Annotated in this window: 59 protein-coding genes, 2 CRISPR repeat arrays and 1 riboswitch (2 of these 62 cut by a window edge); of the genes, 53 read left to right on the top strand and 6 right to left on the bottom strand. The window is 38.8% G+C overall.

Going from position 1 to position 57,671, the window contains the following annotated elements; translation table 11 throughout:
- The 17 genes from cas3 to BN6559_RS07960 all read left to right on the top strand — a co-directional run.
- A protein-coding gene (gene cas3 / locus BN6559_RS08040) for a CRISPR-associated helicase Cas3' (protein WP_199883845.1) crosses the window boundary here: on the top strand, positions 1 to 1,791 show its 3' portion. It extends 468 nt beyond the left edge of the window; the window shows 1,791 of its 2,259 coding nt (coding positions 469-2,259); its start codon lies beyond the left edge, outside the window; the stop codon is at positions 1,789 to 1,791.
- Positions 1,792 to 1,800: 9 nt separating this feature from the next.
- A complete protein-coding gene (locus BN6559_RS08035; protein ID WP_110954236.1) occupies positions 1,801 to 2,289 on the top strand; it encodes a CRISPR-associated protein Cas4 in 489 nt (162 codons plus the stop codon).
- A gap of 25 nt (positions 2,290 to 2,314) precedes the next feature.
- Entirely contained in the window at positions 2,315 to 3,307 is a 993-nt protein-coding gene (gene cas1b, locus BN6559_RS08030) for a type I-B CRISPR-associated endonuclease Cas1b (protein ID WP_110954235.1), read from the top strand.
- 4 nt (positions 3,308 to 3,311) lie between these two features.
- Positions 3,312 to 3,590 (top strand): CRISPR-associated endonuclease Cas2, encoded by a 279-nt coding sequence (cas2, locus tag BN6559_RS08025; RefSeq protein WP_110954234.1) that lies wholly within the window; start codon positions 3,312 to 3,314, stop codon positions 3,588 to 3,590.
- Between the two features lie 190 nt (positions 3,591 to 3,780).
- Positions 3,781 to 5,417: a CRISPR direct-repeat array (repeat unit 31 nt; unit sequence ACTTCGAATTGACTCATAATGAAATGTAAAT).
- 899 nt (positions 5,418 to 6,316) lie between these two features.
- A CRISPR array of direct repeats spans positions 6,317 to 7,151; the repeat unit is 31 nt; unit sequence ACTTCGAATTGACTCATAATGAAATGTAAAT.
- 193 nt (positions 7,152 to 7,344) lie between these two features.
- On the top strand, positions 7,345 to 7,593 hold the full coding sequence (locus BN6559_RS08020; RefSeq protein WP_110954233.1) for a hypothetical protein: 249 nt from the start codon (positions 7,345 to 7,347) through the stop codon (positions 7,591 to 7,593).
- 227 nt (positions 7,594 to 7,820) lie between these two features.
- Positions 7,821 to 8,018, top strand: a complete 198-nt coding sequence (gene rpmE / locus BN6559_RS08015; protein WP_110954232.1) for a 50S ribosomal protein L31 — start codon at positions 7,821 to 7,823, stop codon at positions 8,016 to 8,018.
- 78 nt (positions 8,019 to 8,096) lie between these two features.
- Entirely contained in the window at positions 8,097 to 8,969 is an 873-nt protein-coding gene (locus BN6559_RS08010) for a DUF1385 domain-containing protein (RefSeq protein WP_110954231.1), read from the top strand.
- A gap of 26 nt (positions 8,970 to 8,995) precedes the next feature.
- A complete protein-coding gene (gene prfA, locus BN6559_RS08005) occupies positions 8,996 to 10,063 on the top strand; it encodes a peptide chain release factor 1 (RefSeq protein ID WP_110954230.1) in 1,068 nt (355 codons plus the stop codon).
- Between the two features lies 1 nt (position 10,064).
- Positions 10,065 to 10,931 (top strand): peptide chain release factor N(5)-glutamine methyltransferase, encoded by an 867-nt coding sequence (gene prmC / locus BN6559_RS08000; protein WP_110954229.1) that lies wholly within the window; start codon positions 10,065 to 10,067, stop codon positions 10,929 to 10,931.
- Positions 10,932 to 10,969: 38 nt separating this feature from the next.
- Entirely contained in the window at positions 10,970 to 12,013 is a 1,044-nt protein-coding gene (locus BN6559_RS07995; RefSeq protein ID WP_110954228.1) for an L-threonylcarbamoyladenylate synthase, read from the top strand.
- A gap of 53 nt (positions 12,014 to 12,066) precedes the next feature.
- Positions 12,067 to 12,666: a manganese efflux pump MntP gene (locus tag BN6559_RS07990; RefSeq protein ID WP_110954227.1), complete on the top strand. Its 600-nt coding sequence runs from the start codon at positions 12,067 to 12,069 to the stop codon at positions 12,664 to 12,666.
- A gap of 68 nt (positions 12,667 to 12,734) precedes the next feature.
- Positions 12,735 to 13,205: a low molecular weight protein arginine phosphatase gene (locus BN6559_RS07985; RefSeq protein WP_110956326.1), complete on the top strand. Its 471-nt coding sequence runs from the start codon at positions 12,735 to 12,737 to the stop codon at positions 13,203 to 13,205.
- Between the two features lie 31 nt (positions 13,206 to 13,236).
- Positions 13,237 to 13,674, top strand: a complete 438-nt coding sequence (gene rpiB / locus BN6559_RS07980; RefSeq protein ID WP_110954226.1) for a ribose 5-phosphate isomerase B — start codon at positions 13,237 to 13,239, stop codon at positions 13,672 to 13,674.
- A gap of 17 nt (positions 13,675 to 13,691) precedes the next feature.
- Positions 13,692 to 14,237 (top strand): TIGR01440 family protein, encoded by a 546-nt coding sequence (locus tag BN6559_RS07975; protein ID WP_110954225.1) that lies wholly within the window; start codon positions 13,692 to 13,694, stop codon positions 14,235 to 14,237.
- Between the two features lie 32 nt (positions 14,238 to 14,269).
- Positions 14,270 to 15,514, top strand: a complete 1,245-nt coding sequence (gene glyA / locus BN6559_RS07970) for a serine hydroxymethyltransferase (protein WP_110954224.1) — start codon at positions 14,270 to 14,272, stop codon at positions 15,512 to 15,514.
- A 15-nt stretch (positions 15,515 to 15,529) separates the two neighbouring features.
- Entirely contained in the window at positions 15,530 to 16,165 is a 636-nt protein-coding gene (upp, locus tag BN6559_RS07965; protein WP_110954223.1) for a uracil phosphoribosyltransferase, read from the top strand.
- 65 nt (positions 16,166 to 16,230) lie between these two features.
- A complete protein-coding gene (locus BN6559_RS07960) occupies positions 16,231 to 16,683 on the top strand; it encodes a deoxycytidylate deaminase (RefSeq protein WP_110954222.1) in 453 nt (150 codons plus the stop codon).
- A gap of 86 nt (positions 16,684 to 16,769) precedes the next feature.
- Here the strand turns inward: BN6559_RS07960 and BN6559_RS07955 are convergent, their stop codons facing one another.
- On the bottom strand, positions 16,770 to 17,642 hold the full coding sequence (locus BN6559_RS07955; protein WP_110954221.1) for an NAD(P)-dependent oxidoreductase: 873 nt from the start codon (positions 17,640 to 17,642) through the stop codon (positions 16,770 to 16,772).
- A 390-nt stretch (positions 17,643 to 18,032) separates the two neighbouring features.
- On the opposite strand from BN6559_RS07955, the gene BN6559_RS07950 reads away from it, so the two are divergent.
- The 17 genes from BN6559_RS07950 (at position 18,033) to licT (ending at position 32,991) form a co-directional block, all read left to right on the top strand.
- Complete coding sequence (locus BN6559_RS07950; protein ID WP_110954220.1) at positions 18,033 to 18,692, top strand: nucleoside triphosphate pyrophosphohydrolase family protein; 660 nt, start codon at positions 18,033 to 18,035, stop codon at positions 18,690 to 18,692.
- A gap of 96 nt (positions 18,693 to 18,788) precedes the next feature.
- The gene (locus BN6559_RS07945; protein WP_110954219.1) at positions 18,789 to 19,820 is read left to right on the top strand and encodes a glycosyltransferase family 4 protein; all 1,032 of its coding nucleotides are present in this window, start codon (positions 18,789 to 18,791) and stop codon (positions 19,818 to 19,820) included.
- Between the two features lie 100 nt (positions 19,821 to 19,920).
- The gene (wecB, locus tag BN6559_RS07940; protein ID WP_110954218.1) at positions 19,921 to 21,075 is read left to right on the top strand and encodes a non-hydrolyzing UDP-N-acetylglucosamine 2-epimerase; all 1,155 of its coding nucleotides are present in this window, start codon (positions 19,921 to 19,923) and stop codon (positions 21,073 to 21,075) included.
- A gap of 125 nt (positions 21,076 to 21,200) precedes the next feature.
- Complete coding sequence (locus tag BN6559_RS07935) at positions 21,201 to 21,434, top strand: AtpZ/AtpI family protein (protein ID WP_199883844.1); 234 nt, start codon at positions 21,201 to 21,203, stop codon at positions 21,432 to 21,434.
- 331 nt (positions 21,435 to 21,765) lie between these two features.
- Positions 21,766 to 22,152, top strand: coding sequence for an ATP synthase subunit I (locus BN6559_RS07930; protein WP_199883843.1), 387 nt, complete (start codon positions 21,766 to 21,768; stop codon positions 22,150 to 22,152).
- Positions 22,153 to 22,178: 26 nt separating this feature from the next.
- Complete coding sequence (gene atpB, locus BN6559_RS07925) at positions 22,179 to 22,853, top strand: F0F1 ATP synthase subunit A (RefSeq protein ID WP_110954215.1); 675 nt, start codon at positions 22,179 to 22,181, stop codon at positions 22,851 to 22,853.
- 59 nt (positions 22,854 to 22,912) lie between these two features.
- The gene (gene atpE, locus BN6559_RS07920; protein WP_110954214.1) at positions 22,913 to 23,164 is read left to right on the top strand and encodes a F0F1 ATP synthase subunit C; all 252 of its coding nucleotides are present in this window, start codon (positions 22,913 to 22,915) and stop codon (positions 23,162 to 23,164) included.
- A gap of 82 nt (positions 23,165 to 23,246) precedes the next feature.
- Positions 23,247 to 23,750: a F0F1 ATP synthase subunit B gene (gene atpF / locus BN6559_RS07915; RefSeq protein WP_110954213.1), complete on the top strand. Its 504-nt coding sequence runs from the start codon at positions 23,247 to 23,249 to the stop codon at positions 23,748 to 23,750.
- Positions 23,744 to 24,283, top strand: a complete 540-nt coding sequence (locus BN6559_RS07910; protein WP_110954212.1) for a F0F1 ATP synthase subunit delta — start codon at positions 23,744 to 23,746, stop codon at positions 24,281 to 24,283. Before atpF ends, BN6559_RS07910 begins: the two co-directional genes overlap by 7 nt.
- A 28-nt stretch (positions 24,284 to 24,311) precedes the next feature.
- Complete coding sequence (atpA, locus tag BN6559_RS07905) at positions 24,312 to 25,832, top strand: F0F1 ATP synthase subunit alpha (protein WP_110954211.1); 1,521 nt, start codon at positions 24,312 to 24,314, stop codon at positions 25,830 to 25,832.
- A gap of 23 nt (positions 25,833 to 25,855) precedes the next feature.
- On the top strand, positions 25,856 to 26,704 hold the full coding sequence (gene atpG, locus BN6559_RS07900; protein WP_110954210.1) for an ATP synthase F1 subunit gamma: 849 nt from the start codon (positions 25,856 to 25,858) through the stop codon (positions 26,702 to 26,704).
- A 15-nt stretch (positions 26,705 to 26,719) separates the two neighbouring features.
- Positions 26,720 to 28,129: a F0F1 ATP synthase subunit beta gene (gene atpD / locus BN6559_RS07895; protein WP_110954209.1), complete on the top strand. Its 1,410-nt coding sequence runs from the start codon at positions 26,720 to 26,722 to the stop codon at positions 28,127 to 28,129.
- 3 nt (positions 28,130 to 28,132) lie between these two features.
- The gene (gene atpC / locus BN6559_RS07890; protein WP_110954208.1) at positions 28,133 to 28,546 is read left to right on the top strand and encodes an ATP synthase F1 subunit epsilon; all 414 of its coding nucleotides are present in this window, start codon (positions 28,133 to 28,135) and stop codon (positions 28,544 to 28,546) included.
- Positions 28,547 to 28,686: 140 nt separating this feature from the next.
- Positions 28,687 to 29,439 carry a YwmB family TATA-box binding protein gene (locus BN6559_RS07885; protein ID WP_110954207.1) on the top strand — a complete coding sequence of 251 codons (753 nt, stop codon included), beginning with the start codon at positions 28,687 to 28,689 and terminating at the stop codon, positions 29,437 to 29,439.
- A 70-nt stretch (positions 29,440 to 29,509) separates the two neighbouring features.
- Entirely contained in the window at positions 29,510 to 30,769 is a 1,260-nt protein-coding gene (gene murA, locus BN6559_RS07880; RefSeq protein ID WP_110954206.1) for a UDP-N-acetylglucosamine 1-carboxyvinyltransferase, read from the top strand.
- A gap of 156 nt (positions 30,770 to 30,925) precedes the next feature.
- Positions 30,926 to 31,978 carry an oxidoreductase gene (locus BN6559_RS07875; protein ID WP_110954205.1) on the top strand — a complete coding sequence of 351 codons (1,053 nt, stop codon included), beginning with the start codon at positions 30,926 to 30,928 and terminating at the stop codon, positions 31,976 to 31,978.
- A gap of 182 nt (positions 31,979 to 32,160) precedes the next feature.
- Complete coding sequence (gene licT / locus BN6559_RS07870; protein ID WP_110954204.1) at positions 32,161 to 32,991, top strand: BglG family transcription antiterminator LicT; 831 nt, start codon at positions 32,161 to 32,163, stop codon at positions 32,989 to 32,991.
- A 517-nt stretch (positions 32,992 to 33,508) separates the two neighbouring features.
- Here the strand turns inward: licT and BN6559_RS07865 are convergent.
- Positions 33,509 to 35,401, bottom strand: coding sequence for a sensor domain-containing diguanylate cyclase (locus BN6559_RS07865; protein ID WP_110954203.1), 1,893 nt, complete (start codon positions 35,399 to 35,401; stop codon positions 33,509 to 33,511).
- 161 nt (positions 35,402 to 35,562) lie between these two features.
- Between BN6559_RS07865 and spoIID the strand changes: the two genes are divergently transcribed.
- Both spoIID and BN6559_RS07855 read left to right on the top strand, forming a co-directional pair.
- The gene (gene spoIID / locus BN6559_RS07860; RefSeq protein ID WP_110954202.1) at positions 35,563 to 36,555 is read left to right on the top strand and encodes a stage II sporulation protein D; all 993 of its coding nucleotides are present in this window, start codon (positions 35,563 to 35,565) and stop codon (positions 36,553 to 36,555) included.
- Positions 36,556 to 36,709: 154 nt separating this feature from the next.
- A complete protein-coding gene (locus BN6559_RS07855; RefSeq protein WP_110954201.1) occupies positions 36,710 to 37,117 on the top strand; it encodes a hypothetical protein in 408 nt (135 codons plus the stop codon).
- A 471-nt stretch (positions 37,118 to 37,588) separates the two neighbouring features.
- Here BN6559_RS07855 and BN6559_RS07850 read toward each other — a convergent pair whose 3' ends face one another.
- From BN6559_RS07850 to BN6559_RS07840, 3 genes are all read right to left on the bottom strand, one after another.
- Entirely contained in the window at positions 37,589 to 38,764 is a 1,176-nt protein-coding gene (locus BN6559_RS07850) for a MalY/PatB family protein (protein ID WP_110954200.1), read from the bottom strand.
- A 10-nt stretch (positions 38,765 to 38,774) separates the two neighbouring features.
- A complete protein-coding gene (locus tag BN6559_RS07845; protein WP_110954199.1) occupies positions 38,775 to 39,908 on the bottom strand; it encodes a trans-sulfuration enzyme family protein in 1,134 nt (377 codons plus the stop codon).
- Positions 39,909 to 39,979: 71 nt separating this feature from the next.
- Positions 39,980 to 40,426, bottom strand: coding sequence for an RrF2 family transcriptional regulator (locus BN6559_RS07840; protein WP_110954198.1), 447 nt, complete (start codon positions 40,424 to 40,426; stop codon positions 39,980 to 39,982).
- Between the two features lie 251 nt (positions 40,427 to 40,677).
- Between BN6559_RS07840 and cysK the strand changes: the two genes are divergently transcribed.
- The 9 genes from cysK (at position 40,678) to BN6559_RS07795 (ending at position 50,201) form a co-directional block, all read left to right on the top strand.
- Entirely contained in the window at positions 40,678 to 41,610 is a 933-nt protein-coding gene (gene cysK / locus BN6559_RS07835) for a cysteine synthase A (protein ID WP_110954197.1), read from the top strand.
- Between the two features lie 170 nt (positions 41,611 to 41,780).
- On the top strand, positions 41,781 to 42,653 hold the full coding sequence (locus BN6559_RS07830) for a nucleotide-binding protein (RefSeq protein ID WP_110954196.1): 873 nt from the start codon (positions 41,781 to 41,783) through the stop codon (positions 42,651 to 42,653).
- Between the two features lie 18 nt (positions 42,654 to 42,671).
- Positions 42,672 to 44,021 carry an N-acyl-D-amino-acid deacylase family protein gene (locus tag BN6559_RS07825; protein WP_110954195.1) on the top strand — a complete coding sequence of 450 codons (1,350 nt, stop codon included), beginning with the start codon at positions 42,672 to 42,674 and terminating at the stop codon, positions 44,019 to 44,021.
- 158 nt (positions 44,022 to 44,179) lie between these two features.
- On the top strand, positions 44,180 to 45,031 hold the full coding sequence (locus tag BN6559_RS07820) for a pyridoxamine kinase (RefSeq protein WP_110954194.1): 852 nt from the start codon (positions 44,180 to 44,182) through the stop codon (positions 45,029 to 45,031).
- 621 nt (positions 45,032 to 45,652) lie between these two features.
- Positions 45,653 to 46,312, top strand: a complete 660-nt coding sequence (locus BN6559_RS07815) for an amino acid ABC transporter permease (RefSeq protein ID WP_199883842.1) — start codon at positions 45,653 to 45,655, stop codon at positions 46,310 to 46,312.
- Positions 46,293 to 46,973 carry an amino acid ABC transporter permease gene (locus BN6559_RS07810; RefSeq protein ID WP_110954193.1) on the top strand — a complete coding sequence of 227 codons (681 nt, stop codon included), beginning with the start codon at positions 46,293 to 46,295 and terminating at the stop codon, positions 46,971 to 46,973. Before BN6559_RS07815 ends, BN6559_RS07810 begins: the two co-directional genes overlap by 20 nt.
- A gap of 21 nt (positions 46,974 to 46,994) precedes the next feature.
- Complete coding sequence (locus BN6559_RS07805; RefSeq protein WP_110954192.1) at positions 46,995 to 47,768, top strand: amino acid ABC transporter ATP-binding protein; 774 nt, start codon at positions 46,995 to 46,997, stop codon at positions 47,766 to 47,768.
- Positions 47,765 to 48,613 carry a cysteine ABC transporter substrate-binding protein gene (locus BN6559_RS07800; protein WP_110954191.1) on the top strand — a complete coding sequence of 283 codons (849 nt, stop codon included), beginning with the start codon at positions 47,765 to 47,767 and terminating at the stop codon, positions 48,611 to 48,613. The genes BN6559_RS07805 and BN6559_RS07800 overlap by 4 nt, the downstream gene beginning before the upstream one ends.
- Positions 48,614 to 49,346: 733 nt before the next feature.
- The gene (locus tag BN6559_RS07795) at positions 49,347 to 50,201 is read left to right on the top strand and encodes an AraC family transcriptional regulator (RefSeq protein ID WP_110954190.1); all 855 of its coding nucleotides are present in this window, start codon (positions 49,347 to 49,349) and stop codon (positions 50,199 to 50,201) included.
- 283 nt (positions 50,202 to 50,484) lie between these two features.
- Here the strand turns inward: BN6559_RS07795 and BN6559_RS07790 are convergent, their stop codons facing one another.
- A complete protein-coding gene (locus BN6559_RS07790) occupies positions 50,485 to 51,132 on the bottom strand; it encodes a prepilin peptidase (protein WP_110954189.1) in 648 nt (215 codons plus the stop codon).
- A gap of 307 nt (positions 51,133 to 51,439) precedes the next feature.
- Positions 51,440 to 51,523: riboswitch (cyclic di-GMP riboswitch) on the top strand.
- 140 nt (positions 51,524 to 51,663) lie between these two features.
- Here BN6559_RS07790 and cpaB point away from each other — a divergent pair.
- From cpaB to BN6559_RS07750, 8 genes are all read left to right on the top strand, one after another.
- Positions 51,664 to 52,611, top strand: coding sequence for a Flp pilus assembly protein CpaB (cpaB, locus tag BN6559_RS07785; RefSeq protein WP_110954188.1), 948 nt, complete (start codon positions 51,664 to 51,666; stop codon positions 52,609 to 52,611).
- Between the two features lie 12 nt (positions 52,612 to 52,623).
- Positions 52,624 to 53,910: a type II and III secretion system protein family protein gene (locus BN6559_RS07780; RefSeq protein WP_110954187.1), complete on the top strand. Its 1,287-nt coding sequence runs from the start codon at positions 52,624 to 52,626 to the stop codon at positions 53,908 to 53,910.
- A gap of 24 nt (positions 53,911 to 53,934) precedes the next feature.
- Positions 53,935 to 54,753, top strand: a complete 819-nt coding sequence (locus BN6559_RS07775) for an AAA family ATPase (RefSeq protein ID WP_110954186.1) — start codon at positions 53,935 to 53,937, stop codon at positions 54,751 to 54,753.
- A 20-nt stretch (positions 54,754 to 54,773) separates the two neighbouring features.
- The gene (locus BN6559_RS07770; RefSeq protein WP_110954185.1) at positions 54,774 to 55,895 is read left to right on the top strand and encodes an AAA family ATPase; all 1,122 of its coding nucleotides are present in this window, start codon (positions 54,774 to 54,776) and stop codon (positions 55,893 to 55,895) included.
- A gap of 2 nt (positions 55,896 to 55,897) precedes the next feature.
- Positions 55,898 to 56,860 carry a type II secretion system F family protein gene (locus tag BN6559_RS07765; protein WP_199883840.1) on the top strand — a complete coding sequence of 321 codons (963 nt, stop codon included), beginning with the start codon at positions 55,898 to 55,900 and terminating at the stop codon, positions 56,858 to 56,860.
- Positions 56,861 to 56,903: 43 nt separating this feature from the next.
- A complete protein-coding gene (locus BN6559_RS07760) occupies positions 56,904 to 57,083 on the top strand; it encodes a Flp family type IVb pilin (protein ID WP_110954184.1) in 180 nt (59 codons plus the stop codon).
- A 95-nt stretch (positions 57,084 to 57,178) separates the two neighbouring features.
- Complete coding sequence (locus BN6559_RS07755) at positions 57,179 to 57,601, top strand: TadE/TadG family type IV pilus assembly protein (protein ID WP_110954183.1); 423 nt, start codon at positions 57,179 to 57,181, stop codon at positions 57,599 to 57,601.
- 4 nt (positions 57,602 to 57,605) lie between these two features.
- On the top strand, positions 57,606 to 57,671 hold the beginning of the coding sequence (locus tag BN6559_RS07750) for a CpaF family protein (protein WP_110954182.1). It continues 1,329 nt past the right edge of the window; the window shows 66 of its 1,395 coding nt (coding positions 1-66); it begins with the start codon at positions 57,606 to 57,608; its stop codon lies beyond the right edge, outside the window.

The raw sequence follows: 57,671 nt of genomic DNA, 5'->3' as shown, positions 1-57,671 counted from the left end.
GGCTATCTGATTACCGAATTTACCAACAATGCAAGCAATCAAGGGAGTATGACCAAGGCCGAAGCACATGCGAAATGGCTGAAGTATATTGTCGTAAAAGGCATGCTCAATAAACTCGACTATGCAGCGAGTGGAAAAAATCATGCGCAGATTGAAATAGAGCCTTTGCCAAAGGGGACGTTGACCAACGTGATTCAAAACCAATGGAAGGTACTGCGTCCGGTACAAGACTATATGTTACATAGAAAGGATAAAAATTTAGTCGTACGCGCAGCTACGGGTAGCGGAAAAACAGAAGCGGCATTATTTTGGCTGGACGGTAGTAAGGCTTTTTATACTTTACCATTAAAGGTATCGATCAATGCAATTTATGAACGGATCAGTGGAAAACAAAGTCATCAATATCAGTATGATGAAGATAAGATTACTTTATTGCATTCCGATTTATTAGCTTATTATTTCTCAAAGCAGGATACAGGGCATGCTGCAATGGAAGATCCATTGGTTCGCAGGGAAAAAGCAAAATTATTAGCGTATCCGTTGACGATTTGTACAGTCGATCAGTTATTTTGGTTTGTATTTAAAGCAATGGGCAGTGAAATCGTGCCGGCTACTTTAAAGTATTCAAAAGTGATCATTGATGAAATTCAAATGTATTCGGCAGAGATTTTGGCGTATATCATCTATGGGTTGAAGATTATTCATGCACTTGGCGGAAAGTTTGCGATTATTACGGCAACGTTTCCACCGGTCTTGCAGCATTTTCTGACGCAGCAAGAAATTCCTTTTGAAATGCCTGAGACGCCATTTCAAGGCGAATATGATAAACGGCATAAAATTGCTTTTATCGAAGCGGCGGATTTTGATGATGAAAAGATTCTTGAAGATGCACAAGATAAAAAAGTATTGGTTTTATGCAATACAGTAGGAAAGGCGCAAGCTGTATATGAGCGCTTAAAAGATCGAATCGATTATGTGAAATTATTGCATAGCAGGTTTACGCGCAAAGATAGAAAACAGTTAGAAAATGAAATCATGGAGTTCTCGGATAGCGATGAAACCGGAATTTGGATTAGTACGCAGATCGTAGAAGCGAGCTTGGATATTGATTTTGATGTATTGTTTACGGAAATGTGCCCGGCCGATAGTTTGCTCCAAAGAATGGGGCGGTGCTATCGTAAACGCAATTATCGTGGACTTAGCCCCAATGTATATATTTATAATACAGGAAATGGCCTTGGGAGAGTTTATCCGTATAGGGATATCTATCAGTTTTCGGTAGATGATCTGCAAAAATATAACAATCGTTACTTTTTAGAAACAGAAAAATTTGCGTATGTCAATGCCGTATATGATATTGCCAGAGTGAAAGATACCGAGTATTATAAAAAAATTGAAGCATGTTTAAAAACATTACATGATTTATCGCCATCCACGATTGATGCTGAAACAGCACATCAACAGTTTCGCAATATTCAAAGTGTTACAGTTTTGCCGGATAAATTCTATCAAAATGACGATGTGCAAAACTATATCGAAATCATCAAAGAAAAGAAGAAATATGATATAAAAACGCGGATGAAGGCTGAAAATGATCTATTGCAGTATACCTTGTCGTTAAATGCAAATCTATTAAAAGCCCCAAAAAGCAAGGGAGCAATTGATCAATACCCAATCGAACAAATCAAATGGCTCGGCATTCATCGCTGCAGGAGACTTTATGATTTTACAGATTTATCAGGGCAAGGGCTTTGTTTAGAAAAAGAAGATAAAGCGGATCAATATTTCTGAGGTGAGAAAATGAAACAGGTCACAGGTGTCATCTATTCGTATTATTTTTTATGTAAGCGCAAGATGTGGCTTTACGCAAGAGATATTAGCCTTGAAGATGAAAGCGAGCGCGTACAGATCGGCAAAATCATCGATGAGACTTCGTATAGCCGCGAACGCAAGCATATTTTAGTGGATGATTGTATTAATATCGATTACATTCATAATGGCATTGTGTACGAGGTAAAGAAAAGCCAGAAAGAAAAACAGATGGCAATTCAGCAAATTAAATATTATCTTTATGTATTGCATAAGCATGGTTTAAAAGATGTGCAGGGTGTTTTGGCCGTGCCGAAAGAGCATCTGACGGAGGAAGTTTTTCTGACGGAAGACGATATAAAAATGGTTGCGCACAATCTGGAATTGATCAAGGAAGCGCTGCTGGCAGAAACTTTGCCGGCAACGATTGATAAACCAGCCTGTAAATCGTGTGCGTATTATGAGTTTTGCTATATTTAAATTATGTTGAAATGGGGCAGTTCAAATGAAGCAATCTTATTATGTTTTTTCAAATGGTCAAATCAAGCGTAAAGATAATTCCCTTCAACTATGTCGTGAGGATGGCATGCATAAAGATATTCCGATCGAGCGTGTAAAGGATATTTATATTTTTTCTGAAATGACGCTGAATACGAAATTGCTCGACTTTTTGGCGCAAAATGGTGTGACGGTGCATTTTTTCAATTATTATGAGTTTTATACGGGCAGTTTTTGTCCAAGAGAGAAATATGTGTCAGGTTCGCTTCTCGTTAAGCAAGTAGAGCATTACACTGATTTGGAAAAAAGAATGGAGATCGCAAGAGAATTCATTTCTGGCGCCTATGATAATATCTATAGAAATTTACGTTATTATAATGCCCGTGGCAAAGATTTGTCTTCTTATATGGAGGACATAAAAACGCTGAGTACACATATTCCGTATTGTAAGGATGTACAGGAGCTCATGGGAATTGAGGGCAATATCAGAAAAATTTATTATAGTGCCTGGGATACGATTATCGACGCGGAGATCGATTTCGAAAAACGTACGAAACGGCCGCCGGATAATATGGTGAATACGTTGATATCGTTTGTGAATTCCGTGATTTATACCAAGGTACTGAGTGAAATATATAAGACGCAGGCGAATCCGACCATCAGCTATCTGCATGAGCCATCTGTTAAGCGGTTTTCTTTGGCCTTAGATATTGCAGAAATTTTCAAACCGTTACTTGCGGATCGATTGATCTTTTCTTTGTTAAATAAGAAAATTATCGATGAATCGGATTTCGATAAAGATGTAGATTGCATTCGCATGAAAGATTCAGTTGCGAAAAAGATTATGGAGGCTCTGGATGAAAAATTAAAAACAAGTATCAAACATAGGACGCTTAATCGGGAAGTTTCCTATCAGCATCTGATCCGTTTGGAAGTCTACAAATTGATTAAGCATGTGATGGGTGCGGATACTTATAAAGCATTTAGAATCTGGTGGTGATTTTATGTATATGGTATTGGTCTATGATATAAAACTGGATAAAGAAGGCCCAAAAATTTTGCGCCGTGTTTTTAAAACCTGTAAAAAATATTTAACCCATATTCAAAATTCCGTCTTTGAAGGTGAGCTTTCAGAAAGTCAGCTGCTTTCTTTAAAAGCAGAAGTGCGGGAACAATTACGAGAAGGTATCGATTCTTGCATCATCTTTAGAGGGAGAAATAATATATGGATGAAGAAAGAGTTCGTGGTGCAGGAAGAAGATAAAACATCAAACTTCATCTGATCTGTCGACCTCCGATACTGTAAAAAAGGCGGGGGTACGACAGACATGGACAAAGCGAGAGAATCAATGGCCTGCGGACGGTTTGCCAGAAAATATTTTTGCAGATTTATGGATAAATATGATATATAATAATAGATAGACAGAAAATAATGATTTTGGTATTGATAAATAAGGCTTCGTGAGGGCAAAGACTTCGAATTGGCTCATAATGAAATGTAAATAAACGTAATCACTTTTGATGTGCTTTTTAGCCTGTCGACTTCGAATTGGCTCATAATGAAATGTAAATTTAAATTTATGCTTGCGATCTTCCGCATGACTTTAACTTCGAATTGGCTCATAATGAAATGTAAATGTGAAAGTTCTTTGCGATGAGGCTGAGAATATAGCACTTCGAATTGGCTCATAATGAAATGTAAATTCACATTACACTGATGGAAAAATAGAAGTTATAGAACTTCGAATTGGCTCATAATGAAATGTAAATTGAAATATAATCATCACTATATCTGACCAAATATCCCACTTCGAATTGGCTCATAATGAAATGTAAATGGAGATTCGAGAAAATACGTGTGAAGCGTTGTTCACGTACTTCGAATTGGCTCATAATGAAATGTAAATCGGTACTTCTGGCAGGAATGGGACACCTATCATTTACTTCGAATTGGCTCATAATGAAATGTAAATTTCATCATGAACACCTCTTATAATTTCATTGCTCTTACTTCGAATTGGCTCATAATGAAATGTAAATTTGTACCGCTAAATCTATTGTTTCATCGCTAATTTACTTCGAATTGGCTCATAATGAAATGTAAATGTGCAGTAATATGTTTTTTGCATCTTAGGTGCTCTTAACTTCGAATTGGCTCATAATGAAATGTAAATTTGCGGATGTTAAAGAAGCAGTCAAGGAGATTAGATACTTCGAATTGGCTCATAATGAAATGTAAATTTGCTAGGTATAAGTTTTAAGTTTTTAGCATCTTTTACTTCGAATTGGCTCATAATGAAATGTAAATCGGTAAAAATCAATTAATGAGGATTGAGAACTTGTTTACTTCGAATTGGCTCATAATGAAATGTAAATGGTGATAAACCTAATGACATCTATGGAGTAGTCGCTACTTCGAATTGGCTCATAATGAAATGTAAATAAGTAATTATTTGCATCGTAATCAATCATGTATTTAACTTCGAATTGGCTCATAATGAAATGTAAATTGGATTGCCATGATTGGCTTTGTAGCGAAATCATTGAACTTCGAATTGGCTCATAATGAAATGTAAATGGTCTTTACAGCAGTTCTACGGCAACAGCGGTTAGACTTCGAATTGGCTCATAATGAAATGTAAATGAATACAGGTTAGTTTTACGCGCAAAGATTGTTAAACTTCGAATTGGCTCATAATGAAATGTAAATTTCACCATGCAATATTTACGCAATTCACTAGATAAACTTCGAATTGGCTCATAATGAAATGTAAATTTTTATACAATCGAGGTATCAAGCAAAAATCAGGTCAACTTCGAATTGGCTCATAATGAAATGTAAATTCCTGTAATGCGCCTGCTTGTCCGCCCTCAATAACACTTCGAATTGGCTCATAATGAAATGTAAATGCGGTAACGAGATTAGGAGATCACACGACAGGGACAACTTCGAATTGGCTCATAATGAAATGTAAATGTTGGCATTGATACGGCAAATTACGCCTCGTATCTTACTTCGAATTGGCTCATAATGAAATGTAAATAATAATGCACAACAGACTATAAACTTTTTAAAGATACTTCGAATTGACTCATAATGAAATGTAAATGAGACAAAAGAAAAAGTAATTTGTACTTAACACAAATATAAAACAATTAAAGAAAGAATTAATGAACTAAAAGACTTATTTTACGTATATGTTATGGCAGTTTACAATACGTATGAAATCGCATATAATGAACATATACTATATAAACCAAAAACGCCCTGCGGAGAACAGGACGTTTCGGTTGAATGCATTAGGTGAACATCACTTTAAGGATAAAAGTCAAAAGCGCCATTACCTTAATAAGTACCGTTCCTTCTATTTCGAGCGAGAAACGAAACTTCAAGGTATCACCTCCTGTATTCAGTTAATCGGACTAGTTCGTGCTAGTCCGGTCTTTATTTTAACATAATATTACCAGTCGAGACAGCTCAAATTTTAGGCTGTCTTTTCTTATGTTAAAAAATGAAAGGGTTTGTTAATTTGGACGCAGTTGCGCAAGTTTTGGTATAAGAACAACGATTTATGATCTGTATAATCCATGTTTTCTGACTATAAACAATACATCATTTGCGTGTTGGGTAATTGCTACGAAAAAAAAGTTTATCGTTGTAGTTAGAGTAGTAACGCAGTATATGGCAGGCTATTTTGATTTTTTAGATCGGTATCGGTAGAAAAACGATACCAAGAAAAATAATCATGGACATCCAAAGAGAATATTGAAGAAATATTCAGAAGGTCTGATTAGAATAATAAAACATAAAATTTTTCGATCTGTCGACCTGTAAAAATGCAATTTTATATGGGGTACGACAGATATGCACAAATGCAGATGTTTATTGGGATAATGAGTGATTGAAATAAAATTATTTTGCAGATTTCTATGTAAATATGATATATAATAGTAGATAGACAGAAAATGATGAAATTAATATTGAAAAATAAGGCTTTGTTTAGGTACGTACTTCGAATTGACTCATAATGAAATGTAAATTAAATCGTACTTTACGATTATTTACCTTCTGTTGCCGACTTCGAATTGACTCATAATGAAATGTAAATTTTAGCAATTGCTTGTTGGCTTAGTCCTAATATATCACTTCGAATTGACTCATAATGAAATGTAAATTGCATCGTCAGTCGTATACGCATATAAGCTATTTGGACTTCGAATTGACTCATAATGAAATGTAAATATATTTTTTAACAGTTGCACGAAGTGAATGCCGATAACTTCGAATTGACTCATAATGAAATGTAAATAAAAGAAGTGGGAGGGGCGGGAAATGGATCAATTAATACTTCGAATTGACTCATAATGAAATGTAAATGTAATTTCAGATGATGCATTTGTTTTAAATGATCAAACTTCGAATTGACTCATAATGAAATGTAAATGAAGTAGATGCTTATGATGAGGAATTAAAGAGGCAAACTTCGAATTGACTCATAATGAAATGTAAATGATTTTGCTCCAAGCATTGGAGTGTGTTGGAGCTGCACTTCGAATTGACTCATAATGAAATGTAAATGACGGCGAACGTACAACAGAAATTGTAAAAGTCTACACTTCGAATTGACTCATAATGAAATGTAAATTTGGGCTAATAGCAAACTATCTGATTTATTGCGAAAACTTCGAATTGACTCATAATGAAATGTAAATTAATAAAACACTTGTTCTGTGTGAATGCTAATGCACTTCGAATTGACTCATAATGAAATGTAAATTTTTGATCATATCAGTCATGTTTTTTACACCTCTCACTTCGAATTGACTCATAATGAAATGTAAATTGCTAATTTATCAATTACAGATAATGCTTCATTTGACTTCAAATTGACCCATCCTGAAAATCTACAAAGAACATAACCCATCTGCTCGGAATACTATATACTACGATTTGTTTTATGTAAAATAGCAAATCGTAGATTTGATAATATGGTGATTTTACAGCTTTTGAAGGCTGTTAGAGTGGGGGTTTTTCTGGTGAATTATACTGAGGAACAATTAGAGCTTATGACGAAAGAGCAGATGAAGGCGATTATTCTTGAATGTCAGGAGACGGATATTTGTAAACCGGATTGTGAGAGTGGGATAAAAGGGAAGTTAATTGAATTTAATAAAGAATTGTTGATTCATCATGGTGTATCGGCACCGGTAGCGGCGTTTATTGCGACTGCGACGGTGTGTGGTTTATTTAATTTATTTTATTTAATACCGCTTCTTTACCGGTAAGATCAGGCTGGAGCATTATTTTTATTAATTTGCATATGTATATTGCACTACGTATTGCGTTATGCTATAATTGTCTGGTAGTAAACAGAGGTGTGTTTATTACATTATTTCCTTTCAAGAGCGACTTGCTTTACCTCAAGAGAAATGGGAAGCTAAGTCTTATCTAAATGCTGCGGCATTTAAAATATTATAGCCCTGTTTTGGGGAAAGAGTGAGGTGCACAAGATATGCAACAAGGAATTCATCCAGAATTCAAAGAAGCAAAAGTAGTTTGCGGTTGTGGCAATACATTTACAACTGGTTCCGTAAAAGCAGAACTTCATGTAGACGTATGTTCCAAATGCCATCCGTTCTTTACTGGTCGTCAACGTGATATTACAGCTGGCGGTAGAATTGAAAAATTCAACAAACGTTATGGTAAATAATATGAATGACTGGCAGAGCAGAGATGCTCTGCTTCATTTGTAATTAGGGGAAGGTTTCATAGACAGGGGGAACGAACCATGGAGGTAAAGCCAACAATTGGCGGACAGGCGGTTATCGAGGGTGTAATGATGCGTGGGCCTGAATATGTGTCTACAGCGGTACGCGAACCGTCTGGTGAAATTAGTGTAAAAACAGAAAAAGTTTCGTCTATAACTGAGCGGTATCCTATTTTAAAAAAACCGATGCTGCGTGGTGTTATAGCTTTAGGAGAATCGCTTATTCTAGGCTTAAAATCGTTATCTTATTCGGCGCAGCGTGCCGGAGAAGAAGGCGAAGAACTATCGAATCGTGAAATTGTGATGACGATGATGTTCTCACTAGGGTTGGCGATCGTTTTATTTATTATCATTCCGACAGCAGCGGCAAAATATTTTCATGGTATGATCAGCGATCCGATTTGGCTGAATTTAGCTGAAGGCGGGCTTAGGATGTTGATTTTTTTAGTTTATATTTACGGAATTTCTCGAATGAAAGATATTCAAAGAGTGTTTCAATATCATGGAGCGGAACATAAAACCATCCATGCTTATGAAGCAGGGGTAGAACTCACGGTGGAAAATGTCCAAAAATATAGTACGTTGCATCCGCGCTGTGGGACAGCTTTTTTACTCATTGTTATGGTTGTAAGTATCATTATGTTTGCTTTTTTAGGCTGGCCGGATTTGTGGCTTAGAATTACGTCTAGAATTGTGCTATTGCCAGTTGTTGCTGGTATTTCGTATGAAATCATTCGCTTTGCCGGGCGCAGTGAGAATGCTTTCGTTAAAGTTGCAATTTTACCGGGACTTTGGTTGCAAAAAATTACGACCAATCAACCGGATGATGACCAAGTGGAAGTGGCTATACAAGCGTTGGAAGCAGTAAAGCCAACACCAGTAGAGAATGTATAATACTGATGTTTTAGAGGTGAAGAATAGTGCTTGATAAATTACAGGCAGTTGAAGATAAATATATGCAGTTAGAATCGATGATTAGTGATCCGGATATTATTGCAGATATGGCAAAATGGCAGAAATACAGTCGTGAGCATGCAAATCTGGGTGTAATCGTTGAGAAATTCCGTGAATATAAGGAAGTTCGCAAGGGGATTGAAGATGCGAGGGAAATGTTCGAGGAACAGCTCGATGATGAGTTTAGAAAAATGGTGGAAGGCGAGCTTACAGATCTAAAAGCTAGACAAGAAGTTTTGGAAGCGGAACTGCCGATTATGTTATTGCCGAAAGATCCAAATGATGATAAGAGTGTTATTGTAGAGATTCGTGGCGGTGCCGGCGGTGATGAAGCGGCGTTGTTTGCAGGCAATTTATTTAGAATGTATACCCGCTATGCGGAAATGCAAGGTTGGCGGGCAGAAGTTTTGGATGCCAATGAAACCGAATTGGGCGGTTTTAAAGAAGTTTCGTTTGCAATTGACGGATATGGTGCATATAGTAAGCTGAAATATGAAAGCGGTGTGCATCGTGTACAGCGTGTACCAACCACGGAATCCAGCGGACGGATTCATACTTCTACAGTTACGGTAGCAGTTCTGCCGGAAGCGGAAGAAGTCGATGTGGAAATCAAACAAAATGAACTTCGTATTGATACGTATTGTGCGAGTGGTGCTGGCGGTCAGCATGTTAATAGAACAGAATCGGCAGTTCGTATTACGCATTTGCCGACGGGAATCGTAGTACAATGTCAAGATGAAAAATCACAATTGAAGAATAAAGATAAAGCGATGCGTGTACTTCGTGCAAAGGTGCTGGAACTTGCACAGGAAGAACAACGCAGTGAGTTGGCTGCAGATCGCAAGAGTCAGGTCGGTACAGGGGATCGCAGTGAACGGATTCGTACTTATAATTTTCCGCAAGGCAGGGTAACGGATCATCGTATCGGTCTTACACTTCATAAATTGGATTTTGTATTAAATGGTGAACTTGACGAATTAATCAATGCTTTGGTTACCGCAGATCAAAGTGAAAAATTGCAGCAGGTTAATTAAGATGGAAAAGCCAAATGAAGTATGGACGATTGGCAGCATTTTAAAATGGACAGGGCAGTACTTTGCAGATAAAGGCGTGGAATCTCCACGCCTTGATGCGGAAGTACTGCTTTCCCATGTGCTGGGAAAAGAGCGTATTTATCTGTATGTCCATTTTGATGAACCACTGCAAGCGGAAGAGTTGTCCAGATATAAAGCGATGATAAAAAAACGCGTGGCTCGGATGCCGGTTGCGTATATTATTGGTTACAAAGAATTTATGGGGCTTTCATTTGAGGTGTCTCCCGCGGTATTAATTCCTCGCCCGGATACGGAAATCTTAGTAGAAGCTGTAATTGAGCGTTTGAAGGACAGAGGCAAAGTAGATTTTGTGGATATCGGGACTGGAAGCGGTGCGATTGTCTTGTCGCTTTTAGCGAATTTACCACAAGCCGTGGGTAGTACAGTAGATATTTCCGAAGAAGCAATACAGATTGCAAAGCGTAACGCTGAAAAAATAGGTGTACAGGATCGTGTGACTTTTTTTCACGGCGATGTTTATAGTCCAATTCGAGGGCAGGTATTCGATGTGATTGTTTCAAATCCGCCTTATATTCCAGATGGGGATATTCAAGGTTTGACTGCCGAAGTGAAATGTGAACCGCATCATGCGTTAGCCGGTGGGATAGATGGTTTGGATTTTTATCGCAGGTTGATTGGTGGAGGTTTGGATTTACTCAAACCGGGCGGCTTTATGGCTTTTGAAGTAGGCATTCATCAAGCTGCGGCAGTCGCTGAACTGGCGAAGAACTTCTCGGCGTTTGGTGAAGCAATCATTTTAAAGGATTATGGCGGCATTGAGCGGGTTGTGATTTTAGATAAGGTTTGATCAGTAATTTCGTATCATTTAAAATAGGAGTCTTTTGTATGGAAACAAAGGTAATTAAAATCAAGGAAAAGTCAGATCCGTTGGCATTGCTGCCGGCGGCAAAAATTTTGCAGCAGGGAGGTTTGGTTGCCTTCCCGACCGAGACTGTGTATGGCCTAGGGGCAAATGGTTTGGACGGTGATGCAGTTCGATCAATTTATGCAGCGAAGGGAAGACCTTCGGATAATCCATTGATTTTGCATGTGGCTGATTTTTCCGAATTTGATAAATTAGCAATTGATATCAGTGATACAGCACGTAAGATGATCGAGGCTTTTTGTCCGGGCCCAATCACGTTGATTTTAAAGCGGCAGAGATTTGTACCGGATGCAGTTACGGGAGGCTTGGATACGGTGGGAATCAGAATGCCGAATCACGAAGTTGCAAGGGCGTTGATTCGTTTAGCAGGTGTTCCGCTGGCGGCGCCGAGTGCGAATACTTCTGGCAGGCCAAGCCCGACCAATGCAGAGGCAGTTTTGGCAGATTTGGAAGGTAAAATTGGTGCGGTTATAGATGGCGGCAATTGTGTATTTGGACTTGAGTCTACGATTGTGGATTGTACTGGTGAGGTGCCTACCGTGCTTCGTCCTGGCGCAGTTACGATGGAAATGTTATCTGCAGTTGTCGGGGAGGTAAAGCTTGACCCTGGGTTAAGCGGTGAGAACAGCGTTCCGAAAGCACCGGGGATGAAATATACACATTATGCACCGAAAGCACCTATGGTCATGCTTGAGGGAGCGAAAGACAAGATTGCTGAAGGATTGTTTGAAGAGATTGCAAAAGCAAGGGCAAAAGGGAAAAAAATTGGTGTGATTGTAAGTAAAGAAGTTGCAGACATGATGCCGAAGGACATAGTCACTGTTGTGTATGGCAGCAGAGAGAATGTTGCAGAAATTGCAACGAATCTGTATCGGGCATTACGTAGTTTTGATCAAATGCAGGTGGATATTATTTTTGCTGAAGGGACGGAACATACTGGACTTGGATTAGCCGTGATGAATCGTATGCATAAGGCAAGTGGCTATCGAATAATAAATTTATAAAGTGTATAAGTTATGTGTGTAACTCATACAAATGAATTAATGGGGTGAAGCGATTGGGAACCTTAGAAATTTTCGTTTTGAGTACCGCATTAGGCATGGATTTATTTTCGGTAGCAATTGTAATTGGCATGAATCGAATTCGTCGTAAAGTAATTTTAACCTCCAGTATTGTTTTTGCTATATTTCATATTGTGATGTTATTAGCAGGATATCATCTGGGACATTTCTTGGGTGCCTTTGTTGATAAGTTGAGTATCGATAGTGGTTCTTCCACTTTGATGATAGAGAACTGTGCAAACATAATTGGCGCGGGCGTGTTTGTGGGGCTAGGTTTTCTGATGCTCAAAGAGAGTTTTAGCAATGAAGATAAACTCGGCAATAAAAGAAAAAATCCTTTATGTGGCTGGACTTTGATGGTAGTGGCTTTCAGCGTGAGTATCGATGCGCTGGCGGCAGGATTTAGTTTTGGTATTATGGATGTGAATTTGATAAAGTTGAATATGATTCTGGGCAGTGTGATTTTTTTTATTTCTGCGTTTGGCTTGAGTATCGGCAGGCAGGCAAACAAGTTATTAGGAAAGCGCTCGGAACAACTTGGCGGAATTGTTTTGATTTTGTTGGGTGGAAATATTTTATGGCATTTAATTGTTTAGATACTTTTAGTTCAAGTAAAAGTTGTGTTAAAATAGAAGTAGATTTTGTTGCTAGAGGGTGAAGTTTGGTGTTTAAGGTTTTGTTCGTTTGTACAGGAAATACTTGCCGCAGTCCAATGGCGGAGGCTTTATTTCGCAAGAAAATTACAGAGCATAATCTAGATGGCTCCATCATGGTAGGATCCGTAGGGTTGGCAGCGATTAACGGGGATCGTGCATCGAAACATGCATGCTTGGCGATGCAGGCGTACGGCTTGCATTTGGAATCGCATGCTTCGCGGCAGATTACAAGTGAAGCTATATTATCGACAGATTTGATTTTAACGATGACCAATGGGCATAAGCATGCTATTTTGGGAGCGATGCCTGCGTTAAAAGGGCGTGTATTTACGTTGTCTGAATATGCCGATGAAGCGTTGGATGTTATGGATCCTTTTGGTGGAAATGAAGCCATTTATCAAGCATGCGCACAAAGCATACAAAGGTATATAGAAAAAGTTTGGCCTAAAGTTATAGCTTGCATGAACAAAAAATCTTGAAAATAAGTGAAATAAAAATGGAGGAAGAAAGATGAAAATAACAATTGGCAGTGATCATGGCGCAGTAAATTTAAAAGAAGAAATAAAAAAAGTATTAGCGGAACTGAAAGTAGAAGTCAATGATGTTGGGACATTTGGCACTGAAGCAGTAGATTATCCGGATATTGCAGAAAAAGTTGCACATAGTGTAATAAGCGGTGAAGCTGATCGGGGCATCGTTCTTTGCGGAACTGGAATTGGTATTTCTATTGCGGCGAATAAAATTAAAGGTATACGTGCAGCACTTTGTCATGATATTTTCTCCGCGAAAATGTCGCGTGAACATAATAATGCGAACATTTTAGCAATGGGCGAAAGAGTGATTGGCTTTGGTCCGGCTTGTGAAATTGTGAAGGCATGGGTAACAACAGAATTTTCCGGCGATCGTCATGCGCGTCGCGTAAATAAAATCATGGCACTAGAAAAATAAAACTAGGAGTCTTGTGAATGGATATAGAGACAGTCAAAGCGGAATCCCGGGCAGCACTTTTGGAACTGATTGAAGTTTCCGGCGTTAAGCCAGGGCAGATTGTTGTGATTGGTTGTTCGACGAGTGAAATCATTGGCTCGAAAATTGGTACGGCAGGGTCTGAAGAAGTAGCAACTGCTTTATTGGAGGCAGTGCAAGGAATTGCAAATAGTACAGGTATCTTTTTCGCAATTCAATGTTGTGAACATTTGAATCGTGCTTTGGTTGTAGAGCGTAAAGTGATGGAAGCATATCGGTTGGAACAGGTTGCGGTTTTTCCTGCACCTCATGCCGGTGGATCGCTTGCTGCGCAGGCGATGAAAAGTTACCAGGAGCCTGTCGTGGTAGAAACGATTTGTGCGCACGCCGGTCTTGATATCGGAGCAACGTTAATTGGAATGCATCTAAAGCATGTCGCTGTGCCGGTTCGTTTGCAAACAAAAAAGATTGGACAGGCGGTCATCATTGCAGCGAGAACCCGGCCTAAATTTATTGGGGGAAGTCGAGCTATATATCAGGCTTGATGATATTATAAAAAGTGAGGGGAATTGAAAACATGAGTTTACTAGACGATTTGGCTACGGTAGATCCGGAAATTAAGCAGGCAATTGATGCCGAATTAAGCCGTCAACGCAATAAGTTAGAACTAATTGCTTCAGAAAATATTGTGAGTAAAGCTGTCATGGAAGCGCAAGGATCTGTGTTGACAAATAAATACGCAGAAGGCTATCCTGGCAAACGTTACTATGGTGGCTGTGAATGTGTTGATGTAGTAGAACAGTTGGCAATTGATCGCGCAAAAGAACTTTTTGGTGCTGCGTATGTCAATGTACAGCCTCATTCCGGTGCACAGGCAAATATGGCAGTATTTTTTGCGTTATTGACACCTGGCGATACTGTTATGGGAATGAATTTAACCGATGGCGGACATTTAACGCATGGAAGTCCTGTCAATATGTCTGGTAAATATTTTCATATTGTTCCTTATGGCGTTACAGAGGATACAAATCGAATTGACTATGATGAAGTTGAAAAAACAGCTGAGGATTGCAAGCCTAAAATGATCGTTGTTGGTGCAAGTGCCTATGCAAGAACGATTGATTTTGAAAGAATGAGCCAAATTGCAAAAAAAGTGGGCGCATATTTGATGGTTGATATGGCGCATATTGCAGGATTAGTAGCTGCTGGTCTTCATCCAAATCCAGTTCCTTTTGCTGATGTTGTTACGACGACTACACATAAAACTTTGCGTGGGCCTCGCGGCGGATTGATTATGACAAAGGACGAGGAATTTGGCAAACAATTCAATAAAGCTGTTTTTCCGGGAATTCAAGGTGGACCGCTGATGCATGTAATTGCAGCGAAAGCCGTTGCATTAAAAGAAGCCTTATCTGAAGAATTCAAAGAATATCAGAAACAGATTATTAAAAATGCCAATGCATTAGCCAATGCTTTGATTGAACAGGGCTTTACGATTGTATCCGGCGGAACGGATAATCATTTAATGCTGGTGGATCTTCGTTCGAAGAATTTAACCGGAAAAGTAGCAGAGAAATTATTAGATGATGTTGGAATCACTGCAAACAAAAATACGATTCCATTTGAACCATTGAGTCCATTTGTAACAAGTGGTCTTCGTCTTGGTTCACCGGCGCTGACTGCGCGCGGGTTTAAAGAAAAGGATATGGAGAAAGTAGCTGAAATCATAGCACTGGTATTGAATGATCCAGAAAGCGATGCGAAAAAATTGCAGGCGGAAAAAATGGTTGCACAGCTTTGCGCGAAATATCCATTATACTAGGGGGAAATAGAATACATGACAGGTTTAAAGATCAATGTTATCGATCATCCATTAATTCAGCATAAGTTGACAATTATGCGCAGAGAAAGTACAGGTACGAAAGATTTTCGCCAATTGCTAGAAGAAATTTCTATGCTTATGGCGTATGAAATAACGAGAAATATGCCACTCAGAGAAGTTGAAATTAAAACACCGGTAACGACTTGTAAAAGTAAAGTATTAACGGGTAAAAAGATTGCGGTTATACCAATTTTGCGTGCTGGTTTAGGAATGCTTAACGGCATTGTAAATCTAATTCCGACAGCAAAAGTTGGGCATGTTGGGCTGTATCGTGATCCAGAAACATTAAAACCGGTAGAATATTATTGCAAATTGCCGAGTGATGTTGGAGAACGTACACTGGTTGTTGTGGATCCAATGCTTGCAACTGGCGGTTCTTCTGCGGCAGCAATTCAGATGTTAAAAGACAAAGGGGCAAAATCTATTATTTTAATGTGCCTAGTTGTTGCACCGGAAGGTGTTAAAGTTGTCAACGAGGAACATCCTGACGTTGAGATTTACACAGCAGGTTTAGATGAATGCTTAAACGATCATGGGTATATTGTTCCAGGCCTTGGTGATGCTGGGGATAGAATTTTTGGAACGAAATAAGCATGCGGTCTACATAAAATAGAGATGCCGATTGGTGTCTCTATTTTTAATCAAGAGGTGAGAATATGGGGCATGTACGTCCAGATTGGAACGAATATTTTTTAGAAATAGCAAAAGCAGTTGGCAAACGAGCAACCTGTTTACGGCGTATTTATGGAGCACTGATTGTGAAAGATCATATTATTATCAGTACAGGATATAATGGAGCGCCGCGCGGTGCAATAAGTTGCTTGGAGCTGAATTATTGTAAAAGGGAAGCCTGCAATGTTCCTAAAGGTGAACGTTACGAGCTTTGTGAAGCGGTGCATGCTGAGCAAAATGCGATTATAAATGGCGATCCGGAAAAAATGAAGAATGCGACAATTTACATTGTCGGATTTAACGCCGATGGAACATTAGCTTCGGGAAAACCTTGTCTGCTCTGCAGGCGTATGATTCGAAATGCAATGATTGCGAAAGTCGTTTACCTAGAAACAGATGGATCAATTGTAGAGTGTGATCCCAAGGAGATTACATAATGTTTTGAGCTATCTGGGAAAATAAAAAGACTCGGTAGATCTATTCTGTAAACAAATAGATCTACCGAGTCTTTTATTTTTTTATGTTACTTTTCTAATATTTTAATCAAAGCTTGTGTTCCGTAAAGATCTCCGCCTTCGGCAGATAGTTGATCATAAAGTTTTTTTGCTAGATTTAAACCAGGCAGCTCTAAATCGACTTCTTTTGCGGATTCAATCGCAATTCCCATATCTTTGATAAAATGTTTTACATAAAATCCTGGTGCATAATCCCCTTGAATCATGCGCGGTGCAAGGTTAGATAAAGACCAAGAGCCGGCAGCACCTGTAGAAATGCTGGTTAAAACAGCATTTGGATCAAGTCCGACTTTTTTGGCATAAATGATTGCTTCACATACGCCCATCATATTTGAGGCGATGGCAATTTGGTTACACATTTTTGTATATTGACCGGCACCGGCTAAGCCGAGATATTGAATATTTTTTCCTAGCACTTCAAAAATTGGTTTCATGGCTGTATAGGCTCTCTCGTCTCCGCCGACCATAATTGATAATTTTGCTTCTCTTGCTCCGATGTCACCGCCGGATACGGGCGCATCCAAGGCAAAAATTCCTTTGCTTTGCGCAACTTGAGAGATTTGTTTTGAGAGTCTTGGACTTGAAGTTGTCATGTCAATGAGATAGGTGCCAAGTTTCGCATGATCGATGAGTCCTTGGTCGCCAAAATAGATATCTTCAACATCTTTTGGATATCCAACCATGGTGATGATTACATTACAAGTCTGCGCCAATTCTTTTGGCGTATCTTTCCAAGCAGCACCTTGTGCAATCAATGCAGAAGCTTTTTCTTTTGTACGGTTGTACACGCTGACCTTGTAGCCTGCTTTGAGCAGATTTTCTGCCATGCTTTTACCCATTACGCCAAGTCCGATAAAGCCGATATCATATGTATTTTTCATGAGAAAATATCCTCCTGAGATTTTTTTTTTAGGTATAACATAACAATAATATGTATATAAAAAAATAGCAAGCAAATATCTGTAATATTGGTAGAATTTCTATTCGGATGTTATACGAAAAACACCTTTTATCGTTATCTTTTATTCGCAGGTATGCTATAATAGAAAAATGTTTTAAGCTAACATGGAAAAAGCAGAAAGCGCGGCTTTTTCCAGAGGCGCATGTATCCGGTTGTAAGCCGAATTGAGATTCGTAGTAGGTGGTTAACCAGCTGGTGCGCTAGTTTGTAAAATTAAAGAATTAAAATTTGTGTAAAAAGCTAGTGAAAAATATAAGGAATTTTGTATAATAAAGGTGTATAATGAAGTTCTAATAGGTGGAGAGATAAAATGTTTGAAGTTATTGTTTTACCAAAATTAAATCAATTGTCACCAACTTTAAATTCAACCTTGTTAAAAATTATTGAGGAGGCGGGAGAACTTGCCAGAGCAACGTTGGCATTTTTGCCTTATCAGCGTTTAAAAGGGATTGAAATCTCTGAGCTTTCTGCTGCTAAAAGTGTGCTGGCAGAAGTAAATGCAGAGTTGTTGGATGTGGCACAAACTTGTGTTACGATGATTTTTGTTATGGAAGAAAGTTATAATATTGAGATCGCTAAATTAATTGAACGTCACTTGTCCAAACTTGAAAGCAAAGGATATTCATTTGATAAAAGTCATCAATATTGCCTTCATACAGAGGGGAATTATAAATATCTTGCCTTGCCAAAGCTGGATTTGCCGGAAGTGACATTGCTCACTACAGTATGTAAAATTCAAGAAGAACTTGGTGAACTGACACAATATTTGGGCAAAAATATGGGGGCGTCCGGTGAATATTCAGCTTTAACAGATCGGGAAGTGATGATTGGCAGTGCCGAAGAGCTTCTTGATGTAGCGCAGTGCTGTTTTACGATGATGTATTTACTTGCGCAGCGATATGATGTCGATGTGGATGAGTTGGTGAAACTTCACGTTGCTAAATTAAAACGTAAAGGGTACTGTATCTAAGGCGTGAAGGGCGTGCGAGGATATGTTTATTTGATTGACAGTCTAGTTTTGGTGATGTACAATTGGTGTGTTGCATAGAAAGAGGTGTTTGAGTTTATGCCGGATTATATTTTGTCGTTTTTCATTGCGCTTGTCATAGCGTATGTATTAACGCCGCAAATTATTTCCTTAGCTAAAAAAGCTGGAGCTATGGATGCTCCTGATGAACGCAAAGTGCATACTGCTCCTATCCCTAGAATGGGTGGTCTTGCTATATATGTTGCCTTTATGGTAGCAGTTTTTTTTACGGTTGATTTAACGACGGAGATTATAGGACTATTGCTCGGCGGCACGGTAATTTTGGCTGTCGGTGTAATTGATGATTTAAAAAATTTACCGGCTAAAGTAAAGCTGGCTGGTCAAATCATTGCGGCTTTAGTATTGGTTTTGTTTGATATTCGTATCGATTGGATTAGTGATCCTTTTGGTGATATGATTTATCTGGAATATTTAGCAGTGCCGGTGACGATATTTTGGATTGTAGGCCTTACAAATACGGTTAACTTAATTGATGGTCTTGATGGTCTTGCTGCTGGTGTTTCTACGATTGCTTCGATTACAATCTTGTTGGTTGCATTGCAGCAGAATTATATACTTATTGCAGTGTTGACAGCGGCGATCGCTGGCGGAGCGCTGGGGTTTTTACAGTATAATTTCAATCCGGCGAAGATTTTTATGGGGGATACTGGCAGTATGTTTTTAGGGTATATGCTGGCGGGTATCTCTGTGATTGGTGCAGTAAAGTCGGCTGCGACTATTGCGTTGATTGTGCCTATTTTTGCACTAGGTCTGCCAATCTTGGATACTGCATTTGCGATTGTTAGACGTTACATGAGCGGGAAACCGATTTTTAAACCTGATAGAGGACATTTGCATCATCGTTTGCTTGATTTGGGGTTCACGCAAAGACAGGCAGTACTTTTAATGTATGTCATCAGCGGGGTTTTAGGTTTGAGTGCGATTGCGCTGACCGAGGTCAGCAGTGGGTTCGCGATTGCAATTATCATTGCTGTGATGTTAGTTGTATTTATTGGGGCGAAGAAACTTGGTATTTTGAAAACAAAAAAGTCAGTTAGAACGAATTCTTGATAGAAGTAAACCATTGCAGGCAGGCATATAGCCTGCCTATTTTACAATGGAAAATCAGATGATTCGCGTCCCAAAGTGTAGGAAAGGGGTAGAGAATTTTATGAAACGTATTAAAGTAATGACTGTATTTGGCACTCGCCCGGAAGCGATTAAAATGGCACCGGTTGTTTTGGAACTGGCAAAATATCCGGATAAAATTACACCTGTTGTTGCTGTAACAGCGCAACATCGTGATATGCTCGATCAAGTACTGAATTTATTTGAAATAAAACCGGATCATGATCTTGATATCATGGCGCAGGGGCAGACTTTGTTTGATATAACCTGCAAAGCCATGCAAGGCTTGAATCAAGTTCTAGCAGAAGAAAAGCCGGATATTGTGTTGGTACATGGAGATACGACAACGACTTTTGCCGGCGCATTGGCTGCTTTTTATCATCAAACTGCAGTTGGACATGTAGAGGCTGGACTTAGAACGCAGAACAAATATTCACCGTTTCCGGAAGAGATGAATCGTAAGTTGACAGGTTCTTTAGCGGATCTGCACTTTGCACCGACCGATACGGCATGCCAGAATCTCGCACAAGAAAACATCCAAGGCGAGCAAGTATTTGTCACAGGGAATACAGTGATTGATGCGCTTTTGAAAACAGTAGATGAAAATTTTGTTTTTGAAAATGAACTTTTGAAAAGTATTGATTATAAGAATAAGAAAGTTGTGCTGGTAACAACACATCGCAGAGAAAATCTTGGGGAACCAATGCGTCATGTTTATCAAGCATTGCGTGCACTTGTAAACGAATTTTCTGATATCGAAATTGTTTTTCCAGTGCACAAGAACCCTAAAGTCCGTGAAGTTGTAGAGAGTGAATTAGGGAAAATGGAGCGCGTGCATTTAATTGACCCGCTCGATTATGAACCATTTGCAAATTTACTCGCACGTTCATATTTGGTCTTAACTGACTCGGGTGGTATTCAAGAAGAGGCACCTGCATTAGGAAAACCTGTGCTTGTTCTTCGTGATACAACTGAACGTCCGGAGGCAATTGGTGCCGGCACAGTAAAATTGATCGGTACGGATAAACAGCGTGTATATGATGAAGCAAAGTTGTTAATAACTGACGAAAAGGAATATCATAAGATGTCAAATGCTTGTAACCCTTATGGCGATGGACAAGCATCAAGACGTATTGTGGAAGCGATTCTTTGGAAATATGGTTGGACGGATCATAAACCTGATTCGTTTGAAGTATAATATAGTACATAAAAGCTGCTGGCAAAATCAAATTTGCGGCAGCTTTTTTTATGAAATAGATAGGCCAGATACAATATGGTTTATATGCAATATTTATGCAATATTTTTTTGAAAGGATGAATAATGTGGATAAAAAAGGAAATAATAAGAAGGATACGCAGTCTACTTTGCAGGCATTGGGATTTGCTACAGGGTTGGGAATAAATTTTGTTATTACAATTGGCGTGTGTCTCTATGGCGGAATTTATATTGATGAAAAACTCGTTTCAAGCCCGATTGCGACAATTAGCGGCATTTTTTTAGGTTTTATCGCAGCGATTTGGTCGACTTATAAAAAACTACTTGGCAAAAATAAATAATATGGTATAATTATAGAGTCATTATGATAAATGAGTTTTATATTTTACAAATACTGCATAAACATAAGTAATACTTATCATATAATAAATGATTTGTTGGGTTTATGCAAAAAAGTATAAAATTCATAATCAAGTCCTGATTTTAATGTTTTTACTAAAAAACAGCGAATATTTTAGCAGGATAAACTTGGCCTTTTGTCGAAGGAAAAATAAAGGCCTGAATGAAGTTCTGTTCAGAATTTTCTAAATTTTTAGGGCAATAGGTATTATTTATTTTAAAAGGCAGGATATTCTTTACTATATGGTTTGGAAAAACTGTTTGTGGGGGAATATGAAAAATTTATTAACATGCATAAAGTCTATATTAACGCAAACTGCAATTGGCTTACTTTTATGTAGCGTTGGTGCTTATATATTAGGAAAGGCGTATTTTGTTATGCCTATAATTGCCGGTTGTATCGTTGGTGGTGCTTGTTGGTTTATCGTTGTTTACAGAATGACAAGAAGTACAGAGTTAACCGTGACAGAGGCAAAGAAGAATATGCAGATTGGTCTGCTTGTTCGCTGGATGCTTATGATTGCGGCATTTATTGCGGCAATTCGAATATCTGAAGAAATGTTTTGGGCGGTTGTACTAGGATTCTTTTTGATTTCTGTGATCATTATGATAAATGCTATTGTATTTGCCTACAATAGTAATGTTAATAATACAAAGTGATTACATAACTTGTAGGAGTGGTATGTATGCATGAAATCGGTGCTCATCACGTAGCACAGATCGCTGGATTCAGCTTTAACATGGATACGTTGTACATGACCTGGCTGGCAATGGCAATCATTATTTTCATCGCTTTTCTTGCTACACGTAATTTAAAGCTGGTTCCAACCGGCTGGCAGAATGCGATTGAAATGATCATGACAGTTTTGCTGGATCAGATTGATGCAACTATGGGTCCGAATGGTAGAAAATTGGCACCGCTGATTATCTCCTTGTTCTTGTTTATCCTTATCTCAAATTGGTTGGGCTTAATACCAACCCTCACATCACCTACGAATGATGTGAACACTACGCTTGGTTTAGCTTTGATGGTAGTTATGATGTTGCATATTTTGGGTGTTTATTTTAAAGGAATGAATTATATTAAACATTTCTTTCAACCATTCGCTCCATTTGTCATTATCAATATTATCGAAGAAATAGCAAAACCAGTTACGCTTGCTTTCCGTTTGTTTGGTAATATCTTAGCAGGGGAAATCTTACTGATTATCTTGTTGATGTTAGTGCCAATCTGGATGCCGGTACCTAGTGTTATTTGGCTTGCTTTCAGTATCTTTGTTGGTGTTGTTCAAGCCTTTATATTCACGATGTTGTCCATGTCGTACTTGGCGAATGCTGTAAAAGACGATCACCACGACTAAGGATTGTATCGGAGAAGTTTTAATTAATTATCTATTTATTTTTAAGGGGGATTTTATTAATGGAACATTCAATTATGGTAGTAGCTGCTTTATTCGCAGCAGGTTTTACGATTAGCTTGGCGGCTGTTGGTGCAAGTATTGGGAACAGTCTTGTAACTTCTAAATTCATCGAAGGATTAACTCGTCAACCAGAAGCAAAAAATGTATTATTCATTAACACTTTGATTTCTGTAGGTTTAATCGAAGCTGTGCCTATTATCGCAGCAGTTATCGCTATCGTTATGTTATATGCAAATCCGCTAATTAAATAATGAACGATTGATGTGTGGTGGGGCGACAGCATCCTATGTGCCGTCGCCCTCCCTTTATAGTGCTAGATAAGGAGGTTTGAAAATGGTTGATCTTAATATGACATTATTTGCTCAAATTTTAAATTTTCTCATATTAGTTGTAATTTTAACAAAAGTGGCTTATAAACCGCTTATGAAAGCATTGGCAGAACGCCAAGAGAAAATTGCGAAGAATATTCAATCGGCTGAACAAGATGCGGCTGCATCAAAAAAATTATTAGAAGATTATCAAAAACAATTGGCTTCTGCTCGTATCGAGGCGCAAGAAATCGTTGATAAAGCGAGTAAACTTGCTGCAGAAGAAAGAGAAGCAAGTCTTGCTGAAACAAGAGTTGAGATTGAACGTATGCGTAAATCCGCTCTGGCAGATATTGAACGCGACCGTAAACTTGCAGTAGCTGAATTGAAGGGTGAAGTCGTTGCTTTATCCATGGCAGCAGCTGCTAAAGTGATTAATAGCAACATAGATGAAAAAGTAAATAAACAATTGGTAAGTGAATTTATTGATAAGTTAGATAAAGAGAAAATAGGTGGTCTGCCATGCTAACCACACAGCTAGCGATGAAATATGCAAGAGCACTTTATGAAGTGGCTCTTGAAGAAAATCAATTAAAAGAATTTGGTCAGCAATTGGCAGATGCAACAGATGTGGTTTATGGTCAAGCAGATTTAACTGACTTTATCAATCATCCTCGTATTAAGCCTGAGGCGAAAAAAGAGGTTGTTGCCAAATTATTTGAAGGTAAGCTAGCGAAAGTTGTTTACAATTTTTTTATGTTGTTAATAGATAAACGTCGCGAAAGTTTATTAAAACAAATTTTACATGCGTATACAGCCTTAGCAAATGCTGCACAAAATATTGTGGAAGCGGAAGTGACGGTTGCACGTAAATTATCTGTGGAACAAGAATCACAATTAACGAAAAAATTAAGTGAAACGACTGGTAAAACGGTTGTTATCAAAACGAAGATAGATCAAAGCATTTTAGGCGGTGTTGTTGTTAAAATTGGCGATAAGCTGATTGATGGCAGTGTAGTGCGCAGAATGCAAGTGTTAAAAGCACAATTGTTGACAAACTGAATTGTTAAGATTGGGGTGACTGAGTAGTATGAAAATGAATCCAGAAGAAATAACAGCCATCATTAAAGATCAGATTAAAAATTATCAGGTCGATCTTAATGTTGATGATATTGGTACTGTTATCGAAGTTGGTGATGGTATTGCTCGTATCCATGGTTTGGAAAAAGCTATGGCAGGGGAATTACTTGAATTTGGTAATGGTGTATATGGTCTTGTTCTTAATCTTGAACAAGACAACGTCGGCGGGGTTATCCTCGGCGGTGAAACTTTAGTAAAAGAAGGCGATACAGTTCGCAGAACTGGTCGCATCATGCAAATACCTGTTGGTGAAGCAATGGTAGGTCGTGTAGTCAATGCGCTTGGACAACCTATTGATGGAAAAGGTCCAATCGAAACGACTGAAGTAAGACCAATTGAAAATGCAGCACCTGGGATTGCAGATAGAAAATCGGTTCATCAACCACTGCAAACTGGTATTAAGGCAATTGATGCGCTTGTACCAATCGGTCGTGGCCAACGTGAACTTATCATTGGTGACCGTGGTACCGGTAAAACTGCGATTGCAATTGATACAATTTTGAATCAAAAAGGGCAAGACTGTATCTGCGTATATGTAGCAATTGGACAAAAAGCTTCTACGGTTGCTCGTGTAGTAAAAACTTTAGAAGACAATGGCGCTATGGAATATACAATCATTGTTGCAGCTACTGCATCTGATAGCGCGCCATTACAGTACTTAGCACCTTATGCTGGTGTAACTTTAGCGGAACATTTCATGTATAAAGGCGGTCATGCGCTTTGTGTGTATGATGATTTATCTAAACATGCTGCTGCATATCGTGCAATGAGCTTGCTTCTTAGAAGACCACCAGGACGTGAAGCATATCCAGGGGATGTATTCTTCTTGCATTCTCGTTTACTTGAAAGAGCGGCTAAACTTTCTGATAAATTAGGCGCAGGTTCGATTACTGCACTTCCTATTATTGAAACTTTGGCTGGTGACGTTTCTGGTTATATTCCAACAAACGTTATTTCCATAACCGATGGTCAGATCATGCTGGAAAGTGAAATGTTCTACTCCGGTATACGCCCAGCGATTAACGTTGGTTTATCCGTATCCCGTGTTGGTGGATCTGCACAGATTAAGGCAATGAAACAAGTTTCAGGCCGTATGCGTCTTGACCTTGCACAATATCGTGAATTGGCAGCGTTTGCGCAATTTGGTTCCGACCTTGACAAAGCGACAAAAGCACAGCTTGATCGTGGTGCGAGAATGGTTGAAACTTTGAAACAAGCGCAATATTCTCCATTGATCGTTGAAGAACAAGTTATGGTCATCTACACAGCCGTAAACGGTTATTTAGAAGATGTTCCTGTAAAAGAAGTTGTTAACTTCCAAACTTCTTTCTTGAAATTCATGCGTGCAAACCATCCTGAAGTTGGTAAAGCAATCATTGAAAATAAAAAGCTTGATGATCAAACTGAAGATGCTTTAAAGAAAGCAATTGTTGAGTTTAAAGATACATTTTCCTATGAAAAAGAAGCGTAATTAAAGCTGCGAGGTGATTTTAATTGGCGAATTTACAAGATATCCGTCGTCGGATAAAGAGTGTAAAAAACATTCAGCAAATCACTAAAGCCATGAAAATGGTTGCTGCAGCTCGTCTGCGCCGCGCTCAGGAAAGTGCTTTAGCAAACAAGCCATATGCAGATAAAATGCGTCAAGTATTAAATGATGTAGCCGCAAGTGCTGGCGAAATCAGTCATCCATTACTTGAAGTAAGACAAGTTGAAAAGAAAGTATATGTTGTTTTGGCTTCCGATAAAGGACTTGCTGGAGCTTATGCCAGCAATGTTTTTAAAGAAGTTGTAGCTAATATTTCAAATAAAAGCGAGGCGGATCTCGTCACTGTAGGCAGAAAATCTTGCGAATACTTTAAAAATCGCGGTTATTCTGTTACTGCTGAGTACACAGGTTTTAGTGAAAGACCGACGTTTGAAGATGCAAGAGTGATTGCATCTAAAATCATTGATATGTTTACAAAAGGTGAATGTGATGAAATTTATATGGTGTATACCAATTTTATCACGACCATTAACGTCGTTCCAACAACGGTAAAATTGCTGCCGTTTACAGGTATTGAAGGGCAAGAAGCAGAGGGCAGCGAATACATTTATGAACCGTCTGCCGGTGAAGTTCTTGGTCATCTATTACCACAATATCTAGAAACTATGATTTATGCAGCGTTATTACAAGCATCTGCGAGTGAGCTTGGTTCACGTATGACGGCAATGAGCAATGCAACAGATAATGCAGAAACTTTGATTCATAAATTAGTCTTAACTTATAATAAAATTCGTCAGGCTGGTATTACTACGGAGATTAATGAAATCGTGAGTGGTGCAGAAGCCTTGAATTAAGGAGGGGTTATATCAGTGGCTAAAGGTAAAATCGTACAGGTTATTGGTCCTGTAGTAGATATTGAATTCCCTGTTGATCAATTACCTGCAATTTTAAATGCGGTAAAAATTGAGGGTAAAGCAGGCGATATAGAAATTAAATTAACTGTAGAAGTTATGCAGCATATCGGCGACAGTGTAACACGTTGTATCGCTATGAGCTCTACGGATGGTTTGACTCGTGGTATGGAAGCAGAAGATACTGGAGCTCCTATTAGTGTTCCAGTTGGTCCTGAAACGCTTGGTCGTGTATTTAACGTTTTAGGTGAAACTGTGGATCATAACCCAGAACCAGTAGGAAATAAGGAGTTTTGGCCAATTCATCGTCCAGCTCCTAAATTTGATGATCAAGAAACTGCAACTGAGATCTTGGAAACAGGAATTAAAGTTGTTGACCTTATTGCACCGTATTCCCGCGGTGGTAAAGTTGGTTTGTTTGGTGGTGCCGGTGTAGGTAAAACAGTTCTTATCATGGAACTTATCCATAACATTGCAACGCAGCATGGTGGTTATTCCGTATTTGCTGGTGTAGGTGAACGTACACGTGAAGGTAACGACTTATGGTCAGAAATGACAGAATCCGGCGTTATTGATAAAACAGCACTGGTATACGGACAGATGAATGAACCACCTGGAGCTCGTATGCGTGTTGCTTTGACAGGTCTTACAATGGCGGAATATTTCCGTGATGTGCAAGGGCAGGACGTATTATTATTCGTTGATAATATTTTCCGCTTTATCCAAGCTGGCTCAGAAGTTTCTGCACTCTTGGGACGTATGCCATCTGCGGTTGGATATCAGCCAACGCTTACAACTGACGTAGGTGCACTTCAGGAACGTATTACTTCAACGAAAAAAGGTTCTATTACCTCTGTACAAGCGGTATACGTACCTGCCGATGACTTGACTGACCCTGCTCCAGCTGCTACATTTGCGCATTTGGATGCAACGACAGTTTTATCTCGTCAAATTGCTGAACTTGGTATTTATCCTGCTGTGGATCCACTAGATTCTACTTCGCGTATTGTTGACCCGCATGTAATTGGGGAGGAACATTATCAAGTAGCACGTGGTGTGCAAGCAGTTCTTCAAAAATATAAAGAATTACAAGATATTATCGCAATTTTGGGTATGGAAGAGTTATCTGATGAAGACAAACTTACTGTATCAAGAGCGCGTAAAATTCAGAGATTCTTAAGTCAACCATTCTTTGTAGCGGAAGTCTTCACAGGTTCACCTGGTAAATATGTACCGTTAAAAGAAACGATTCGTGGCTTTAAAGAAATTTTAGAAGGTAAACATGACGATATTCCAGAAGCTGCTTTTTATATGGCTGGCAGCATTGATGAGGTATTAGAAGCAGCACGTAAAATGAAGGGGGAATAATCAATGGCTAATACAATTAAGCTAGAAATTGTTTCTCCAGAAAAAATCGTGTATGCTACTGATGTGAATATGCTGATTGTCAGAAGTACAGATGGCGAACTTGGTATTTTACCAAATCATGCACCTTTAATTGCAGCGCTTGTACCAGCGCCAATTCGGGCGTTAACAGATGATGGTGAAAAATTAATCGCAGTCAGTGGTGGCTTTATCGAGGTACAGCCGAAGAAAATCACAATTCTTGCGACAAACGCAGAATTGCCTGATGCAATTGATGTGGATCGTGCACAGAAAGCATATGATAGGGCTTTTGAACGGTTACAGACGAAGAGTGATTCAGTTGATACTGCACGGGCACATGCTGCATTAGATCGTGCGAAAGCACGTCTAGTGGCAACAAAAAGTTTTCATCAGAAATAAATAAGACTTGATATAGGTACGGGTTTATTTATAATTTGCAAGGTGTGATCAAAAGTTCGTTTTTGATCACACCTTTTTGTATACCGAAGCTAAATAATGGTAAAAATAGAAAGTAAACTAAATTTAGCGGAGGTTAGCAAATGAAAAAGTGTATAGCTATTATTCTTTTGAGCTTGTGTGTAAATTTTATTTTTGTGGGGAAAGCACAAAATGTTCCGGTAATGCTAAACGAACCTTTAAGTGCTGCTATGCAGGCAACAGGTGCTGAGGCGGATATGTTTTATCTTAATGTATGGGCAAAACTGCCAAATGAGTATGAACATGTTGCGATTTTTATGCGCATTGAGAAGGAAATTATGAAGGCATTGGGTTTCTCGGAAGATGTATATACGATAGAAGTTTCTGAAAGTCCGGAAAAAATTGATGTAAAGGCAAACGTTGATCTTGAAGATAAGAGAATGCAAATCACCATTTGTAAAATAATATCACCAGAAAGTACAAGTAGTGTAACGTATTTGACAATCAATTATAAGGAAAAATCACCGCAGGAATCGACAATTCTTGAAGCAAAGTCGAAATTTAAAAATATTGTGCAAAATTTCCATGCAACTCCGACGATTACCACTTGCTTACAAGGCCATCTTGATGGTAAACTAAGGAATGATGAGTGGTCATTATACTTGCAGGATGCTTTTGATGCAATCGGAGCAACCCCTATAAAAAAGACGGATGCAAAAACTTATTTTAGTTATACTGGGTTTGCACCGACGATTGAAGAACGGGTGATTGCTGGGAAAGATATCGTGAATCTTCATATGATTATGCGGTATAATGAATATGATAGGCGTACCCATGTAATTGTGGGTTCTCCGTTAATTTCAATTGAGTATTAGCATTTGCTGAAATTTGTCAGCTATGAATGATTTGTTATTTTAGGAGTATGTGGATTTCGGGAGGATATGAATGGAAAAGTTAATCATAAATGGTGGCAGAGCGCTGGAAGGCTCAGTTAAGATTAGTGGAGCAAAGAATGCAGTGCTGCCGATTATTGCGGCAACTTTATTAGGACAAACTCCAAGTCTATTAGAAGAGGTTCCAGATTTAGAGGATGTGCGTACGATTTCTGAAGTACTTTGTCAGCTTGGTGTTAAAGTCGTCAACAACGGCGATAATACCCTGCAGGTAGATAGTACAAATATTGTATCTTGTGAAGCGCCTTATGAACTCGTTAGAAAAATGCGTGCATCGTTTTTAATCATGGGACCATTACTTGCACGTTGTGGCCATGCAAAAATTTCTTTGCCGGGAGGATGTGCGATTGGTACGAGACCGATCGATTTACATTTAAAGGGGTTTGAGGCACTTGGTGCACAAATTAAAATCGGTCATGGCTATATTGAAGCAAGAGCACCGAAAGGATTGACCGGCGCAAGAATTTATCTCGATTTTCCAAGTGTTGGCGCAACAGAAAATATTATTATGGCAGCGTGTATGGCGGAGGGTCAAACAATTCTAGAAAATCCAGCCCATGAACCTGAAATTATTGATTTAGTAAATTATTTAAATGTCATGGGAGCAAATATTCGCGGGGCCGGTACCAATGTAATTAAAATTGAAGGTGTTAAACGCTTAGAGGGAAAAAACTATACGATTATTCCTGATCGTATTGAAGCTGGTACATATATGGTGGCAGCGGCAATGACAAGAGGAAATGTATATATTGAGAATGCGATTAGCGAACATTTAAAACCAGTGATTGCAAAGTTAAAAGAAGCTGGTGTTACAATTGAAGAGGAAATTAGCGGCATTCGCGTACGCTGCGATGGACCAACGAAAGCTGTTGATATAAAGACACTACCGTACCCGGGATTTCCGACCGATATGCAAGCGCAGTTTATGGCAATGCAAGCAGTATCGGAAGGAACGAGTGTGGTAACGGAGACTGTATTCGAGAACCGTTTTATGCACGTAGATGAACTGAAACGTATGGGAGCCAACATCAAAATTGAAGGCCGCAGTGCTGTTGTTGAAGGCGTGAGAAAGTTAACGGGTTGCCAGGTCAAAGCGACGGATCTTCGTGCTGGTGCTGCGATGGTACTTGCAGGACTTGTGGCAGATGGAGAGACACAAATTGGTTATCTGCATCACATTGATCGCGGATATGATAAACTGGTAGATAAACTTTGCGGATTAGGCGCTGATATAAAACGTACAGGAAAATAAGAGAAAGGAGCTATTGTAATTCTTTGCAACGGCTCCTTTTTTATCCAATGATGAAGGTTTATGTTATAATAGGGATAATAAAAAAATATGACTGGGTAGTCGTCATCTTATGTTATAATACCAAGAGATGATGTAGTTTGGGGGGCCACTTAATTTATGGCAAAGCTATTAGAAGAAATTCAATTAAAACATATGAAAATAAAGAATAGAATTGTGCGTTCAGCAACACATTGTTTTCTTGGAAATGCAGATGGTACAATGACCGATGCAGAGTACGAGATGTATGAAGAACTCGCAAAAAATGATATTGGACTCATCATTACTGGGCATTGCAGTGTCTCATCAACAGGTATGGCAAATGAAGACCAAACTGCAATTTATGATGATACATTTATTCCGCAATTTGAGAAATTACATCAGCTCGTTAGACCTTATCAGGCAAGAATTATTGCACAGATTAATCATGCTGGACCGCGTGCGGTAAATCACGAGGATTTGGCAGGGGTATCCGCAGCTGAGCTTAAAAAAGGCAAGGTTGCCAGAGAATTGACGCTTGCAGAAATTGGTATGATTAAAAAACAGTTTGTCGAGGCTGCTTATCGTATAAAGCAAAGTGGTTTAGATGGGGTGCAGTTTCATGTTGCACATAGTTATCTATTGTCACAGTTCATTGATAAAACGTTTAACCATCGTACAGATGCTTATGGCGGGAGCTTAGAAAATCGGTTTCGGATTGTTCGTGAGATCCTCTTGGACGTAAGAGCGAGATGTGGTGAAGATTTTCCGCTGTTTGTAAAAGTCAATAATGACACAAGAACGGAAGACGATGCATATGAGGCGGACCTTCTTTACATGTTAAAGGAATTTGAAACTTTAGGAATTGAAGCAGTTGAACTCAGCGGTGTCGATTTTATTTCTCAACCGCGCACGGCGACAAATTATTATATCAATAGAATTGCGCGTTTGAAGAAAGCTGTGCCTGGACTTCCGATTATTTTAGTGGGCGGCGTGCGTTCTTTGCCAGATATAGAGCAAGTCTTGGAAAGTGGAATTGATATGGTTGCAATGAGTCGTCCGTTTATTTGTGAACCGGATATTGTACAGCGTCTCTTGCACGGACAGGAAAAATCGAAATGCTTAAATTGCTCAAAGTGCTTTGTTTTACCGAAAATAAAAAAGGGAATACGTTGCGTATTAAAAAGAAAATAAAGTATAATAACATTACATGAAAAAGTCACGCAAATCGTGTAGGTTATAAAAAAGAAAAAAGTTATGGGTTGATATCATATTGGTGTTGCTTGTAATGCTGGCAACACCATAACGAAAAAAGTTATGGTGCTTATTTTTATTTGTGCCGTAGATTTAGATTATATTGTTGAAGAGGTGTTTAGATGAAGATTGAGGAAGTTTTAAATAATAATGCCGTTGTTTGTTTAAATGAAAAGTTGCAAGAGTATGTTGTTGTAGGGAGAGGAATTGCTTTTCGTTTGAAAAACGGGGATTCGCTGCCTGATGCAAATAAAGTACAGAAAATTTTTACTTTTTCCAATACGGATGCAGTTGCACGTTTTAAACAAGTTGCGAAAGAAATTGCTTTAGAGTATATTCTTTTAAGTGCAAAAATCATTGACTATGCAAAAGAAACCTATGCAAAAAAATTAGATGATCGTATTTACGTAACGTTAACGGAGCACATTTATCGTGTCATTGGTCGAGAAAGCTATGGTTTTCAATTGAAAAATGCGATGCGTTGGGAAATCCGGCATATTTATAAAGAAGAATTTATGATTGGGAAAAAGGCGTTAGCGATCATCGAAAGACAATGTAATATTGAATTAAAGGAAGATGAAGCAGCTTTTATTGCACTTCACTTTGTAAATGCAGAGTTAAATGGGGATTTAGATAACATCGTCGATGTCACGAAAGTGATTCAGGGGATTTTGGCTACAGTAAAAAATCATTTCAAAATTGAATATGATGATGAATCTATCAATTACAGCCGTTTTATTACACATTTAAAATTTTTAGCACAACGTCTATTCAGCGGTAAAATTTATCCGGATAAAGATGATGAAATGTTTGATACGATGAGCGAAAAATATGTTGATACATATGAGTGTGTAAAGAAAATTAAGGCAATGATTTCAGAAGAATATGAATACGAATTAACCAAAGAAGAACAGATGTATTTGATTATTCATATCGAAAAGGTAATCAGATGAGCTCGGAACATAGGGACAGATAGGCCGCGGGTTGGCGATAAGCACTCATCTGCGTCGTTGCAGCAAGGGGCTGCTCGTCGACGTACGCGAGTACGACTCCTTCACAACCCCTTGCTGCGCCTAGCATCTGAATACTTCTCGCCAACCGGCTACCTATCTTCGTACTAGTTTATAAGTCGTGGGACGGACGGTTTAGCAGCTCGTATTCACTTATGTGAATACGAGCCGCTTTGCTTACGGGCTGACTGCCGCATTTTAATGCGGCAGTTTTTTCATTCCCGGGGCCTTTTCCGGAAAAATACGTTCCGAAGGATGAAACAATACCGACTTACGTTAAAAAATCCGTTTGTCTGAGCGAAGCGAGTTAAGGATTTTAGTAAGTCGGTATTGTTTCAAGTATTTTGGAGGTGTGAGGCCTAGCCTTTTCGTTCTTTTGGGCAATGCCAAAAGGATACCTATGTATTTATAGAGTGACTAAAGGGTGTATAAATACTATTTAATGCAACAGCCCTGCTCTTTAATTCATTGGCAAAAATTCAAGTTCTTTTTGTGCGGAAATATCATCAATCTGTATCAGACATGCATCTGGATAATCATCCCAATTAATTTTAGAGATGGTTACTTTTTGCCATGTGCGAGTGGTTTGATTATATACTTCTTTTGTTGTATGTCGATCGGTTAAAGACAGTCGTTTCATAGGGCAATCTATACAGGGGGTTTCGCGATTGTGAAAAATTTGGTGACATGTATTACCATGCTTGTGCTGACAAAGATCTGCATTTAATTTCCTGTTGATGAATAAAATATCATGCGTATAGCGATCGACTACACAGAGCCAAGCATTTACATGATGTAAGATATCTAATAAGTAGGATTTAGTTTTCTTTAGGCCTTTTAGCGAATTTTTTTTGAGTAGAAAAGTTGCCAACATTTCAGCGGTAATTGTCAGAATATCGATTTCTTCAGTTGTCCATTTACGTGCTAGAGTGCATTCATCGAAGCCAATACAGCCTTTGGGAATGCCGTTCTCGATGATTCTGCTGTGCAGACAGGCTTTGATATTTTCTTTAGCAAAGTGCTTGCGTTGTTTTTCAGGTAATAAAGTAATATCACTGCAATTGAGCAAGTTTTGCTGTTGTTGTTCGGTATAAAAAGTTTCTACTTTATCTGCTGGTAAAATTTTTAGCGCCTGTTTGATTGGGGTAATATTTTGATTGCACCATTGAAAAGTTATTGTATAGTGATTTCCATTTTTACTACGTTCGTAAATGAAAGTGCGGCTGACATTAAAATGTTTACCAAGCAATTCTAAAAGCATTTTAGCTGTAGCCGTGCTGTCTACGGAGCTATATAAAAGTTTAAAAATATATTCTGGTAAATTGTCGTGAAATGATTTCTTACCCTGGGATAGATTCGCATCGTGATTGATACGAGGATTTTGATAATCGACTTTGGGCAATTGTTTAGCGTATATGATATATCTATTTTTTCCGTTTCCTTTTGCATAATATAGCGCCTGATCGGCGGCACTGAATAGTTCACTGAATGTTTTGCTATGTATTGGATAGATGGCAATGCCAATGCTGCCGGATAACCGATATTCTTTCCGATCTGTAATATAGGAACGACGTAATGCATCAATTAAATTTTGTGATTTTTGCTGTAAACTTTTCGCTTGGTCAAAATTTTTCATAAGAACCATAAATTCATCGCCGCCGATGCGCCCAACGATATCGGAATCAAGAAAATTACTTTTGATCGTCGTAGCTAAATCGGAGATAACGGCATCACCGAATAGATGCCCGAAGGTATCATTGATGGCTTTAAAACCGTCGATGTCAATGATGAGAAGTGCATGTTTAGAAGACGTATGCTGTTGAAGACATTCTTCAATGAATTGCTGCGTCGTTACTTTATTATAAAGACCGGTTAATAGATCTTTTTGTGCTTGATTTAATAAAGTCTCGCATTGTTTTTTATCAAAATCAATATCTGTAATTATACCGGATATTTTATAGGGGAGATTACGACTGGAAAAATCGGTTGCTAAACTAACTTTACACCAGACATACGCATCATAACTATTGCGAAAGCGTAATTCTAATTTAGAGAAGAATTTTTTATTTGCTAAATCATGCTGATTATAGTAAATCGTTTTAATATAGTCTTTAAATTTATGAAGATCATCTGGATGTATATTTGTGGAGTTTTCGATTTCTCGGCTGAAGTTATAGCTTGATGGCATATAGCCAAAAATATCAAACCAATTCGCCGTAACAAAAAAACGATCGGTTTCTAAATCCCATTCGAATAGGATATCTCCGTTGTATTCTAAAAGTGTACGATAAGTCTCCAAATCAAATAATTTTGTTGTGCTTTTTCCCATAGTATCAGCCTGATTCCTTATCATTTTATATATTCTTTATTATATTGAAAAACTTAGGTTTAGAGCAAGTAGAAAAGATTGTATTTCGATAGGAATTTCATATTATTTTTATTTTATAGCCTGTCATATAAAATGATTTTTCGCATATTCTTAATTCATAAGATAAAATTGGAGGAGGCGGTTTTGTGAAAAAGCTACTGGGCATGGCAATGGGACTAGTAGCTTTATTGGTGATCGGAATACCAAGTGTAATGATGCTTATTATGGGGGTTCAAAAAAGCGATACCGAGGGGCAAGGGAGTGGAAAATTAGAAAGTATGATGATTCATGTTTATTTACATGAAAAAGATACAGTGGAAACGATGTCGCTCGAGGAGTATGTGAAAGGTGTACTGGGGGCTGAGATGCCTGCTGAATTCGAGGAAGCTGCATTGGAGGCACAAGCTGTTGCTGCTAGGACTTATGCAGTTAAGAATATGCGTAAATTTGGTGGTGGCGGCGTCAGTGATCATCCAGATGCGGATGTAAGTACCGATTATACGAAGAATCAAGCATGGCTGAGTCAAAGTGCGCTGAAAGAGCGTTGGGGCAGAAAATACGAGGCGTATTGGAAAAAAATCAGCAAAGCGGTAGAAGCGACACAGGGACAAATTCTGGTTTATGAGGACAAACCTATTCACGCATTGTTTCATTCTACTAGCGCTGGGCGTACTGCCAGTGCCAAAGAAGTGTGGGGCTATGATTACCCTTATCTGCAAAGTGTAGAGTGTAAATGGGACGAAAAATCACCGCGTTATAGTGATACCAAGTCGATTGCTCTGTCCGAGATCGAAACCATTTTGGGGGCAGATGCTGGTGTAGTGGCGGCAGTGCAGAGTGGTGATCAAAGTATTACGAAAGTGCTGAGTTTAACTGAATCTGGGCGGGTAAAAGAGATTCGGATTGGCAGTAAGACTTTTAAGGGGCAAGAGGTCAGAAATTTATTAGGCTTGCGTTCAGAGAATTTTACGGTAGCTTTACAGGGAGATAAATTGGTTTTTAAAACATTAGGCTATGGGCATGGGGTAGGTTTATGCCAATATGGGGCAAATGGGATGGCTAAACTTGGAAAAAGTTACAAGGATATTTTGCTGCATTTTTATACGAGTGTGAGTTTTAAGAATATTTATGGCGAATAAAGAAAGGCTGGATGCTGCATCTAAGAGATTGTAAAATTTTTCATTTGGTGTATCTTTGTCAGAGTCACTACATATATTGTTCTTGTAGCAATTATTTACTTGTTTTTGGATAATTTTTACTGAAAACGGGCATGCTGATAATGAGGTGATAAAAATGATCGGTTATCGCAATCCCGTTGCGTTTGTTCGTGAGGTTATTGCTAATGTGCGAGGCTTGAAAGTTGAGGAAGAATGGCGCGTTTATCTGGTGGTTGCGTGCTTGAGTATTGTGTGTTCTGCAATTATTTTATTACATGTAGTTTTAGGTGAAACAACTTACGAACCAGTTTCTCAAAGCACGCAGCAGCATATAAAGCTGCAAATGGATGCAAAACTTTTTCAGCAAAAACCCCCTGAACGAACTGCAGTTGTAAAAGAGGCAGCGAAGCCAGTGGTAAAGCAAGTGGAGCAAGCAGTTCCTAAGCAAGAGCCTGTAAAGAAGGCAGAAGTTAAAGAACGCGTTGCAAGCGGTGAATGGAGCTATGATGAAGCTCGTAAGGAATGGCGGTACATGAAAAAGTAAGAATGATATCAGTAGATTAAAGTAAGGATATAAACAAAATAACGTTGTGCGTTTGAATCCCACGAGTGAAAATGAAAACAGCTTTCTTCCAGTATGGAGGAAAGCTGTTTTTGTATCGTAAGATAAGTTGACTTGTAAAATTTGGCTGAAATCATCTATAATAAAATAAGGACGTAGTTGACGCTACGTCCTTAAAACTGAATAAGGAGGTGATTTCCTTGCAACTGGAATTTGGTAAACTCAAGCTAGCAATTTCCAGCAAGTTCATTTTAGCGTTAGCCGCGCTATTTGAATTCTGCAGGTAAACCCCACTTACTCAACCGAAACGTCCTGCAAGCACAGGGCGTTTTTGGTTTATTTAGTATATGTTCATTATAGTAGATTTTATACGTAAAGTAAATAAAATCATTACAATATGCAAATTTTACAGACCTAATAATTGGAAAATTTGCTCGGGCTACTATGATGCGCTTATAATTCGTTGACTGCTTTTTCTAATTGGTGTAAAGCTCTTTCGAGTGTTGCTCTTGGACAGGTAATATTGATGCGTTCAAAACCGGAGCCTTCAGGGCCGAACATCGTACCGGCATCAAGCCAAAGTTTGGCTTTGTTGATGATAAGATCCTCGAGAGCTTTATCAGTTAAATGAAGCCCAGAACAATCCAGCCAGATGAGGTAAGTTCCCTGCGGTTCAACGAGTTTTATTTGTGGAATTTTTTCAGCTAAAAAAGTTCTTGTAAAAGCTAGATTTTCAGCTAAATAGGTTTTTAATTGATCTAGCCAATCTCGTCCATAAGTATAAGCAGCCTGACAAGCTACAAGTCCCATCGCATTGGATTCACAATAACCGGTTCTATCCATGGCTTTTTTGAACTGGTGACGAATGCTTGCATTGGCGATAAAAATGTTAGAAACTTGTAAACCAGCAAGATTAAAAGTTTTACTTGGTGCTGTGCAAGTAATGGTAATATCGTTAAATTCGGGTTTCAAATTTGCAAACACATGATGTTGAAATCCTTCATAAATAAATTCTTCGTGAATTTCATCTGCAACAACGATGACATTGTGTTTTAAGCAAATATCGCCAACTTTAAGGAGTTCTTCTTTTGTCCATACTCTGCCAACAGGATTATGCGGACTGCAGAGGATAAACAACTTCACTTGATTATCGATGATTTTTTGTTCGAAGTCCGCAAAGTCAATCTCGTATTGACCGTTCTTATAAACAAGCGGATTATTTACTAGTTTGCGTTCATTGTCTTTGATGGAAAAAGAAAAAGGATAGTAGACGGGGCGTTGAATCAGTACGGCGTCACCTTTTTCCGTGAGGGCACGAATTGCTGTGCAGATTGCAAATACTACACCGGGGGTTTTTACAAGCCATTCCGGCTTGGTATCCCAAGCGAAGTTCGTCTTAAACCATGTATGCAGTGTGTGGAAATATTCGAGTTTCACATCGGAATAACCAAAAATTCCGTGTTCGGCAGATTTTTTTAGTGCTTCGCGCACTTCAAGCGGGGTTTTTAGATCCATATCCGCAACCCAAAGGGGAAGTACATCGGCAGGTTTATTTCGCTCGACTGCAAAATCATATTTTAGAGAGTTGGTGTTTTTTCTATCGATCATTTCATCAAAATTATATTTCATTGCTCGTCTCCTATGCTAAAGCTTGCGCTAAATCTTCGATAATGTCATCTACATTTTCAATGCCGACAGATAAGCGCAGTAAAGTTTCATTAATACCTTTTGCTTCACGGTCTTCTTTTGGTATATCAGCATGGGTCTGCAGCATTGGATAGGTCATTAAGCTCTCAACGCCGCCAAGACTTTCTGCATATTGAATAAGATTTACTTTTTCAAGTAAATTACGTGCGGTTTCTTCACTGTCTACGTCAAAAGAAATCATTGCACCAAATCCGGTTGCTTGTTTAGCTGAAACTTCATAGTCGGGATGTTCTGGTAAACCAACGTAGTAGACCTTTTTAATTTTTGGCTGTGTTTTTAGCCAGTACGCAACTTTGATTGCATTGCTGGCTTGTTTATCCATGCGGATGGCCAATGTTTTAATGCCCCGTATGAGCAGCCAACAGTCAAGCGGACCGAGACAAGCACCGGTTGTTTTATAAATGAAGCGAAGTTTTTCTGATACTTCGGCAGATTTTGCCACAAGAAAACCAGATAAAGTATCATTGTGTCCACCAAGATATTTTGTGCCGCTATGAATGACGATGTCGGCTCCTAAATCCAGTGGTTTTTGGAAATACGGGGTAAGGAATGTATTATCAACGATAACAAGTAAGTGATGCTTTTTCGCGAGCTTGGTTACTGCTTCAATATCCGTTACATGCATCATTGGGTTTGTCGGCGTTTCGATATAAATTGCTTTGGTATTTGGCTTGATATGCTTTTCGATTAAATGAATATCGGAAGTGTCGACTGCATCGAAGGATAAACCATTTTTGGTTGATATATGATCAAACAAACGATGCGCACCACCATATAGGTCATCAGAGCTGATGATGTGATCACCGGGAGAGAAAATCTCCATTAAGCAGGTAACTGCTGCCATACCGCTTGAAAATGCAAGTGCATCAGAACCATTTTCCAATTTGGCTACGACTTTTTCAAGATGCTCGCGTGTTGGATTTTGCAAACGAGCATAATCATATCCTGTACTTTGTCCTACGCCGGGATGGGCAAAGGTTGCAGATTGATAAATTGGTACGCTGACAGCACCAGTTGGATTGTGTTCTATTTTATTTGCATGGATACAAAGTGTGTCTATCTTCATTTTTATTCTCCTTTAATGATCATAATTTGCTTTTCCTGCTATAGATAACCTAATTTATAGATATACTAGATCTATATGAAATACATGAGATTATCCTTATCTTTATGTTTTTCTACTTCATTTACTAAATCAGTTAATGTAATTTTCTTTAAGGTTTGTTCAAGGGTTTGATCAATTGTGTTAAAAACAGTGATTTGCATGACCTCATCAATAACGGGTGCTTTTTCTTTTACAGTCGATTCTGTTTGTTCAAACAAAGCGAGTTCAATTGCTGATAATACGGCAAAGACCGTAATTTCCTGCGGTGGAACTGCGAGCTGATAACCACCCTGTGCGCCCTTTATGGAAAGGACAAGCCCAGCTCTTTTTAATAAAGAAAAAACTTGTTCTAAATAAATTTTAGAAATACCAAGTTTTTCGGCAATGCTGATGATTGTTATGGGATCCCCGGTTTGATTGTTTTGGGCGATATGTGTCATAGCTGCTAAGCCATAGCGTCCTTTTGCAGAAATTTTCATATAAACCACTCATTTCATACTAATAATATATGTTTTATTTTATCATACTTGAATTGGAGTTGCTTGTCAATAACATACCTATAAGATAGGTATTAAATTTTATTTCTTAAAACTATTGACAGATTAAAAAATGAGGTATATAATTCAAACCATACTAATCATATATGTTTTCTAAATGATTATGAGGTTTAAATCTGGTAAGGTAAGTTTATTATTTTATTTCAATAAATTACATGTGGAGGTTTTTAAAAATGGCAAAAATTTATCAAAGTATTACAGACTTAATTGGTGGGACTCCTTTATTACAATTAAATAAGTTTGCAAAGGAAAATGATTTACAGGCAACAATCTTAGCAAAACTAGAGTATTTTAATCCTGCAGGCAGTGTAAAAGATAGAATTGCGAAAGCAATGATTGATGATGCAGAAAAGAAAGGTTTACTTAAAAAAGATTCTGTTATTATTGAACCTACAAGTGGTAATACTGGAATTGGGCTTGCAAGTGTAGCGGCTGCACGTGGTTATAAAATTATTCTTACAATGCCGGAAACAATGAGTGTGGAAAGAAGAAACTTATTAAAAGCATATGGTGCAGAGGTTGTTCTTACCGATGGAGTCAAAGGTATGAAAGGTGCAATTGCAAAAGCAGAAGAATTGGCAGCTGAAACGCCTCATGCTTTCATTCCTTCTCAATTTACCAACCAAGCAAATCCAACGGCACATAAAGCAACGACCGGTCCGGAAATCTGGTCTGATACCGAAGGTAAAGTAGATATCTTCATCGCAGGTGTTGGTACAGGCGGTACTTTAACTGGCGTGGGTGAATACTTGAAATCCAAAAATGAACAGGTAAAAGTGATTGCTGTAGAACCAGCGACATCCCCTGTATTATCCAAAGGGACACCAGGTCCTCATAAAATTCAAGGGATTGGTGCAGGGTTTGTACCTGATACATTAAATACAAGTGTTTATGATGAAATTATTACAGTGGAAAATGAATCCGCATTTAAATATGGTAAAGCTGTTTCACAAGCAGAAGGTGTGCTTGTAGGAATTTCTTCCGGTGCTGCAATCGCTGCTGCGGTAGAAGTTGCAAAACGTCCTGAAAATAGCGGCAAAACAATTGTTGTATTGTTACCAGATACAGGTGAAAGATATCTTTCTACAGCTTTATTTGCTGAATAATATCGCTTGCTCGTATTTCCCTCATATAAAAACGGAGTTGGCACAGAGTAAATCTTTGTGACAACTCCGTTTTTTTATTTTTGGGGCTTTAATTTGAGCGTGCGCATAGTCTATGAAGAAAAGGATTTTTAGATTTTGACGAGAAATGTTAGTTTAAAGAGGTGGAGCAAATGAAGGAAGCGAAACGAATTTGCTTTTTGGGTAAGGGCGGCATCGGAAAATCTGTCATTACGGCAAATTTGAGTGCTGCGCTAGTTAAGCAGGGATATAAAGTCATGCAGATCGGTAATGATATCAGTTTGAGTTCGACTTTACTATTGCGCGGTGATTTTGAAATTACGCCTGTGTTAGAAGAATATCGTAAGAAATATGTAATTGAAATTGAATCGTATGTTGTAGAATCCCCATCAGGTGTCTATTGTTTAGAGCTGGGGAGCTTAGAACCAGGTGTTGGCTGTATGGCGCGCGGTGTTCATATTATTGATGAAATGCTAGAAAATCAAGGCCTGATTGAGAAGTTGGAACTGGATTATATTTTATATGACATTTCCGGAGATATTCCATGCACGGGTTATATTTTACCCATGCGCGATGGTGTTATGCAAAAATGTGTTGTAGTGACGGATCGGAGCTTTCCGGCATTTGTGACAGCCAATAGTATACTTGCCGGTATCGTGCGGGCAAGCAAAGATAAGATTTTACCAATTTCTATCATAGTAAACTATGCAGATGCTTATCCGGCAAAAGCACAATTAACGGAATATGCAAAGGCAATTGATCTAAAAGAACTTGTTTTTTTAGACTATGATCAAAAAATCGAGTTGAGTGAGCTTGCGGGAAAAACTGTGCTTGCAGCGTATCCAGATAGCGCGGCAGCGAAGGCTTTGACGAAACTTGCAGGGGAAATCATTGAAATCAAGCCTGAAAGTACGCCGAAACCGTTAGAAAGACAAGAACTTTTGCGATGGCTTCGTCATTGGAAAAAGCGGTCTTTCGCACAAAAAAGTGGTATTATTGGTATTGAAGATTCGAGTAATATTTAGTAGATAGGATGAATTTGTATGTTAGATGTTGCGATTCATCATGCAACCATAATTGATACAGAAAATGAAGTAACAAGAAAACTCAATATTGGGATAAAAGCAGATAAAATTGTAAGGATGACGACGGATGCTTTAGTTGCAGCGAAAACAATAGATGCAGAGCATTTGATTGTAAGTCCTGGATTTATTGATGTGCATGGTCATGTGGATGGATATGCATATAGTGGAGAACTGTCAGCCTGTCAAGGGATTACGACAACTGTTGGCGGGAATTGCGGTCTTAGTCCTGTAAGTATCGAAGCCTTTTTCAATCGTCAGATGCAAGAGGGGTTTGTGATTAATCAAGCCGAGCTGATCGGACATTCATTTACACTGCGCAAGGCCGCCGGCATACAAAATCCTTATCGCAAAGCGACACTAGATGAATTGACAGAAATGAAAAATTTAGTGCGCGATGCACTGAAAGAAGGCGCGTGTGGTGTATCATTTGGCTTGGATTATGCGCCGGGTGCATCCTTTCGTGAAATTACGGCTTTGGCAAAAATTTGTGCCGAATTTGATCGTGTTATGCCAATTCATACGCGGTTATTTACGCAAAATGATTTGTATTCTCTATTTGAAGTTATAACTGTAGCAAAACGCACAGGGGTAAAGCTGTTATTTTCTCATTTTGTCTATCAATATGGAACGGGGATTATGCAAGAGGCACTCCAAATCGTTGACCAAGCAATTCAAAATGGAATTCGCGTAAAAATAGATAGTGGAATGTATACAGATTGGACAACTTTTATCGGTACGGCGACTTTCGATGAGCAAACGATTGCGGATAATGAAATGCGGTTTAGTGATATGGTAGTTGCGACAGGCAAATATACGGGGACTCGTTTGGATCGGGATTTATATCTTAAACTGCGCAGAGAATCCCCTTATGATTCGGTAATTTGCTTTACCGGCAATAAATCGGAGATCTATGCAGCATTAAAGAAAAATTATGCGATGCCGTCAACGGATATAGGAACTTATAGAAAAGGAGAAGGACATCCGCAAATTGCAGGATCGTTTCCGAAATACTTTAAGGAAATGGTAAGAGAACGCGGAGAATTAAGTTTGATAGAAGCTGTGCGAAAAGCGACCTTATTGCCGGCACAAACTTTTGGATTTAAAGATAAAGGCGTAATTAAAGTAGGTCATGATGCTGATCTGACAATCTTCAATTTTGAGAAATTGGCTGATATGGCGAAGTTTCCGGATCAGGGAAAACCGGATGAAAAACCGATTGGTATAGAATATGTATTGGTCAATGGGCAGCTTGTGGTAGATCAAGGTGTATTTACGGGGGTGCGAGCAGGAAAAGTAATAAAAAAATGATTTCATTTTAGGTTTAAAAATATTGTCTGAATTGTATCGATACAATGCCTGTTTTGACATTGACAGACAAGAGGCGGAACAATAAAATAGAATGCATAAATCTTCTCAATCTACGTATTTTCCGCAAAAATTTTTATAATGCTCTAGGAGGTTCTGTAATGTTAAAACAAAAAAGAGTGGCAGCGATTCACGATATATCATGCTTTGGTAAATGTTCATTGACGGTGGCTTCACCGATTATTTCGGCGACTGGGATTGAATGTTGTGTAATTCCGACAGCTGTATTGTCCACGCATACTGGCGGTTTCGAAGGATTTACCTATCATGATTTGACTGCTGATATTCAGCCGATTGCTTCGCATTGGAAGACCTTGGATCTGAAATTTGATGCAATTTATACAGGGTACTTGGGTTCTTTTGAGCAATTGAATATTGTTTCGAAATTTTTTGATGATTTTAAGAATGAAGATCGTTTGGTTTTCGTAGATCCGGTTATGGCTGATAATGGCAAACTCTATCAATCGTTTCCGCAAAGTTTTCCTGAAGGTATGAAAAATTTATGCAAAAAAGCGGATGTGATTGTTCCGAATATTACAGAAGCCGTATTGATGCTTGAGGAAGAATATAAGGAAGGCCCTTATACAGAGGCATATATTGAAGGCTTGATGAAGAAATTGGCGGATTTAGGTCCTAAACAAGTTGTCCTGACCGGTGTACATTTCGATGATAAGAAGCTTGGGGCAGCTACGTATGATAAAGAAACAGGTATTGTGGGCTATGCGCTTGCTGATCGTATTGAAGGATATTATCATGGAACAGGGGATGTATTCGGCAGTGCATTGCTTGGAGCGTTACTCAATGGGATAAGTTTAGACCATGCAACACAAATCGCTGTAGATTTTACGGTCAAAAGTATTGCTTGGACAAAAGCGGCAGGCACCGATGTACGCTTTGGTGTGAATTTTGAAGTTAATTTGCCAAGTTTGATGGATTCATTAAAATTGAAATAGTGGCAAGCTGTGGACAGATAGGCCGCGGGTCGGCGATAAGCACTCATCTGCGTCGTTGCAACAAGGTGCTACTCGTCGACGTACATGAGTACGACTCCTTCGTATCCCCATGTTGCGCCTAGCATCTGAATACTTCTCGCCAACCGGCAACCTATCTTCGTACTAGTTTATAAGTGGAACGGGTTTCAGCTATTTTATAATCTATCAATATAAAAATTTATTATGTTTACTGGCTGTCGCGCTAAAAGTGCGGCGGCTTCTTTTCGTTCCCGGCCTTTTCCGGAAAAATACGTTCCGAAGGATGAAAAAATGCCGACTTACGTTAAGAAATCCGTTTGTCTGAGCGAAGCGAGTTAAGGATTTTAGTAAGTCGGCATTTTTTCAAGTAGTTTGGAGGCTTGAGGCCTAGCCTTTTCGTTCTTTTGGGCAATGCCAAAAGGACCCCCCCTGTTGCAAACAAATTCTTATTGCAACAATCTCTTTTTTACCATATAAAACATATTAAACATATATGAAAAGTATTGACAAAATAAAAAATAAAGAATACAATAAATAAAGCAACAAAAACATATCTATATAATATGTTTTATAGGTGATAAATAATCGTTAGGAATGATCAAGATGGATTTTGATTTTATTGTAAAAAGTATTCCGATGTATGCCAAAGCGGCACAATTTACTTTGCAGCTTTCTTTTTTTGGAATTATATTATCTTTGGTGATCGGCCTGATCTGCAGCTTAATCGTCTACTATAAAGTAAGGGTTCTTAAGCCCTTGGTGCAGTTATATATTGAGCTATCGAGGAACACGCCACTTTTGATTCAATTGTTTTTTCTGTATTATGGTTTTGCAAAGATTGGTATGAAATTTGAAGCCTATAGCTGTGCTGTTTTTGGGTTGGCTTTCCTTGGCGGCAGTTATATGGCGGAGGCTTTTCGAAGTGGATTGGAAGCAGTAAGCAAAGTTCAAATTGAATCTGGATTGTGCATTGGGCTGAGTCGCTGGCAACTTATGCGTTACGTGATTTTGCCGCAGGCTTTTGCAGTTGCAGTTCCGGCAATTGGTGCAAATGCGATATTTCTTATTAAGGAGACATCCATTGTAAGTGCAATTGCATTGGCTGATTTAATGTTTGTCGCAAAAGACTTAATCGGTATGTATTACAAAACGACAGAGGCGTTGATCTTATTAGTAGGAGCATATTTAATTTTATTGTTACCATTATCACTATTCTTGTCGTTTATTGAAAGGAAAGTGCGCCATGCAGGATTTGGGAATTAATGTGATTTTTGAAGGCAGTAATTTGCTGCGTTTACTTGGTGGTTTGTGGATAACAGTTCGAATTGCCTTATTGGCGATTGTAATTTCCGCCGTATTGGGGATTGGTTTTGGCATCGTGATGACGATGAAAAATAAATGGATTCAATGGATCGCCAGATTTTATCTGGAAGCGGTTCGCATTATTCCTATTCTGGTGTGGTTATTTATTTTTTATTTCGGTGTTACGAAAGTTTTGCGTATTCATTTAGGTCCTGAAGTGGTTTCTATTATTGTCTTTTCTCTATGGGGAACTGCTGAAATGGGAGATATCGTTCGTGGTGCAGTGACTTCGTTGCCAACGCATCAGAGAGCTAGCGGCAGAGCCTTAGGTTTGACAGATTTACAGATTTATCGCTATATTATCATTCCGCAGGCTGTACGCAGGCTGATCCCGGCAGCAATAAACTTAGCTACACGGATGATCAAGACGACTTCATTGGTTGTTTTAATTGGTGTAGTAGAAGTTTTGAAGGTGGGACAGCAAATTATAGAGGTCTCTATTTTAAAAACACCAACAGCATCTTTTTGGATTTATGCAGCTATTTTTTGTTTATATTTTATCGTCTGCTATCCGATATCTCTTTGGTCAAAGAAGTTGGAGATGAAGTGGCAGGAAGAATAATCTAGGTAAGGAGGAACTAAATTGAGCGAGAAGACACAGGAAAAGTTATTGGAAATTAGTCATTTGCATAAGCGATATGATGATGTAGAAACATTAAAAGATATAAGTTTTGATGTGCATAAAGGTGAAGTCGTTGTAATTCTTGGACCATCCGGCTGTGGAAAAAGTACGTTGCTTAGATGTTTAAACGGTTTGGAAGAAATTCAATCTGGACAGATCAAACTGAAAGGCGCACTGATCAATGACGATAAAACAAAATGGCATGTGATTCGTCAAAAGATCGGGATGGTATTTCAGAGTTATGATTTATTTCCACATATGAGTATTATGGAAAATATTTTATTGGGACCGATGAAGGCGCAAGGGCGAAGTAAAGAAGAAGTTATTGGGCAAGCGGAAAAATTGCTGGGACGCATCGGATTGCTAGATAAAAGAGATGCGTATCCCAGACAGTTGTCAGGGGGACAGAAACAAAGAGTAGCAATTGTGCGTGCATTGTGTATGAATCCTGAAATTATGCTTTTTGATGAAGTTACAGCATCGCTGGACCCCGAGATGGTAAGAGAAGTGCTGGATGTTATGCTGGAATTGTCAAAGCAAGGGATGACGATGGTGATTGTCACGCATGAGATGGCATTTGCCAAGGCTGTAGCTGATCGAATTATTTTTATGGACGAAGGCCGGATCGCTGAGATGGCAACCCCTAAAGAATTCTTTAGCCAGCCAACAACTGAGCGTGCAAAGCGCTTTTTAAATATATTTAATTTTAACGAAGAAAGTGAGTGGGCAAGATGAAAAAATTTATGAAAACGGTATCTTTTGTTTTAGCACTTGTATTTTCCTTAGGAGTTTTGGCTGGATGTGGATCAGAGACTGCAAAAAAATCTTCAATCGAGCAAATTAAGGAAAGAGGAAAACTTCGTGTTGCAGTATTTAGTGATAAACCTCCATTTGGCTTTGTTGATGCAAACGGTAAAAATCAAGGGTATGACGTGTATCTTGCAAAACGTTTAGCAAAAGATTTGCTTGGCGATGAAAACAAAGTCGAATTCGTTTTGGTGGAAGCAGCGAGTCGTGTAGAAGTACTTGAAGCGGATAAAGTGGATATTACTTTAGCGAATTTCACTGTAACACCAGAAAGAAAAGAGAAAGTTGATTTTGCCAATCCATATATGAAAGTTGCACTTGGTGTAGTTTCACCAGAGGGCGAAGCAATTACGAGTGTAGATCAATTAAAAGGGAAAAAATTGATTGTTAATAAAGGAACAACAGCAGAAACCTATTTTGCAAAGAATTATCCAGATATTGAATTATTAAAATATGATCAAAATACAGAAGCTTTCCAAGCGTTGAAAGATGGACGCGGTGCAGCACTTGCACATGATAATACATTGGTATTTGCATGGGCAAGAGAGAATAAAGGCTTTGTAACTGGAATTACGAAATTAGGTGAACTTGATGCGATCGCGCCAGCTGTAAAGAAAGGGAATACTGAATTACGTGATTGGATTAATACAGAATTAACGAAACTCGGCGAAGAAAAGTTTTTCCACAAAAACTTTGAGGAAACATTAAAACCGATTTATGGTGACTCTGTAAACCCAGATGATGTTGTGGTTGAGGGCGGCGTGATAAAATAAATAGTATAGACAGACATATGGACAGATAGGCCGCGGGTCGGCGATAAGCACTCATCTGCGTCGTTGCAACAAGGTGCTACTCGTCGACGTACATGAGTACGACTCCTTCGTATCCCCATGTTGCGCCTAGCATCTGAATACTTCTCGCCAACCGGCAACCTATCTTCGTACTAGTTTATAAGTGGAACCGATTTTAGCAACTCATATTCACTTTTGTGAATATGAGTTGCTTTGTTGTGCCATCTGACTGTCGCACGTTAATGTGGCAGTTTTTGCTTTGTTTTCGTTCTCCCGGCCTTTTCCGGAAAAATACGTTCCGAAGGATGAAAAATGATCGGCTTACGTTAAGAAATTCGCTTGTCTGAACGAAGTGAGTTTGCGAATTTTAGTAAGCCGATCATTTTTCAAGTATTTTGAAGGCTTGAGGCCTAGCCTTTTCGTTCTTTTGGGCAATGCCAAAAGGACCGGTTTTTTTATTGGGCGTATTAAATTTAATGAGATGAATTTTTAATGTTATAATCTTCTTAAAGTAAAATTTACTATTTATTTTTATCGATGATAGATTATGAAAGCACTTTTGATTTTAAGAGTAGTGGCTTCAATAATAAGAAGAATACCTGCAAGATCAAACCGGTGTTTGCTGTTAAAGAAGTTTAATTCTGTCATCAAAGAGCATTTAAAAACAGGATGAATTTATATTTTTTATTTACAATATAAAGGGAGGAGAGAACTTATGGATTGGCTTGATGGAATGAATGCGGCAATAGAGTATCTTGAGGAAAATATTACGGAGAAACTTGATATTGAGAAGGTTGCAGAAATTGCTTTATCGTCTCCGTTTCACTTTCAACGTATGTACCATATGATAACTGGTATTACGGTAGCTGAATACATACGTCGAAGAAGATTGACGCTTGCGGCACAAGACCTTATATTTGGTGAGAAGGTGATCAATGTGGCTTATAAATACGGATATGAAACACCAGAAGCATTTGCCAAAGCTTTCGGAAAAATGTATGGAATGAGTCCCACGGCAGCACGAAAGCCGGGGGTATACCTCAAAGCATATCCAAAACTCTCTTTTCATATTTCGATAAAAGGGGATAAAAATATGAATTATAAAATTGGTGAGAAAGAAAGTTTCACGGTAGTTGGTAAACAAAGAAAAATATCTATGCTAAATGGAGAGAACTTTAAACAGATACCTGAATTTTGGCACGAATGTATGGAAGATGGAACGTGTGAATGGCTTGCCTCTAAAGCTGGAAAATGGGGTGTTTTAGGTATATGTAAAGATTTTCATATAAATAAAAATGAATTTATGTATATGATTGCAGTGGAAAATCTAAAAGAGCCTCTTCCAGATGGATATCTTTCGGAAACCATACCATCGGCAACTTGGGCTGTTTTTGAATCGGTCGGTGTATTACCGGATGCAATACAATCGCTTACTCGAAGGATATTTACAGAGTGGCTGCCTGCGACTGGATATGAACATGATTGTGCACCTGAGATTGAAGTCTATCCACCAGGCGACATAGATTCACCGGAGTATAGGTGCGAAATTTGGATTCCTATCAAAAAGTAAGGTGTTCTAAATTTTTTAGAAGTGTGGAGCTGTCAACCCAATTAGCTAATCGGGCTGTTACGTTGAATGAGATGAAGGCTGTATTTGACAAGGACGAACAAAGTTTGAAACTCGATTGGATACCTTGTAGAGGAGTAACGAAATAAATGTTGTATGACGCAGTGATACTTTGAGATCAATATAATCATTGAGATTATGATGGGCTGCCACACTAAACGTGTGGCAGTTTTTCTTTGCGTCCTCGACATTTTCTGGGAAAATTTACTTACTAGCAATTGACTTTCTAAGATAAAAACAAATAAATTGCACTTAAAGCAAAATATGGCCCATAAGCAATCTTATCATGCCGCATTTTCATTTTAAGCAGCAGCAGAATCCCACTTACAATCCCGCCGGCAATGAATCCGTACAACAAAGTTAGCAGCAATTTATCTATGCCGAGCCATAGGCCTAAGATAAATAACAGCTTGATATCGCCACCACCAATTGCGCCTTTAGTTAAGATAGCAAGGAATAGCAGAACTCCACTGCCCAAAACTGCTGCAAGCAATCGATTTAAAAGACTTGCTTCTAAAAAAGGCGTGAAAAGAAAAGCAAACAAACATATTAGAACGAGAACTTTGTCTAAAATGACTTGTTGCTCAAAGTCCATAATACTGATAAATATCATGAAGGTAATAAAAATCCAATTACCGATCAGTTCTATTGGAGTCAGTGCTCGATAAACGGCGAATCCATAGAGCGGAAGTAAACAAAATAAAAAATAATAGGTTCGAATATTTGGTGTATGGACTAATTTTGCTGGAGCGTTCAAAATGGCTGACGCACTGTTTAAATATTGCTGCATAGCTACAGAGGATATATGACTTATCAAATAAACGAAGCTAAAAAAAGTAAGGAACATGAGTAAGAAAGAGATAATTTCTATCATTTATAACGCCGCCTTTGCATAAAAGTAAAGCTCCTTTTTACTATATTATAATCTAAAATAATACTGCAATAAAATTAGGACTAAAGATTCATTTTGAAATAAAAATTTAAATTTAAAATTGTAACTTAAACAAAGTTAGTTCTAACGTTTTCAAGCATATTGGGATATTTTACTATTTATGAGCTTGTAAATAAATGAATTTTTTAACATTTTTTTAACTTTTAAGTACTTGTTTGTTTATAGGCAATGATGTATTATTTTATTAACAAACAATTTATCTAATAAAATTTGGAAATTTTCATATTGATAAAACAGTTAGCAAACTTATCGAAAGGTGGGGACGCAAAGCCGTGGGTCTAAAGATCTATTCTATGACTGCCTGGTTGCATAATACGATGTGTACAAGTTTTTGTATCTTTTTATGTAATCAGGTTTTTTTACTTGCACATATTGTAAAAATATGTAATTTTATTTAGGGCGAGGACGGAATTTATTATAAATTTATGTGTATTTTGAACGGGAGGATGTACGTTGAATTTACCTGAACTACCGAGAAATTTCACGGAAAAACTAGAAAAGATGACATCAAAGCAGTTACTCCTGTTGGCTTTTGTCACAAGTATCATTGTAACTATCGTAATTTATTTATATCTAGCAGGCAAGGAGGCAGAACCTGTACAAAAATCCCAAACCTTGAGAACCGTGATTGTAGCGACTGTGGATATTCCGGAACGAACCATAATACGAGAAGATATGCTGAAGGTCGTACATCTGCCAGCAGATGTGATGCAGGCAGATGCAATCATCGATCTTAGCTCTGTAATTGGCAAAGTAGCGAAATTTAGAATCTTACAGGGGGATGTTCTGACAGAACAAAAATTATTTTCTAATCGTAAAATGGAGGGCTTTATCGGTGCCATTCCTGATGATAAACGAGCGATTTCCATTCCGGTTACAGATATTACCGGTGTTTCAGGCTTTGCAAAACCGGGCGATTATGTGGATATCATGCTGATTAGTGATAAATTGAGTAAGAATACAATATCTGGAGAAATCCTCCTGCAAAATATTTTGTTGCTGGCAATTAATAAAGAGCATGAAGTAGCGGAGGGGAAGAAAGAAAATGCAAAAGAGCAGTTAACGACAGCAACCATTGCAGTCTCTCCTGAAGATGTCGTGAAAATTGCGGCAGCGCAGTCTCAAGGAACAATTTATTTGGCATTAAGACCCTTTAAGCCGAAAAATACGTTTATTTTGATGAACAGACAATTTTATCGACAGCTTGCACGAGATGAAGATAAGCCGGAAAAAACGGCAAGCAGTGTTACTGAAAATGTGCCACGGTCTGCTTATCCGGATCGAATGCAAGCGCAAGCAGCACCTCTGGCGATAGAACCGCCACGTGGAGATGCTGTTAAAAGTTCTCATCAAATCACTGTGATTCGTGGAAATGCGGCGGATACAGTACAAGTAAAATAAGGGGAAACGCATATGAATTTAAGAATTAGCATATACAAAATTGTTTTCATTTCTTTATGTTGTATGTTTTATATGATGAGTGCAGTGATGGCACAGGCGAATCTTTTTATGGAGGTAAATCAGTCTTCTTATCTGAATGCCGGGGATGCGATTACGCAAGTGGCGGTTGCGAATCCAGAAATTGCTGATGTTACGGTAATTTCAACAACAGAAATGCTGCTTGTTGCCAAAAAGCCAGGGACGACGACCTTATACATATGGACCAACAATGGTATGCGACAGGAATATCTGCTCAGCGTGCAAGAATATGATACGAAAACTGCGACTTATATTAAGCAGATGATTGGTTATCAAGACGTAGTTGTCGAAAAAATCGGCGATAAGATTCTTTTACGTGGTTTTGTTGAAAATCAGTTAGAAAAAAATCGTGCGGAGAAGATTGCCGAGCTGTATGGCAGTAAAGTGGTGAATTTGCTGGAGATGACAACGCCGTCGCAGATCCGAATCGAGGCTAAAATATTAGAGATATCGACGGATAAGGTAAAAAAATTAGGCATTCAATATGCCAATGCATCGGATATTGATTCAGAATCAGGGATTGTTACAATCGGTACGACAGGTATTTTTGGTTTTGGTCAGACCTTTTCAAACTCGCGGGATGGTTCCAGTTCTAAAATGGGCGGCTATGCTGATATCAATGCAACGTTGCAGGCACTCATTACCAACGGTGATGCTAGAATTCTTTCACAGCCGAGCATGGTTACGATGAGCGGAGAGAAGGCAAATATTTTAATCGGTGGTGAAATGCCGATTCCGATCAGTAATTCTGATGGTCAATTAACAGTGGAATGGCGTGAGTATGGAATTAAGCTTAATATTGAGCCAACTGTTGATGAACAGAGCAAGATTACGAGTAAGGTGACCGCCGAGGTCAGTACGCTTGATAGTGCATCGTCAGCGGCGATCAATTTAAGTAGTGGGTTATCTATTCCGGCGTTAAAATCTCGTAAAGCGGAAACTGTCATACATTTATCCTCTGGAAGCATGATGGCGATTGGTGGGTTGATTAGTTCCGAAGACGGCAAACAAGTCATGAAATTTCCGTTCTTAGGAGATTTGCCGATTATAGGACGTTTCTTTCGCTCGACGACGACTTCAAAAGAGCGAAAAGAAATTATCATTTTGGTTACACCGACACTAGTAGACGAAACAACACCCGTTAAGATGTCGGATGAAATGAAAAAAATGCTGGAAGGCGCAAAAGATGAGCCAGCGAAGGCAGACTCGGAGAAGAAGTAATAAAGCGTGGTGAGATAAGACGTGATGGAAGAAATGAAAAATGGAATTATTCTTATGGTATTCAGTACGGCTTCTGCTGTGGGGAAAACTTTATTGAGTGTCAATATGGCAACTGAATTGGCGAAAGATGGCTACAAAGTTTGTGTTGTAGACTTGGATATGCAGTTTGGTGATGTCTGCAACTATTTGCAGTTAACGCCGGATAAAACGATTTATGATGCACAGGCTGCTGTGCAAAGCAGCCAAGAAAATTTTTCGGCAGAGCGTTATACGATATCGTATCAGTATCAAGATGTAACCTTTTCTGTTATGGCGGCACCGCTCTATTTAGAACAGGCGTATAATTTCTCTACACAGGCCGTAGCTGCCGTAATTGCGAACTTACGCAGTGCATATGATTATATTGTTTTAGATACAACGGCTGCCTTCAGTGATCTGAATTTGGCAATGATGGATCTTAGCACGGTGATTACCTTTGTCGGTATTGTTGATTTTATTCCGACGATTAAGAATATGAAGGTCGGCTATGACACGATGCGCAGTATCGGTTATGAAAAAAATAAGATTCGTTTTATTCTAAATCGCAGCAATTCAAAAACACATATTGAATTGCAAGATGTTGAGCAGTTATTAGAAGAACGGTTTTATCATGTGTTACCTAATAATTTTTCGACAGCAATTGAGTCTATCCATAAAGGGATACCGATTGTTTTGGATGATGCGCGCAGCGAACTTGGGCGGAGCATGCAGGAGCTGATTGCTAAATATACCAATCGAGCAACAGAAGAAGGGGCAAAGAATGATTCTGTATCCTCGTGGATGAAGTGCTTATTTAAATCATAACGGGAAAGGAGCAAAGCAAGATGCAGGAATATCGCGTTTTATTGATTGAACAAAATCGTATTATGATGGAACGCTTGTCTAGTGTAGTACGGAATACAAAAGGCTTTCAACTGGTTTTTCGGCATCAGGATCCACGTGAGGCTTTGGGGCAGGGCGGCGTATTTGTACCGAATTTAGTACTGCTGGACATTGATGTAGCAGAAAATATCCAACTGGTTCGGGATTTTGTTCGGGCATTTCCCCAAGCCGGCATTTTATGCATCAGCAACCGCTGGAATGCAGAGGCAGCGAGTGCAGTGGTGAAAACAGGTGCGAAGGGGTATCTGATCAAGCCATTCACGAGTGAGGAATTGCTGGCAGCGGTGAATACTTTTGGCAAAAGTGGTATGGGAATGCTGAGCGATGTGTTGACATTTTTTAGTCCAAAAGGAAAAAGCGGAAAAACAACGTTGATTGCGAATTTGGCGATGGCGTTAGCACGCAAGACGGAACAAACGGTTGCGATCATTGATGCCGATTTACAATTTGGTGATATGGCAGTCTTTTTCAATCTGGAGCCGCAAAGTACGATCGTAGAAGCAGTCAGAGATATTAATTTTCTATCACCAATTACGTTGAATTCTTATTTTATGCCGATTGCGGATAATGTTCGAGTGCTTTGCGGTACAAAGCGCCCCGAACTTGCTGAAAACGTTAGCCCTAAAGCGTTTACCGAACTGTTAGAAATGGCAAAGAGCTTGTTTCGTTATGTTTTGATCGATGTACCACCGGCGTTTAATCCTATTTCAATTGCGGCAGCGGAGGCGGCAAATACGGTTTATCTCGTTTCGATGGTGGGAGAAGGCTTTGAGGTGCAGCATATGAAACGCGCATTGGATGTTTTTCAAACCTGGCCAGATTATCAGCAAAGAGTACAGACGGTTTTTACGCGGGTAGAGCCGTGCAATCAAGAAGCAAAAAAATGCCTGGAGCTTCGATTACAATATCCGATTTGTACAATTGTTCCCAATGCATATCTGCTGGTTTCTGCCGCAGCAAATAATGGACGAATGGCGGTAGATATCCATCCGGAGTCTCCTTTGGTGCAGAGCATTGAGCTGCTCGCCGAGCAAATTAGCAATCGCCACTATAAGGTGGGATAGTTATGCTGTTACTAGTAGCTTTATTCAGTGGAATGCTGGTATTTATCGTGTTCTTACTGTTAATTGAGTATTTTACACGCAGTAGAAAAAAGCTTAGCCGTAAGGTACGGCTTTATGCTGAACCGATGCAAACCAAATCTTATAACGATGGCAAATCTGATTCGCTAGAGAATTTTATGAAGTTCATTCGATATTTGGGATTGAAAATTCGTGGAATTCCGCAGACAAAATCGCTTGAAATTAAAATGCAGCAAGCCGGACTGCCGCTCTTGGCTTCGGAATTTTTGGTCTTGGTTATAGGGGCAGGTTTGCTGGCAGCGCTTATGGTATTGATGATTACATTGAAAGCTTTGCAAGCGGGCATTGTTGGTTTAGTAGTTTTCTTCGGCGGATTTTTATATTTGCGCATACGAATTGCGCGGCGACAAATAGAATTTAATAATCAGCTTGGCGATGCCCTGACGATGATGTCAAATGCGATGCGATCGGGATTCAGCTTTTTACAGGCGATGGATCTGATTGGTAAAGAGATGAAGCCGCCGATTTCTTTAGAATTTTTTAAGGTACTTGCCGAGATTCGCCTCGGCGCGGACGTGGAAACAGCACTGCTCAATATGGGCAAGCGTGTCCAAAGTTCAGATCTAGATTTAGTCGTGACTGCTGTACTGATTCAACGACAAGTCGGCGGCAATTTAGCACAGATTCTTGATACGATTTCTCAGACGATCAATGAGAGAATTAAAATGAAGCGAGAGATTAAGACACTCACGGCACAGGGGCGTCTTTCTAGTTGGGTATTGGGCGCTTTGCCAATTGGTGTTGGTGTAATATTGTCAATTATTAATCCTGGATATTTAAAGCCGCTATTTGATGAGCCAATGGGGCAGATGATGATAGTTGGCGCTTTGGTTTCTGAGGTAATCGGGTTTTTGATCATTCGAAGGATTGTTACATTAGATGTTTAAAACCATAAGGTTTTTACATATATTTTAATGAGGAGGAATTATTATGTTAATGTATTGGAAAATTTTTAAGGATAGCTATTTAGGAGAAAAAGGACAGGGTATGGTGGAGTATGCGGTTATTCTTGCATTTGTCGCAATTGTTGCAGTATCTTTTACTAATGGTGGAGCGCTGTCTGCTGCGATAGGTCGAGCGATTACGGCAGTTACGGCGGTCTTACCTTAAGAAACATATAATATTATGGTATAATTTTGAGCCTCTTGAATTTTCAAGGGGCTGTTTTCTCTCTGAAAAATAAAAGGCGTGATGAGGTGTAGTGCATGTGTAAATATAAAGATCAAGCAGGACAATCAATTCTAGAGTTTGCCATTGTATTTCCTTTTTTTATGTTTATGTTTTTTGGTTTTACTTACACGGCTTTACTTTGTCACGATTATCTTACGTTGACGTCGATTGCTCGTGATAGTGCTAGAGCGGCGGCAGTCGGTGTGGCGGAAGATACCATTCGTAACAGATATGCCTCACAGAATTTTTTAACAAGTGTTTATACTTGGAATCCATCTTCGCAAACAGATGACTTTGTTTTTGAAACACAAGATGAAGTGGTAAATAATACTGCTGCCGGAAGGCGGGTTACAGTGACATTGACAGCGCGTTGTACTTGGGCTGGTATCAGCCTTATGGGAATGGATTTTTCGTTGCCACCAACAATTCAATCTTCGCTGACGATGCATAAGGAGTGATACGATGTCATTATTGGAACGATTGGGAAGAAAAGAAGCCATTGAGGAGCAAAAACCGATTTTTGCCGGG

Origin of the sequence: Massilibacillus massiliensis, assembly GCF_900086705.1 — a bacterium.
GTDB lineage: Bacteria > Bacillota > Negativicutes > FLKF01 > FLKF01 > Massilibacillus > Massilibacillus massiliensis.
The sequence above is the reverse complement of the archived record's forward strand: the minus strand, read 5'-3'. Positions and strand labels throughout refer to the sequence as shown.

Bases quoted from the DNA above. Each gene is read 5' to 3' on its own strand.
- licT (WP_110954204.1), top strand. From the start codon at position 32,161: ATGAAGATTGAGGAAGTTTTAAATAATAATGCCGTTGTTTGTTTAAAT.
- BN6559_RS07790 (WP_110954189.1), bottom strand. From the start codon at position 51,132: ATGATAGAAATTATCTCTTTCTTACTCATGTTCCTTACTTTTTTTAGC.
- BN6559_RS07830 (WP_110954196.1), top strand. From the start codon at position 41,781: ATGAAGGAAGCGAAACGAATTTGCTTTTTGGGTAAGGGCGGCATCGGA.
- atpB (WP_110954215.1), top strand. From the start codon at position 22,179: ATGCATGAAATCGGTGCTCATCACGTAGCACAGATCGCTGGATTCAGC.
- BN6559_RS07815 (WP_199883842.1), top strand. From the start codon at position 45,653: ATGGATTTTGATTTTATTGTAAAAAGTATTCCGATGTATGCCAAAGCG.
- BN6559_RS07885 (WP_110954207.1), top strand. From the start codon at position 28,687: ATGAAAAAGTGTATAGCTATTATTCTTTTGAGCTTGTGTGTAAATTTT.
- BN6559_RS07995 (WP_110954228.1), top strand. From the start codon at position 10,970: ATGGAAACAAAGGTAATTAAAATCAAGGAAAAGTCAGATCCGTTGGCA.
- BN6559_RS07975 (WP_110954225.1), top strand. From the start codon at position 13,692: ATGGATATAGAGACAGTCAAAGCGGAATCCCGGGCAGCACTTTTGGAA.
- atpE (WP_110954214.1), top strand. From the start codon at position 22,913: ATGGAACATTCAATTATGGTAGTAGCTGCTTTATTCGCAGCAGGTTTT.
- BN6559_RS08010 (WP_110954231.1), top strand. From the start codon at position 8,097: ATGGAGGTAAAGCCAACAATTGGCGGACAGGCGGTTATCGAGGGTGTA.
- glyA (WP_110954224.1), top strand. From the start codon at position 14,270: ATGAGTTTACTAGACGATTTGGCTACGGTAGATCCGGAAATTAAGCAG.
- murA (WP_110954206.1), top strand. From the start codon at position 29,510: ATGGAAAAGTTAATCATAAATGGTGGCAGAGCGCTGGAAGGCTCAGTT.
- BN6559_RS07865 (WP_110954203.1), bottom strand. From the start codon at position 35,401: ATGATAAGGAATCAGGCTGATACTATGGGAAAAAGCACAACAAAATTA.
- BN6559_RS07765 (WP_199883840.1), top strand. From the start codon at position 55,898: ATGCTGTTACTAGTAGCTTTATTCAGTGGAATGCTGGTATTTATCGTG.
- atpC (WP_110954208.1), top strand. From the start codon at position 28,133: ATGGCTAATACAATTAAGCTAGAAATTGTTTCTCCAGAAAAAATCGTG.
- BN6559_RS07820 (WP_110954194.1), top strand. From the start codon at position 44,180: ATGTTAAAACAAAAAAGAGTGGCAGCGATTCACGATATATCATGCTTT.
- BN6559_RS08035 (WP_110954236.1), top strand. From the start codon at position 1,801: ATGAAACAGGTCACAGGTGTCATCTATTCGTATTATTTTTTATGTAAG.
- BN6559_RS07840 (WP_110954198.1), bottom strand. From the start codon at position 40,426: ATGAAAATTTCTGCAAAAGGACGCTATGGCTTAGCAGCTATGACACAT.
- BN6559_RS07845 (WP_110954199.1), bottom strand. From the start codon at position 39,908: ATGAAGATAGACACACTTTGTATCCATGCAAATAAAATAGAACACAAT.
- BN6559_RS07795 (WP_110954190.1), top strand. From the start codon at position 49,347: ATGGATTGGCTTGATGGAATGAATGCGGCAATAGAGTATCTTGAGGAA.
- BN6559_RS07945 (WP_110954219.1), top strand. From the start codon at position 18,789: ATGCCGGATTATATTTTGTCGTTTTTCATTGCGCTTGTCATAGCGTAT.
- prmC (WP_110954229.1), top strand. From the start codon at position 10,065: ATGGAAAAGCCAAATGAAGTATGGACGATTGGCAGCATTTTAAAATGG.
- BN6559_RS07775 (WP_110954186.1), top strand. From the start codon at position 53,935: ATGGAAGAAATGAAAAATGGAATTATTCTTATGGTATTCAGTACGGCT.
- atpA (WP_110954211.1), top strand. From the start codon at position 24,312: ATGAAAATGAATCCAGAAGAAATAACAGCCATCATTAAAGATCAGATT.
- BN6559_RS07910 (WP_110954212.1), top strand. From the start codon at position 23,744: ATGCTAACCACACAGCTAGCGATGAAATATGCAAGAGCACTTTATGAA.
- BN6559_RS07875 (WP_110954205.1), top strand. From the start codon at position 30,926: ATGGCAAAGCTATTAGAAGAAATTCAATTAAAACATATGAAAATAAAG.
- BN6559_RS07760 (WP_110954184.1), top strand. From the start codon at position 56,904: ATGTTAATGTATTGGAAAATTTTTAAGGATAGCTATTTAGGAGAAAAA.
- BN6559_RS07930 (WP_199883843.1), top strand. From the start codon at position 21,766: ATGAAAAATTTATTAACATGCATAAAGTCTATATTAACGCAAACTGCA.
- BN6559_RS07825 (WP_110954195.1), top strand. From the start codon at position 42,672: ATGTTAGATGTTGCGATTCATCATGCAACCATAATTGATACAGAAAAT.
- wecB (WP_110954218.1), top strand. From the start codon at position 19,921: ATGAAACGTATTAAAGTAATGACTGTATTTGGCACTCGCCCGGAAGCG.
- BN6559_RS07780 (WP_110954187.1), top strand. From the start codon at position 52,624: ATGAATTTAAGAATTAGCATATACAAAATTGTTTTCATTTCTTTATGT.
- cas2 (WP_110954234.1), top strand. From the start codon at position 3,312: ATGTATATGGTATTGGTCTATGATATAAAACTGGATAAAGAAGGCCCA.
- BN6559_RS07855 (WP_110954201.1), top strand. From the start codon at position 36,710: ATGATCGGTTATCGCAATCCCGTTGCGTTTGTTCGTGAGGTTATTGCT.
- cysK (WP_110954197.1), top strand. From the start codon at position 40,678: ATGGCAAAAATTTATCAAAGTATTACAGACTTAATTGGTGGGACTCCT.
- BN6559_RS07770 (WP_110954185.1), top strand. From the start codon at position 54,774: ATGCAGGAATATCGCGTTTTATTGATTGAACAAAATCGTATTATGATG.
- upp (WP_110954223.1), top strand. From the start codon at position 15,530: ATGACAGGTTTAAAGATCAATGTTATCGATCATCCATTAATTCAGCAT.
- BN6559_RS07960 (WP_110954222.1), top strand. From the start codon at position 16,231: ATGGGGCATGTACGTCCAGATTGGAACGAATATTTTTTAGAAATAGCA.
- BN6559_RS07810 (WP_110954193.1), top strand. From the start codon at position 46,293: ATGCAGGATTTGGGAATTAATGTGATTTTTGAAGGCAGTAATTTGCTG.
- rpmE (WP_110954232.1), top strand. From the start codon at position 7,821: ATGCAACAAGGAATTCATCCAGAATTCAAAGAAGCAAAAGTAGTTTGC.
- cas1b (WP_110954235.1), top strand. From the start codon at position 2,315: ATGAAGCAATCTTATTATGTTTTTTCAAATGGTCAAATCAAGCGTAAA.
- rpiB (WP_110954226.1), top strand. From the start codon at position 13,237: ATGAAAATAACAATTGGCAGTGATCATGGCGCAGTAAATTTAAAAGAA.
- BN6559_RS07950 (WP_110954220.1), top strand. From the start codon at position 18,033: ATGTTTGAAGTTATTGTTTTACCAAAATTAAATCAATTGTCACCAACT.
- BN6559_RS07955 (WP_110954221.1), bottom strand. From the start codon at position 17,642: ATGAAAAATACATATGATATCGGCTTTATCGGACTTGGCGTAATGGGT.
- atpF (WP_110954213.1), top strand. From the start codon at position 23,247: ATGGTTGATCTTAATATGACATTATTTGCTCAAATTTTAAATTTTCTC.
- BN6559_RS07800 (WP_110954191.1), top strand. From the start codon at position 47,765: ATGAAAAAATTTATGAAAACGGTATCTTTTGTTTTAGCACTTGTATTT.
- BN6559_RS07850 (WP_110954200.1), bottom strand. From the start codon at position 38,764: ATGAAATATAATTTTGATGAAATGATCGATAGAAAAAACACCAACTCT.
- BN6559_RS07755 (WP_110954183.1), top strand. From the start codon at position 57,179: ATGTGTAAATATAAAGATCAAGCAGGACAATCAATTCTAGAGTTTGCC.